Genomic DNA, 47,000 nt, shown 5'->3' with positions numbered 1-47,000 from the left:
TAATTAATAATCGCCCAAGAAAATGCTTGGGCTGGAAATCTGCACACGAAGCGTTCATGGAGCAAGTGTTGCACTTAATTTGACAAAGTAACATAAGAAAAAGGCTCCAGTTTTTACTGAAGCCTGTGAATAGTTCAATGTTTATTTCTTTTTATTGTTTCCCACATTTCTCTTAATAGCCGTAAATCTTCTTCCTTAGATTTTGGAAGCTCTTTGTACCACTTTTGTAAGTCTGGACTATTTGCAAATGCTTGAAACTCTTCTTCATTCTTATCATAAGGCATTAAAGTCTGAATATTAGACTTACCAAGAAGGTAATCGGAACTACATTCTAGAACATTTGACAATTTTAGTAGTTCCTCGTCTTTTATAGGGCGATTTTCTGATTCAATACGATTCATTACACTTACATTTATTCCTATCCTGTTAGCCAAATCTCGTTGATTCCACCCTTTTTTTTCACGCAATACGATAATTCTTTTTCCTATACTCATAAAATCACCCCTTCACAATAAATTCTTTTACATTCTTTATATCTGGATTCTATCATGTGTCTACTTTAACAATATAATAATACTAAAAATAAAATTAATCCTTGTATTTCTAAAATAGCAATGATATAGTCTTGTTAATTGCTAAAACAGCAACTTTTGAAGTGGGTAAAAACGAAATAGATTTGAATTTTACCTTTTCTAATAATAAATTGAAATACACTAATAATTTTATCTACTTTATTGCTAAAATAGCAATGTTTTTTAAATGGTAAAAGGAGGAAGTTTATTTAAAATTGATTGATCTATAGTCTAAGGAGCGTATCTGTAGCATTTAAGGATAATAGCTTAGTTATGAGAGCAATATCTAATTAAATGTATCTAAGGATTTTTTGTCATAATCATAAATCTTATTAATGAAAGGAATTAAAAAATGATATCTACTTTAGTGAGAGATGAAGATTTTAGGAAGGCATGTAAGGAACAAAAAAATATAGACGAAATACTTTTGGAATTAATTAATCATACTAAGCATGGTAATTATGCAGCTGCTGAGCTTTGCGCAGAAGAAATAATTGAATCTATAAGAGTGATTCGTAAAATGCAGAGTATAAAACGGGAACATGACAAGTTGGTTAAGTTAGTTGAGAACTTGACCCAACAGGGTATTGAGATAGAATTAATCAAAAAATATGGATGAAATATCATACCGAGTACTTAACAGGACGTGCAAGATGGGCGTGTATTAGTTTAAAGTTATATTTAATGATATTTAAAGAAAAATATAAGATTAATAGTCTTAGAGAGAAAATAGGAATTTCTAAGCAAAATAATAATTGCATTAGTTAATATCTTTAGAAATGGAGAGGTTAAAATATGATCAAAACACAATCAATTTACTCAACTATTGATACTAAATTAAGTGAAAAAATTAATGAATGGCTAACTATAAATTTAAGTATTGAAGTTATTGATATTAAATATTCTGCAGTAATGGATGAAAAATATGATTTATATGAATCAGCACTGATTATTTACAATATGCTTGAGTAATGAATATATGGGTATAACTATTTTATGTAACATGTTAAGTACCTACATAATTATCGTAATATTGATACTGGATAATAAACTCTTAGGGGATAGAATGTTGGATATAGAAACGAAAAAAATAGAAGTAGATACAAAGACTTTAACTGCTAAAATAGATGCAAGTGAAAATAAACTGATATATATTGTAGAGGATGGTAAAGTTGAAGCGATACCTTTACCAGCATATGGTGTTTTAGAAATTCCATGCCAAAATTATAAAATTGGAAACCCAGCATATAAAATTACATTAAAAAGAAAATAATTGCTTAGTCGAAAAAATCGAGAGCATCAGATAAACGTGTAAAAGCGTTTGTTTGGTGCTCTTTTACATTTTAAAAAAGGTGGTTATTAAATGAATTGGGCGCATGATTTATTGATTGAATATTCAAAAGGTAAAAAAGAATTACAACGTATGAAAGGTCAACTAAAGAAAGATGACCGTGAAGTTGAAAAACAAATAAATAGCATGATTGATAGCATGACTTTTGCAATAAATTGGATGGAAACAGGTAGGAACCCTGATTCACATCGTGGTATTGATAAAAAATCCATTTATCATAAGCAATTTTTTGAGAGCATCGATGTCATTCCAGATATCACAGATCAGCTATATGATATAGATTCAAAACAGTTGTATATGACTAGTGAAGAAAAAAGCATACTTGCGGACATATTTACTTCTTGGTCATTAAAAGAACGTCATTGTTATATTGAGCATGTTGTTAATAATAAAAGTTTACAAACTATCGCTAATGATTTGAATATAGGGAAAAGTACAGTTCAAAAGTATATTGAACGGGCAAAGAATAAAGTGAATAATAGGGTTTTCTAAACAGCTATTGTCGTACATTGTCGTACGTAGTTCATATATGTGAGGAGGTATTTTTAGTAAGCTAAGTTTTCATATTAAGGATCTCTTTATTCAGCTAAAACATTTTCAAGTAGCAATAAGTAATGTTGAAAACTGTAAGGTGAAAAAAATGAGATTTTTGAATTTAGTATTGATCATGAAAAAAGCTTATTCAAATGTTAATTATTGAGGGAGGAAGTAAGTTTGTATTGCAAATTTACGCAAGTAAAAAAGTAGCAGAGTTTGAATTAAAGAAATAGGGAGGAAAACAATTTATGGCATATGAAATGTTGAATGGAGCACGTCCAGGCTCTTCACGAAATTTAGTAATTGGACCAGGACTTATTACGAGAGGATTTAATCCAATTACATTTGACCCAAAAGACCGTTCTACTTGGGGCGAATACATCGGAGCAACAAAAGGTGGAAATGAGATCAGTGTTGAAACAGAGTGGCATTCTGTTGAAGTAGATGGCGCACTTGGTACTATTGAAAATATGGAGTGGTTAGTAAAAGCAAATGCAAAACTATCTACTAATATTCTAGAAATGACAAAGGAGAATCTTCAATTAAAGCTACCTGTATTCAATGTAAAGTCTCATGATAATAACTACGATATGATTCGTCATGATGGTTCAATTGCACCGAGTAGCTCTGATACATTAGCAATTTTTGGTTCGATTACAGGTAAATCCATACCTGTTGTATTTGTATTAGAACGTGCCCGTTGTATTGATTCATTCAATTTGCCTCTAGGTACAGGTAAGGATGATATTGTATTAAAGGCAGAGTTTGTAGCTCGTTATGCTGAAGATAACTTTACGCGCATTCCGTTCTATATACTTTATCCAAAAGGTGGCTCTAATGTTGTTGCACCTGTTGCAACACCAGCTCCTGGAACATATTCGGAAGAACAATTAGTTAGTTTAAATGCAGATGTAAATCACGAAATCTACTATACGTTAGATGGCTCATATCCTACTCCGAATAATGGGATTAAGTATAAAGGTCCAATTACAATTTCAACGACTACAACAATTACTGCAGTTGCTACAAAAGGTCATGATACATCTACACCTGTATCATTTGCATATTCAATTAATCAATAAAAAAACCCCCTTTAAGGGGGTTTTTATTATTAGGGGGAATCACAGTGGAGACACTAATCGGTATCGAAAAAATGGTCATTATTAACGGTGAGGAGATAAAAATTAAGCAACTTGGTTTAAAACACCTATTTAAATTTGTATCAATTCTCAAAAAAGCAAAGATTGTTGGTTATTTCATGCAACTGATGACGGACTTAAATTCCGTTGAAGAAGAAACAGAAGAAGAAAAGAGAGTGAAATATTTACAAGTCGTATTTAATTTAATCTTCGAGTTGGTTGAAGCCGAAGGTGAAATTTATGAATTTATAGGCTCAATTGTAGGTAAGAAAAAAGAAGATGTTGAGAACTTGCCATTAGATGCATTTGTTGAAGTAATTGAAGCCGTCTTTACATCCAAGGATTTAACGGATTTTTTCTCGGCGGTCCAGAGAATTCTAAGCAAACAAACGGACCAGAAAACAGTTTAAAAAAAAGCACCAATATAAACGAAATAAATCCCCTGGACGATTCTGATACACTATATCGAGCAATTGATCGTGTACAAAAGCGTTATAAGTGGACTGATGAATACATTGTTGAAATGCCTTATTCTCGTCTATTCCAACTTATGGTGGATACTGCTTTATGGGAAACTGAAAAAAGCCGTGAAGAATATCGTAAACAAGCGTTTTTAACATGGCGAATTGAGGGAATGTTTGCAACGGAGAATATTCCAACATTTGAAGAGTACTGTAATGAATTTGGGTTTGGTGATGTACAAGGAGAAAACAATACTGAAATTACATCATCACAAGAAGCATTAGATTATATTGATGAGCTATTCAATTGTGCACCACTAAAAGATAGAGAGGAGGATATAGTTGTCAAATAATACTGGTTTTATAGGCTTAGTTGAAATGGTTGGAACGACTATTATTGAAACGGCCAAACATTTAAAGAAAATGGATAATCTAGAGAATAGATCGTTACTATTGGCAAATAAGCTAGAAGAAAAGTTGAAAGAGATTTCAGATATTATTACACAGATAGAGTCTAAACCTCATATTACTGTAAATATGAAAGATGCAAAAGAAAATATAAATGCATTTAAAAAAACTCTAGATGTGTTGTTTGATCAAGTGCAAACTAATAGACATTTACAAATCGATACAACCAACGCAATTACTAAAATAAACGCATTAAATACTAAAATAGCAACACTTGAAATTGCTATTAAAGTTAATACTTCACAATTTAAGACGCAGATAGATCAAATCAAGGATCAAGCTAATGCGTTAAACGTTATTTTAGAAGATAAAACAATTAATATAAAAATATTAAGCGATAAAGGTTTTAGTAATTTAATTAAAAGTTTTGATTCGTTTAGTGCCAAATTAGATGGATTGTATTCGAAATTAAATATTCTTAGTAAAAAAATAGCAGCAATTGATCTTCAAGCGGCTAATAAATCTTATCCAAGTAATGGATCAATAGATCAGCAAACTACGCCGAATGGTACTCCACCAGCGAATAGTCCTCCAAGGAGTACCAGTTCAAGTTCATCCTTAGCATCAAATATTAATTTGGATGAACTATCGAAGTTAGAGCAATTAAAAATACTCGGACAACAATTAAACGAAATTGTAACACCTGTACTTATAGATATTTCAAGTAAATTTGGAGTAGTTGTTAAGGATGCTGAAAAAGGTTGGGGCAAATTTGCTTCACAGACACTCATGAATACTAAATTGATGGGTGAATATAAGAACCAAATATCGGATGTTTCAGCTGAAACTAGACAATCACAAGAAAAAGTCGGTGGATTATTCGCAGTTTTACATAACAAAATGGGTAAAACGAAGAGTAATATTGCCAACTCTGCAAAAATTGGCTTAAACTTTGCAAAAGTTTGGGGCGTTGATGCTGTAAGTGCTATCTCATCTGTAGATAGAATTTCAAAGAAACTAGGAGTTTCACAAGGTCAAGCTGCGGATATCATGGCTGCTGCAATGAAAAAGTATCAAGGGGACATTAATAAGGCTACCGAAAGCGTAATGGAGAATCAAAACGCATGGAAAAAGACCGGTAAGGTATTAATTGATGGTCAAACCGCATATCAAAAAATGGTTAATAGTATAGATGGTGGTGGTCTTGCTCATTTAGAAATAACAGTTGGTAAACTTGGCAACCTGTTATTAGAGTTATGGAAGGCTCTAGAACCAACTATTATAAAAGTTGCTGACGGACTGTCTATACTTTCTGATAATCTAACAGCCTTCTTACGAGCTCATCCAGGTATAGCTAAAATAGTTGCTCATTTCGGAGCGTTAGCTATAAGCGTAGCTTTAACTGCTTCTAAATTATTACGATTAATAGACATATTAGGTTCTGGATTATTTGGAAGCACTGGGACGAATTCTGATAAATTAAAGACTGTATTCTCTAGTTTAAGAAAAATTCTAGGAGGGGTCCTGCCATTAATAAAGAAATCTTTTGGAGGTATTAAAGGCGCCATTGCCCGCTTCTTGCCAATGCTGTTACCTTTACTAACAAATCCCGTTGTTTTGTTAGGTGTAGCCATTATAGCTGCTTTTGCTATTGTTGCTCGTTATATATACAAAAACCGGAAAGTACTAGGTCAACAAGCAGTGAAGGTTGGTAAGGCCGTTGTTGATGGTCTTATTAAAGGCATAAATTTTCTGAAAAAATGGAACCCTATCTCGCTGTTTAAAAAATATATAATTAAACCGATAAAAAAACTTTTCGGAATCAACTCACCATCGAAACTATTCTATAAATTTGGGCGTTGGATTATTGAAGGTTTAGTAAATGGGATAAAAGGTGCTGTAAAGTTATTAGCAAATATTTTTGCACCATTAGGCATGGCAATAAAAAATTTCTTTAACAGTATCCGGCGTGTTTTAAGCCGATTTGTCCGCTCTATAACTAGTTCTTTAGGGCGTATTAGAAAAGCATTTTCTCGGATGGCAACGTCTATTTTCAACTCGATAAAATGGGCCTTTAATGGGATATATAATTTTATTATTAAAGTTATGTCAAATGTTTGGGGTTTTTTATCTAGAATATTAAGACGTATTCGAAATTTTTTCTCAACAATTCTGGGCAATATATTAAATAGTGTAGTGACTGTATTCAACACCATTTATAGCAAAATACGTACAACTCTATCTAACGTCTATAAGTATATCCAAAAAATATTTGGTCAAATAGGTTCATTCTTTATTGGGCTGGCCAAAAAGGCATGGGACTGGGGTGCCAACATCGTTGAAGGTATCATAGGCGGTATAAAAGATAAGGTTTCTGGTGCAGTAAGTGCTATTAGGGACTTGGGTGGAAAAATAGCAGGTGGCTTTATAGGGAAAATGATCATCCGCTCACCTTCTCGTGTAATGTACGAGCTTGCTTCATTTATTCCTGATGGCGTACGCAATGCTATTCTTGATGGACGAAACCGTGTTGGTAAAGCTACGAGAGACCTTGGCAATTCGATTAAAGATAATTTTATTCCGGATGTTGAAGGTGTTCGTTTCGACACTGGTAATATATCAACGGCAGCAATCATACAATCATCGATTTCCCCGAGAATACGAAATGCTAGTAAAAAAGTAGATTTCAAAAATAGATTGAACGGCAAGAAACCTACGTCAATTAAAAATTCAGGAAAACAAATAAATGTCGGGGATGTACATGTACATGTCAAGAAAGCTTCGACTAATGCAGATATCGACTTCCTAAATACAGCGTTAACCGATAGGATTAATAAGGAGGTTCGACGTAAAGAACGATGAAAACAATATTATATACGAGAGACCAAGAAGTAATAATGTATGATCCACAACAGACTGTTTGTGAGGGGCCCTCTGCAACTTGGTTTTCAAGGACTATCTCAGTGTCTAGTGATAAACTAGTCATGATTGCGCTCGACTTCGCTTGTTCGGTTGCGTTAACAGTGACTGGTGAAGTAAGAAAATCACAAATGATAATTGTTGTTAAAAATGTAGATACAGGAAAAATTGTAGAACGTATGAAGGTACGAGGTTCAAGAACATGGACACGTGCCTTTTTTCCATTAGATCATGGCAATTATCAAATCGGTTTTATAACAGATGAAAATTACCGTAATGCCGACAAAGTGTACATGAAAGACTTCTATTACCATGACTATATAGCGTCACCGAACATTGATGCAATTGGTTCTTTAAAGCCGCCAAAGCAACTTGCGGGTATTCAAACTTTCGATACTTTAGAAGGTACAATGAGGTTGCAACGTATTGGGAATAAGGGTTGTGAAATCGAAATGACTCTATACTTTAAAACCGAGACACAATATAGAAATTTTGTACGCTCAAGACACGACAGTTACATGGTTCTTGAATGTAACTATGGCGTTTATGGAGGGTATTTGGCTGGAACAGAGAGTGACCCGAGCACCGATGGACCGTTACGATTAATACGAGTCAAATTACTATCTCCACAACGAGCTGGTGTGGGGGTCGATGGCATGTGAGAAAAACCAATCAAGCACTAATAAGGGCACTCACAACACAATTCCAGAGCGGTAATAACAATTTTCGAAGTCCTGCTGAATATGTAAATATTAAACGGCCGATAACAGCTGAAAACTTTTTTGTCAGTCAAGGAAGACTGCCAAATATCATAAGTATTGAAATCGATGAAGATATAGAAACCACAGCGAAAGGCTTTACAATTGTTTGTTCGAATGAAGATGGGCAGCTATCGCCGGATTACAAAGAGGGGAAGTTTGGTGAACGGAGATTAAATTATCAAATCCCACTTAATTCACCTTGGCGTAATGTACTAGTACCAGATACTGAACTTGAAATTAGTCTTGGTTATGGCGACAACCTTCTGAAAATGTTGATCGGTTCTATCGATGAAGTTAGCATTAGCGCCGATGGTCGAACAATTACAATCAATGGCCGTTCAAATTATAAAAAAGCACAAGTAAATACATGTATGCCAAAATCAAAAAAATATCTCATCGATGATGTAGATATGAATGTTGGTGTAGCTATAAAGAAATTCTTAGATCATGTTAATATTCCGAATGATATTGAACCAAATATAAAAGAGCCATTCACCGGCATGGGCTATAAAGTTGGTGAGAAAATGGGAATTAGGGGAGAATATCCGCATGATCACGTCGGTAATATGGCTTTTACAACATATTACGCACTAATCGAAAGTTCAAACGGTAAAGTAAAAACAAAAAAATTACCGGATTTTAAAAAGTTAGGTAAAGCAGTAGTTACTTTTGATGATTATATTGATTTAACAGAAGCAGATTACTCAATGGACAACAATGAGGTTTTTGATACGATTACTGTCGTTTCAAAATCCAAAGAATTTGAAATTGTGAATGGTAAACGTAAAAAAGTTACCCGTACCATAAAAAATCGATTTACTTCAGCTAAAATTCGTTCAGATATATTGCAAGGCAAACGACGTGAATTGATCGTTGAAAGCAGCTGGGCAAATACGCCAAAGAAACAATTTAATACAGCAAAAGCGCTATTTACAAAAATGGTCATGGCTTGGAAGCGTCTCAGTATTGGCGTACCAGCCTATTTGCCGTTGGAATTATTAGATGTCGTGTCTGTCCGTGAGCGCATTACACAAGTGACTAAGCGTATGTATGTACGCGGTATTCGTACCTCATATTCAGGTACAGGCTTAACACAAGTAATTGAACTAGCTGATAACACACGATTCGATTTAGACATTGTAATGCCACCAACACCACCTAGTGACATGCCGGAATTTAGCACTACTGAAAGCCGTTTAATAATCAATATATTCGACTTCAAAATTGAAGATGGTGATCGAATGAATATTTATCTAAACGGGCGTAAGATTGTAAACAACTTATTTGTCCGAAACAAGGGAACTGATATTAAGATTGACCTTGAAAAAGGCGCAAATGTAATTAAATTTGTCGGCATATCTGCTGGCAAGCTTCAGAAATTAACAGCAAGTTTCAAAGTGGCAGGTGGATCAGGAAATATTATTTATCCGGCTGGCAAGTTACCAAGTTTAAATATGCCACGCGAAAATATAGCCTCTGAAAGTACCGGACGTTATATCACAAATAAAAGACCTGTTCGAAACTGGGTCATTCATAGAGTGTAAGAGGTGAGGGTATGACATCAAGACGTGATAATACGTACACGCCAGTAAAACGGATGATTGAAAATAGTATCCGAAAACGGTTATTAACAGGCGGTTTGGATACAGATACAATCAGTAAAATAAAAGATGATGACACGATTGAAGGTGTAACTCTTCACTACGATGAAAACGGCCGGTTAGCGATGGTGGAGGGTGATGAGCGACAGCTTGCTACGCTTACATTTGATAATGAGGGATTATTAGTATCAGTCCAAGATGAGGATATGATAACCGGAGAAGTCATCGATTGGAATCTATATTACACAGAAAATCGATTAGTCCAAGTTGTTCCTGATATTATTTCGGAAGGCGATGAGGAAGATGATGATTTCGAAGAAGAAGTATTTAACGATACAAGCGGCGGTGAAGATATAGATGAGCCAGACATCGATTTAAATCCAATATCAGATAATGAGAGCGAACATGATTTCTCAGATGATGAAAGTGAGGATATTTGATGGCAAAACAAGGTTTTATAACCACTTATACAGCAGGTGGTCGATTTGATGCACCTTTCTTTCCGACATTGACCGAGCCGTTTATTAAAGGTGTTCGGGTCGTCATTGGTGGGAGTGATTCATTTGTTACAAACACATATACGATTGCGAGAAAATCCGAGTTAATAAGTATCGCTATTGCTTGTACAGAGTACTACGATGAGGATAACTGGGATTTAGTGGTTAATAACAAAACTATGATTGAATCGGTGTACACGAAAGAGCTCCCGGAAGGGCTTTTTTTTATGGTTGCTCATCCGTTAAACGTTGGGGACACCATTGAAATTCGATTTAAAAACGAATCAGGTAAAAAGAAAAACATTTGGATTAATTATCAATTCTTAACTAAATAGGAGTGAAGATATGCCTTACATTAAAAAATTACTTACGGAAGAAAATTTTTCAAAAGGTATTGTTGATTTGGCTGTTAAAAATGGTTGGACCTTGCTTAAAACATTCAAGAAATTATCATACAACTTTCAGGGCATATTTTACGGAAATGCAATCCCTACAGAGCCAGACGACGTAAAATTACCATTCAAAATTGCTACTCACAGTTTGATAAAAAACAGTCGTGGTGATATTTACGGGATTGCTCGTATCTGTGATTTGGAAATTAAATATAAAGATATTCCAACAAAGTTTAAATCGGGTAGCCTCCCGAATCAAACATTACTATGCACAAATAGCGAGTTACGAGAAGAATTGCATACATTCCTTTTCGGTAAAGAAGAAATAATCAAAATAGATACATCAAAAGTTTATTTCTACATGATTCACGAAGAGCCAAAGTTCTTAGATATAGAAAATTTCAGAATCGTTTACCCATCGCAAGCAGTTAAAGCTGCCGACGTTTTAGATATCGAATTACAGGGCTACGAGCCGATCAAAGAAAAAACAAATGTTTATAAGTTTGAACCAACAATTAACCACACGCTAATGCGTCAATCGCCTATGGTGAATGCATCCATGCGACAAACTGGGCAAATTGATAATGGATGGTTAACGAACTGGTGGCCAGACTCGACAATCAAAATTGAAGGGTTTGTAAATGAGGAGGTTTTAGCATTAATGGTTCGTGCTGACAGCACACCAGCTTTCCATGATAATCAAGTACCTATGCTGCCAGTATACTTTGGACATGTAGTATCACTATTACCTTCTGATAGTGGTAATGCAGCATTATTTGCTGGAACAGCAGTAAATAGTCCAGCATATGCGTACAATACCACGACACCACACGTGCCAGCGTCTCAAATTTTAATGCCATTGAATAAAAAATATCCACAATTTCCAGGCAACGGTATAGATAATATCATTGTAAAACGCGGGATTCAAGGGGCTTTTTATCAAGGATATAACTTTAAAACGTTTGCGCAGCCAGAAAAAGCACAGCCTGATCGTAAAGATGACCAAGGGCGCCAGTTCGTTAGTGCCTGGAAAAATGAAAATAATAATGAATATACGTATCCGCCAACTAGCTTATATAACAATAAAGCTGCAGTTACAAAAGCTTATATCACACACGCTGAAGAGCGGGATCGTGGTTATTTAAAATATTTAATTTTTGCACCGTCGATAGGCCCTAGAAATGGTGCAAAATTAAAAAATAAAAAAGCTTCATGTCCAGATGTTTTCGAATACTATAAATATTTTGTTTCAGATGCAGTATCTCCTATTACTAAACGGCCGTCCATTGTTTACAGACCAATCGGTATCGGTATTTTCGAAAAGGAAGGGGTATAATCAATGACGTTAAGATGGATTGATGAAAAAATTATGTTACAACGTTTTCCAAATACCTTATCAACTCTTTTACAGTCGGTAGGTTGGGAGGAATTTGCTAAATACCGTTCGAAAAATGGCGAAAAATACGCAGAAGTTCGTCTATTCCAAACGAAAGGATCGGATAAAGTTATCCGTAAATTTGGTATAGTGAACACATATGACCTAGAAAAACCCACGTTCGCAGATGAACGATTCGTCACAATCGCCTCAAAATTATCAAATATCGGTATCGGTGACGGAAAAAAAACTGTATTTGAATTCCCTACCGAATACATTCTTCCAGGAACGGAGATTGTTCAAGTTGGAGATTCTGAAGTAGTTGATACAGAATACACAATCGATAGAAGAGGCCGTACAATTACATTCAAAACAGCGCCTACAGGTATTATTAAAGCATCTTACTCACTTTCTGCAAAAGCTTTTGAACCAATGAATGCTTTCGGTATCTTCCTCTTTGACTCAGTAACATTCGATATCGAAAATCCAATCACTAAAATAGGTGATGCTGATGGCGAACTGAAAACTTTTTCTTTAGATAAAACAGATATTAAACCTGGTAGCGTGAAGGTGTTTATTGATAAGGTTGAGGTAGATGAATTTGATTATACGGTTCAAATTTCGACAGGAATCATCACTTTCTACGACGCCCCGAAAAAAGGAGTGATTAGTGCTAGTAGTATGTCTGTACGTGGGTTTGATGAGAATAATGATTATGGTGATTTATTAGCTGTGGCTAGTGGTGCTTTAAACACATCCGACGGTATGGGTGCTATAGCATTCAGCGCAGCTACTTTCAAACGCCCTTCACAGGTAACGGTGATGACACTTACAAATGAAGTTAACTTAAATGCTTCATTCGGTCGTGATTCGCTATTGCATATTTGGGGTTCGATTAATAAAGACCGACTAGCATTGCATTTACGTGTAGACGCTGCGTCAGATCCAAATAACATTTGGCACGTTCCACTGTATCTTGGGCGTATCAACAATTGTGGTAAAAAACCGAAGCAAAATACAGTACTAATTGGTGGCTGTCGTACTGGTGCAAATGCTGTTTGGTCTAAAGATAAAAAAGTTGGCGGGCATTTAGTGGATTCTGGGCCAGAGACATCAAACGGAAATAATTATCCTTTGTTGCAACAAACAATCGGTGGTTCATATCACCAACAACATTACTTATCATTTATTACTCACGATAAAGATATTGAGCGCATCGAATCTGGGCAAGGTCCATCGGTATACGACGAAAAATATCATGATTCATTTATGTATATTTCGCATCACTATGATAAAGAGGTTGGTGTTCTGGATGATATTTACGCAGTGCACCCAAGTGGTCTTGAACAAGATGCAGAATTAGAAATCGAAGATACAATTGTGCATGAAAATATCGGTGTAGGAGATGGATATACAACGACATTCCATTTGTATCGTCATACTACAGACGAGAAACCACTTGTATACATTGATTGCGTAGAACAAAAAATAAATTATGATGATGATTACAAAGTTGTAGAATTTATTACAGCGCCAACGAATGGGGCTGTAATCACAGCATCATACAACGTATCTAATACACATCAATATAATTTATCTGAAACGCCAATTACGCCAATGGCGCTAGATACGACTACACCTTACGTTGGTATTGGTTGGGGTGTTTTCAAGAAAAAGCATTAATATCAACGGGGTGAACAGTGATGAAAAGTAAGTATTCGTTCAGAGTGAATAACAAACACAAAAAATATTCGTTCGTCGCTCATCAAGAACCTTCATACACATTCGCCAATGTTAATACAGTAAATAAAGTTGAAAAATATCGCCATTATCCCCTCGTTGCGGATAATGGCGTTTTTAGAACATATTCATTTTCAGTGGGTAATCAAAAAAGTAAAAAATATTCTTTTGCTGTTGATACGATTGATATTATAGATTGCTATGAAATATCGTTTAATAAAAGCAAAACATCAGTAGTTATTGATGTTGATACGATTGATATTATAGATTGCTATGAAATATTGTTTAGTAAAAGCAAAACATCAGTAGTTATCGATGTTGATACGATTGATAGTATAGATTGCTATGAAATATTGTTTAGTAAAAGCAAAACATCAGTAGTTATCAATGTTGAAATGATTGACATAATCAATTTTGTAAACGTTGACGAAAAGTTTGAAACCAACTTGCAAAACTCGTATTTAACCATTCTTAAAAGTGTGATAAGCGTAGATGAACGTACACTCAGCTCATATGTCAATGAAATTGTTAATGAAGTAATATTTGTATACTCAAAGGGATTAGTCTATGTAACACCTATAATTACATTCACTCGGATTTCTGATGAAGTTGAAACGTTTGTCGTGCCAATACATGCAACAGCAGAACAAATAAATGAAAGCATAACACACTTGTCAGTTTATGTAGTACAAGAAATAACAAAGGAATCAAAAGAATTAATAATTCCGATTATCACTACATTCAAATTGAATAAAGAAATTCATGATTACGAACAAGAAATTGCATCAGAAGTAAAAATGATTGCCAGGTTTAACAAGATATTTATTATTGAAAATACAGAAATTATTTATAAAAATGCAGCAAGTGATTTTGTAATGGACGCTATCCAACTAGATACTGAAAAGAATTCGCGAATAGAAGAATTTACAGTTACCAACATTAACAGAGAAATTTTAGAACTTAATTATTTGAATACTGATGAAATCAGATTAGAAAGTACAAATAAGAATCTTTCTCAAATTGTGAATGAAGTGTCGAAGGAATCGACTCAAAATAAACTTGAAGTGGGCATCAATCTTCAACAAGTAGAGATTTTTGATAGTAAAATTCTTGCTATTGATGTAATTAAGTACAACAGAGGTTTATTTGATAAAAAACCAATTTGGTTAAATACAAACGACTTAGATGAAGTACAATCTGTTTATCTTCAGTCAATTCATGATACTACTCAAGCAAATGTTGAAACTGTTCGCGAAATCAATGAATTAGTTGAATCCCTTAAAACGTCTATATCGCATATCACATTTAATCACCCATTAATTTGTGTTGCGGATGAAAATGATACAACTATTACCCATGTACAGCTTTCATTTGATGCAAGTACACAGCAACTAAAATCTGTTAATAAAGTAGTTCAAACGGTTAATTTATGTCGAATACAAATCGAAACCATCGAATCTAGTCAAGATATTAATACGGATCAAATTCGAAATATGCTTATTGGGTCTTTGCAGTTTATTAATACAACGGAGCAAATAGCCAAAGATATTACACTCACTACAAGACATGGAGTTTTTGAAGTTGAAAGTAATGGTTACACAGCTACGAATGGGCACGATCTTAAAATGATTGGGAACGAAAATCTATCAACAGATAATAACTCATACCAAGTTTGCGAAATTGAAAAGACTGACATGACTGTTGGTAATCGTGATTATGATACTAAGAATATTGATAATGAGCAGTTAGGGATTGAGTATTTAAATGTTGATGAAATAAAATTAGAAGCCGGAAATCGAAATGTCATATTAATCATGGATAAAAAATTAGAACATACAGCTCATAATATTTTCGAAGTTTATACGGACTTAATATCAATTGAAGATCAATTAAGCGTAGCCGTGAAAAGCAATGTGGAAGAATACAAGGATAAATCATTTAATAAAGTTGTAGAGATTTTAAGTGTAAATGAATTATCAGAAATGGAGCATGTACATGTTCAACTAATTTATGACGCAATTGATTTTAACATTGAAAGTATTAGAAAAACTCTAGTTTTGATCAGAACAGCCGGAACTTTTACGGAAAAGATAACTAATAATGTTAGCTTAAATACCATTGAAATAAACAGTGATATTAGTGAAGTACAGTGTTTATCGGACTCAGATGAATTACAACTCGAATCCATCGATAAAGTCATTGAAACACTGGGTACAGAAGAGATTAACGGTGTGGTAATTGAATCAGCAAAAGTTATATTAACTAATGAGCAAATAACCGAAAACGATGCGCTGAACAAGACACGTGAAGTAGATGAGGTTGCGGTTGATAGTTATGCAGTTACAAAAGAGCATGAGATTAATTTGATAACAATCGATAGATTATCGTTAAAAACTCGTTTATATGCTGCTCACAAAGTTGGCGAAGTTACTTTAAAAACAGGGAATAATTTTTACGATGTTGTCGAACCTGCAAATGATTTAATTGAAACCATCAACCCTATAGAGATAACAGAAGTGCCTGATGAGAGCCCCGAAATAGCTACCATCTCTACTGATGAAATCAAATTAGAAGGCATGGTCAATGAAATAAAGAAAATTGACGCAGATGAAATTAAATCTGTCCAAATGGATTTAACTTACGATACACATAATGCAGGTGAGGTCACTTCTATTCACATGAACGTTGGCAACAATATTTATAATAGTGATGAAATTTCCTCAATTAAAATAAAAAATCAAAATGAAGTATTTCAAACGAAAGAAAATCCTGTTACATCAATAAAAGAACGTATGATAGCATTTGATACTGAAGTAAAAGAGCTGAAAAGCACTGGTTATACTAAATTATATAAAGCTAAACATATCACTAACGATGTATTTATCAGTAAAACTGACGTTGAAGTTGATAATAATTCACAGAGTGCTATTAACCGGATATCAATGTTTGATACAACTTCACAAAATCAATATGCATATATTTCCGAAATGACGCTTGAAGCAAACGTCATAGATAAACAAGGAATAATAAAAGAAGCTATATTCGATATAGATGAATTCGTTCAAGATGAAATAACAGAGCAAATCGTCGTATTATCGGAACATATTAACTTAGAACATATTAAACTTAACACCATTATCCATGTCGAAAATATTACCTTCGAGTCTTTGATTAAGAATCGCATAATTAACACCGATGTGATTGGATTTGAAGTGATTATTAATAATGATGTGGTAGATGTAGCAGCAGTTCAATTGAATGCTTCTATAGCAGGAACCAAAATTATCACTGATTTAATTGAACTTGAAGCGTTTGAATTACCGAACAAAAAGAAAAAGAAAAAAGTTATTTGGTTGATCCCGGCGCGAGCGAATTTTTACTCAACATGGTTCACTAAAAAGACTAGATAGGAGGCTTATTTTGATTTTAATTAAAGAATCGAGTGGGGTAATATTTGATGAACAGTTTAAAACTAATAGTGACTGGCAATTAACTAATCCAAATGCGACTACGATTGGTAGTGGTTCATTAACTATTGATCATTTGTTATCTAGTGACGTTATGGTGCTCAAAAATATTCCTTCTGATGCTAATGCATTTGAAGTAAGCATTGATTATACACCCTTGTTAGAAAATGATTCAGGCGGGCTTATACTCTATAATAATGAAGATGAATTTTCAGAATTACTAGAATCAGAAGATGCCACACAAGCCCATTTAGAAAATATCAAAGTAATTCGTGAGGGAAATAATTTTGATTTCTATATGCAACGAAACAATATTTTTGAGTATATCAATTCTGTAGATTACCCATTTAGAAAAATCGGATTTATCGCAAAACAAGGTCAATCAACCTTCAAACCACTCATTATAAATAGATTTGTTGCAACAAAAAACAACCGTCTACAAGTGAAAAACTTGCCAGGCGGTTTTTCTGTTGCGTTTGAATATGGCGATGAGGTTATTTCAGCAGTAGTAGATATTTTCGGTTCAGCAACAATTGAATTACCACATTTAGTTGTTGCTGGCACACTAAAGTTATTAGATGGGAAGTTAATAGTTGTTGAACAAACCGCAGAGTTCTTTGGTGGGGATATTTACTACTACGGATCATCACTTTTGATTCAAAGAAATGGCGTTTCATTAGATGAAATCAATCCAAATGAGATCGGGAGCGTGAATTCAACAGCCTTAGAATTGCAACTAGAATTATATAATCAATCAACCTCTATTATTGATAACATTCAGCTTACGATACAAAAATACAGTATGCTTTTCGGCTATGAATGGGCTGACATAGCTGAAGATATCAGCGGTTCTCATGGTACTTATTCAGACGTATTAAATATCGACAGAATCAACGCTCAACAAATTATCCCATTTTGGATAAGAGTTGAAAAGACAGGTATAGCAACTTCTGCTGAAAAAGTATTTTTCGAAATAAAAATAAATCACGATTGAGGTGATTAAATGACAAAGGTGTATTTGAATACCGTATTAGCGGGTACAAATACAGGTAAAGTGGATGAGGAAGTATTAGATTTTGAAAATCGCTCTGATCTACCAGCAGTTGGTAAGCTAGATGTTCTATACCTTGTCAAAGCCGATGAGACAAACAATGGACTACCAACTATTTATATTTGGAAGGGTTTAGAGTATTCAGCAATTGCATGTGGTACGGGTAGTGATGGTGTACAAAATTATAAACAAGTGACCCGCCTTGGTGTGACAGCCTCAATGGCAGCACCAAAGAAAATTGGCTTAATCATCGAAAAAACAGGGGGATTTTTACGTGCGCCGTTGGAAATCCTAAAATTTAAAGCCAGCGATCAAAATGTCGTGACAACACAAAATACATTTGATAACTCAGAAAAAATTGATTTTGAATTAAATGATTATGTTCAATTTGATGGGAAAATGAAATTAAAAACTGAATATGAAATACCTATGCACCTTGATGAAGCGTGGACTAAAGAAGGTTCACTTTATAGAGTAAATATTGATATTGGTGAATTTGCAAAAATTAAAACTTTAAATATTGACTAAATAATCAATATAAAGGAGTGCTTAAATATGCCATTGCCAGCAACAACAGGTCAACTTAGAGTCAATATAGCTAATATGGAAATAGGAGATTATATTAAAGTTTCAATAATTGCTGCTAATTCATGGTCCACTTGTTTGACAGCAAAAGAATTAGGTTATCCAGAATGCGCTCTTACGGGAGCAACAAGTGGAAATAGGTTTTTCTATTTTATAAAAGTTGCAAAAGGGATATTAGTAGGGGATAGAATAATTATTCATAGTTATTCTTGGGATACCATGAATAGTCAAAAAATAGTTCAAGGATTACCATTAACTATAAGCGACCATAACACTAGTGGTATTCTTCGTTCTCTTACAGGTGGGGTGGCATTTGCAGATGTTAATGGTAATAAATCATTAACAGAACAAGGTTATGGTGGTTGGCCATCAAACAATGAATGGGATAAATATATTATGAATTTTCCGAAAGATAAAATTTCTAGCGGTAAAGAATTAGATGACGTGTTTCATTTTACACGTAATGCTCAGAAAAGTACCGGTGCCTATACTTGGTGTCAAGATACGCCAATAGTATCTATTGCTCCAAGTACAAATAGAGTGTTGCGATCTGGTAAATATATTCATGGGGATGGGATAGAAAAAATTCCAGCTCCAGGTCATGGCAATGCGACTTCAAATATAGGAGCCGCATATGCAGGGTTCAGACCGGTATTTGAATATGAAGAATAAAGGAGGTTAAAATAGATGGCTAAAGTAGGGGATAAATTAACAGTACCAGAAATTGGTTGGAAAAGATATGATGATAGTTATCCAGCTATTAAATATGATGGATTGTGGGAGTTTTGGAAAGAAGATAATAATCATTATGACAAAACATTACATCTACAGATTGCAGATAAAAATGGAAAGATAAAATTTAAAGCTAAAACAAGTAGAATAAGACTTGTTATGTATTGTAATTCTAATAAAGGGTTTGACTTCTCTAATAGTAATTCTATTTTTATAGATGGAATAAATGAGGGTAATTTTAGTCTTTATAACACATTCGGTTTTCAAGCATTAGTTTATGAGAAGTCAGGTCTAAGTGATGATTTTCATGACTTTGAGATTGTGTGTAATGATAAAACAAAAGCTAGAGGGATTAACTTGGATGCAATTGATATTGATGTTGAAGGTTGTCTATTGCATCCAGATGAAGTAACAAATATAAAAGATTTAACAGTAGGTAAACGTATTCGCTGCCATTATCAAGCTTCTGCTAACCTAGTAGGTCAGTTTAGTGGATTGGGAGAAGAAACTTTAGACTTTATTCCAATTGAATCTTCTGCTATGCCTAATGGTGATTTTTATTTTATTATGGTAGAAGATTGGAATGGAAAGAAGTGTTTGATAGCGGATCGTAATATTCAGCACAGTATTAGTTGGGATACTCTAAATGCTGATGGCATTGTAGTAGGAAGAAATGTTGATTTCGAACCTGTATTATTTGATTCATCACTAGGGACGTTATCATTAACAAACAATTCTACTACAGTAACAGGTGACAATGGTATCCGAATTTTAAATTCACTTAAACAATCAGGAAAATGGTATATAGAGTTTAAGATGGAATTAGGATACGCACGAATTGGAATAGCACAAGAAGGGGTTAATTATGGAGCCGGACATTCTACAAATAAGAATGTATTTTATCTTACTAAAGACGGCACTATAGAAGGAGGAGCAGTAGAAAGTTCTTCATACTGTAGAAAAATATTAGACACTGATATTGTAGGAATGCTTCTTGATATTGATAATGGTGTGGTTAGTTTTTCTATAAACGGTGAGTTCCAAGGAATAGCTGTTTCGAATTTAAAAAGTATTTTTACTAAACAGATTTACATTTATGGTGGTGGGACAAATTCAACTCCAAATACCAGTAGAGTTACAGTCTTTGTTGCAAAAAAAGACATGCATTTCCCTATACCTAATGGATTTGATACATTATCTAAAGATAACAGTGAATATTCTTTACAGGTACGCTTATTAACAGGAGGTATATCTAATACCGATAAAGATAATGAGTGGGACAAATATATTGTTAATTCTACTCTTAATGATCTTATTACAGCGGGAGATAATAATGTTTGGAACTGGAATGTTAGAAACACAAGAACGTGGACATCTTCTACGGGTGCAAATTCTTCTTATAGAGTTGCAAGAGGTAACAGTGCGTCAGGTATAATTCCTCTTGGAATAGATGCTTATCATGAAGGATCATCAAGTGATGCTGCTGTTGCTAGAGCATTCCGTCCAGTCTTAGAAATAGAAACGCTCAAAACTACTCAAAAGAAATCTCTTATTTACCATGATAGTAAGTATAAGAAGTGGATTGAATATAAGGAAGCAGATTCGATTAATACCATAACTCCTATTTTAACAGGTTATAGCGGTCAGGGTTTAACTGTCTCTGCTACTTCAGAATATAGTACAGCAAGAGCCATTTGGTATGCATTTAATGGTGTGGAGAATATAGGTGGAAATGACTGGTTAACTAAGTTAAACGTATTGACTGGAACTATTAACATGACATTTGCACAAAATCAACATGTTAGTCGTTATTCTTTATCTGCTACTCAAATGATAAGTCGGGCTCCAAAAAAATGGAGATTTGAGTATTCATTAGATGGTTCTAAGTGGATTATAGCTGATGATGTTTCATATGTTGATTCTCCTTTTAACTCTCTATTCTCTATGATTGAGAGAAACATAGAAACCGTTGTAGCAAGATATTTTAGGTTCGTCATTATTCAAAACTCTGGATCGACAGAATATCTAAGCTTAAGTAAAATTGCACTTTATTCACATGGTCAATCTACATGGGAAGTAGTTTCAACAACAACACCTACTGTAGGTCAATTCCAAGAACATGGCATGGATTCGATTCCAACTACTAAACTACCATTGTTAGGTGAGGTAAATAATATTGGTATCGTAACATGGGTAAGCGATGAAAATCATTCCCCGATTGTAAATTTATCAGCAATTCCGCATAACCAATTAGTATTACCAACAAAAGATATCAACATCCGATGGATTGAAAATATCGATTATATAAAGTTAACAGTAAACGAATTAAATCACGGCAGAATACGTGTTATTACTTCGTTTGATGGCGGTCTTAAATGGCACACTATCAACGGTATGAAATGGATTGAGGTAAGTCCGATAGTAGGTGAAGCAATTATGCATGGGATGTCGGCAGCGACATTAGCAGCCGTTACTTCAACACAATGGGCAGAGTTACGAGGAACTAGCAATACAATACGCTTTGCGTACGCCCTATCTATAGAAGATACAACAGACGTCGGAGAAATTGACTCGCTTATTACGCAAATGGACATGAAAGGTACTTGGAAAAAGGCAGTACATGGCAAAGATTACGACTATGAATATCCAAACAACGACGAATTGCAAGTAATAATCTACGCAGATGGTGATTATAAAATTAATTATTAATAAAATGAAAACAGCAGGCGCTTTGATGAGGCCTTTTTATTTTGTCTTAAGGGGGTGGGGGATTGGATGTAAGCTTTTATTCAAAATAAAAAGTTAGAAGTGCAGTTGTAGATATATAAACCAATATCGACTACCGATTTTATGTAAAGTTGGTGAAGCCAACACAATAGAACAAACGGTAATGTTCTATATTGATTTAACTCACGATTAGAGGTGTAAAAGTGACAAAAGTACAATTAATAAAAAATATCCCAATAAATGATGTATTAAAAGAAGTTACATTCGTAGATGATCGCGAAGCTTTACCTGGAGTGGGACAATTTAACATGTTGTATGTTATCAGAGTAGATATAATAAATGGAAATAGCCAAACCTTATGTATATGGAGTGGCACTGAATATATTCCGATCAATGGCGGTAGTGCTGGTAACCAGGATTACAACCAAGTTATGAAATTAGGTGTAATAGCTTCAGCATCCGTACCACGACAATATAGCATTTCGATTGACTATACTTCATCATTCTTACGTGCTCCATTGGAAATTCTTAAGTTTATATCTGGTCAACAAAATATAGTAGTGACGCAAATGGGATTTGATAACACTGACTCGACTGATTTTATAGAAAATGCTCATGTTGTTTTCGATGGAAAAATGAAATTGAAAACTAAATATGAATATACAATGATGAAGGGTGAAAATTTCACACATGGCACATTGTATAGGACAACAATTGATACTTCGATATTTAAGGAATTGATAGGCATTAATTTGAAATGATAAAAACGAAAGTAACTATAACGCGACAATATTGGAGGGTGAAAAATGGGAGAATTAAATAAAGTAGATTATATTAAGCATGATAAAGAATATTTTAATAACACTATTCATTCAAAAATGAGACGAGTTGCTTTATCTCAATCAGGTGAAGTTGTAGGTATTCACCATACAAATAACACTAACTTATGGCAAGATGGAAGTAAAGTAGATTGGAGTACATATGAATCTAAAGGGTGGAACTGCATGGTTCAAATCCCTAAATTTTATTATAAAGTTGAAATTGGAACATTAGTTAGTTTTAATGATGTGTATAGATGCGAGGTAATCGAAAAAGAAAAAGATGGATATAAAGTCCATCCAGCATTCAATCGCGAAGAAGGTATAGTTGAGGATTATCAATATATTTCTGCATTTGAAGGATGGGTTGATTCTTCAGGAAGATTAAGAAGTTTACCTAACAAAACTGTTACAGTGAATAAAACTAGGGCACAATTTAGAAGTGCGGCTGAATTAAACGGTTCTGATTATAGACAACAAGATTTTTACTTAATAAGTGCTGTTCAAATGTTATTCATTACTGAATACGGCAGTTTAAATAGTCAAGTAGCATTAGGTAAAGGTAGAACCTCAGGAGGTAGTGATCCATATATTAAAACAGGAGTAAGTTTAGTTTGTGGGAACAATTCTTATGGAAATAAAACTGCAAATACAGATGTAGTTAGTTACCGTGGGATTGAAAATTTATGGGGAAATTATTGGAAGTTTTTAGATGGATTAAATATTTCAAATTATATTCCATATGTAAGCAAGAAAAAATTTAAAGATGATGTTTTTACAGGTAATTATAGTAGAGTGGGTAATTTTACGTTACCTTCCATAACTAATTATATTACTAATTTCAAGAAAATAAATGGAGATTTTGACTTTACATTCTTACCTTCTAGTGTAGGCGGAACTGAATCAACTTATTTTGGAGATTCTCTATATGTAGGTAGTGGGGATAGAATTGCTTTATTTGGCGGCTATTCGGCTAATACTTCTGGTTGCGGTGCTTTTTGCATTAGTTTAAGTGCTGCTTCTATTACGGCATCTAGTATTACCGCTCGCCTTGCTTATTTAATTTCATAATTAGACAAATAATAAATTGATATTTAACACATAATAAATTCAAAAAACGTCACTGGATACTGGTTATATAAAAATCAACTATCTAAAATAGAAAGGATGATACAAACTGAACGAAAGTGTGAATTTCCAATGGATATTTGATGCAGATTACTCTACACAATATGTTGAATGGTCTAATCCAAAAAATGAAGTGACGACTATAGACGAAAAGATCGAAAGTGTGAATCTTCAATGGATATTTGATGCAGATCATTCTACACAATATGTTGAATGGTTTAATCCAAAAAATGAAGTGACAGCTACACACAATTCTATTACATGCTTAGAATATAGACGGGATGAAGATATTCTTAATTGGTACCTTAGCATTATGTATAAATCTTTTATTTTGTCTAAAGGTGAGTATAAGAAATGGTATAAAGGAAGTTCAGAAATTCAACCATCATGGCAATTAGTATCGACAACATTACCCACTGAAACTCAATTTCAAGAAGAAGGAATGAGTGATTTATCAGTTATCCCAAAAGAAGCATGGAAAGAATTATTAGTAGATACTACTATACAATTAGTGAAATATACCGAAGTTGAAGAATCTCAACCTATAATAGTAAATGCTATTCCAAATGATCAACTTGTTTATCCTACAAAAGACATTAACATCCGTTCAATCGAAAATATCGACTCTGTAAAGTTGACAGCGACTGCATTAGGAAATGGAATGGTCCGAATAATCGTTTCTTTTAACTCAGGCGCTACTTGGTACGCCCATAATGGTACAGAATGGATTGAAGTAAGTCCGATAGTAGATGAAGTGATTACAAAGGGCATGACACCAAAGTTATTAGCAGGAGTAACATCGGTGCAGTGGGCGAAGTTACGAGGAACTTGTGATACAATGCGTTTTGCTTATGCCCTATCAATCAAAGATACGTCAGACGTTGCAGAAATCGATGCACTCATTACACAAATGGACATGAAAGGCACGTGGAAAAAAGCTGTACACGGCAAAGACTACGACTACGAATATCCAAATAACGACGAATTGCTAGTAACGATCTTTTCAAATGGCGATTATAAAATAAATTATTAATAATAAACGGAACAGCAGGCGCTCAAATGAGGCCTTTTTATTTTGCCTAAAAGGGGTGGGAGATTGTATGTAAAACAAGTTATACGCAATTGTTTAGCGTAATTTCAAAATCATCCGATGGTTGGAGGTGCTAGATCTATTGTGGCAGGTAAATAGGAGATTCCTCTAACAATAAGGAAGAAAAGAGGACGCAACTAACAAAAATCTATATCATTCTAAAGATATTCACTTAGAATATCTTTTTTATTTTGTCTAAAATGGGAGAGTGTCGATGGAAAATCTATTTGATGACCGCTTAGGAAATCACGAAGAGCGGATTGTTGCGCTCGAAGAAAGTGATTTGAAACAAGAACTGCGATTAAAGCAAATTGAACAAAATTATGTGAAGTTAGAGAATATCATTTTACAAGAAAATAGTGAAACCCGTTCTTTTTTGCAATCTACTATGGATAAACAATGGGATCTTATAAAGTCTAGAGATACGGCATTAGAGAGTGAGAAGGTTCGTACTTATGATTTACGTAAAACTAAAATGGAACGTAATGCCGACTTACTATTAAAATACGGTGGGGCTGGAAGCGTGCTTTATTTATTTTTACAATCATTATTCAATATATTAGCGCAATAGGAGGTCATTTAATGACAACGGAAAAATTAACACAATATATCGCACTATTTGGGGGCCTGCTATCAGCGGTCCTTTTATTTTTGCAGACGTTAGGGGTCATAGTTACTTGGTTTACCAATGAAACAATAGACGCTTTTGTAAATGCATTGTTAGCAACAGTACCTTTCATATTGGTTGTTTATGGTATTTATAAAAATACTTATTTATTAACGAAAAAAGCACGTAAACAAGAAAAAACATTAAAATCTGAAGGATTGAAATAATATGGTGAGAAAATTTGTAATTTCAAGTGGACATGCATTAAAAGTTTGTGGAGCAAAAGGGATTCTTGATGAAGTGAATGAGGCACGTAAAGTGGCCAATCGCGTATATGAAATATTAACAACAGGATATGATGGTAGTGGGTATACTTTCCACGATGATACATCTATCACACAAAATCAAGATTTAAATACTATTGTCAAATACCATAATGGTAAAGTACGAGATTTAGATATTAGCATTCATTTTAACGCAGCATCTAAAACTAGCGAACCACGAGGTACCGAATGTTTGTATTACGATGCAATAGCATTATCTATAAAAGTTAGTGCCGAAATTGCGAGCGTAAGTGGTTTAAAAGATCGTGGATCAAAAGAGAGAAAAGAATTACATTTTTTAAATAGTACCAATAGGCCAGCTATTTTAATTGAAGTTTGTTTCGTAGATAGTGCAGCTGATGCGAAAATTTACAATGATAAGTTTGAATGTATTTGTCAAGGTATTGCGTCAGTTATTGCGGATTATCTTGACTATTCTAAACAAGTGTCAACCGTCGGCAAACCAGTAAGTTCTAATAGTTATTACAAAACTGGAACCGGTAAATATAAAGTCATAAAAGATTGTCATGCATATAATCGAGTGAAATTTAATAAAGCTGAACGAATGGAGAAATGTAATAAGAATACCATTTATACCATCGTGGACATTGTAAGGTATGGAAACGCTTATCGACTAAAAACAAAAAGCGGATTGTACATCACAGCTAAAAAAGAATACGTTGAAAAAGTGTAAGCTTATTTTCCAACTAAAAACTACAAGCTAAATAAGTGATGCTTGTAGTTTTTAGTCAGTTATCAGTGAAAATAATTATTAGTAATATTCAACGGCATCGTCTTATCCTTTAGTAATAGCTTTTAAACCATCCTCAGGTTGCCTAACACCAATTCCTACGGCGCTTCCACCAATTACTAAATTCTTTTAGAAAATAATAATTCGTCTGTATATAGTCATAGTTATAATTCCCTATATACTCAGAACTAATGAATTTCTTCCCATCATTAATGCAGAATTATAAAATTTTTCTAACTCATCTCTATTTTTTTCACTTAACTTTTTAAATTTAGGCTATGTTAAATAATAATGTTGTTTTTAAAGACCTTTAAACAAAGTCTATTCTTCATTATCATATTGATAAGCTTGTTCTTGTATCATTTTCATCGGTTATATATTCAACACATTCAAATCCACAATCATTCGCATTTTTATATAGTAATCCGACTGCTTCCTTATTTTTGCAATATATGGTGACATAACTGCAATCAACGACTAATAGAATCAGTTCACACTTGCTTTCAATAAATTCAGCATAGGTCTCAATTACAGAGAATCCGCCTTTTGGATATGCTTGTAAGTCAGCGAAAATAATATAATATTTATTGTTCTCTAATAGATCTTTGAGCTAGGCACCATCAAAAACAAAAACGTTTTTATCTTCCGAGAAAAGATCCTCTTCCAATTCATTTGCTACTTTATATGACTAACCACTGCCAATTTGCCAACTAAAAGCAGTAATGTCAATCGGCTTAAGCACTTCTCCAAGCAAACTTCCACATTCATTAGGAATTTCAAAACTGATTCCTCTTTTCATAAATTATCCCCCCTAAATTAGTGCATCTATTATACAGAAAAACAGATAGCCCATTCTTATAAAATCGAGAATGGGCTATCTTATTATATGGATTATTTCAGTGGTCTCGCTTGAAGTGCTAGGTGTTTCAATCTTAGATTATTCATACATTAAAATCACTTTATAAGAATAAATAGTTTAAAATGGTTGCTAAGATTGATAAACAACTAATAACTCCTATTACAATACCATGACGCCCACGATTCATAACAACAACTGCGATATATTCTCGCATCATAGCATTTGGCCGATAATAGAAAGCTGTTTTTAAACCGATTCCTTGGCTGGTTAATCCAGCTTGTCTAGCAAATAATCCAGCACGGAAAAGGTGGAAATTGTTTGTTGTAAAAATACTGTTGTAATTCTTTCCTTTTAATGATTCCATAATTTTTTTTGAAAAAAGCATATTCTGATACGTATTCACGGAACGATCTTCTTTCATCGTGTGTTCGACAGGAATACCTTTTTCTACAGCTTACATTTGCGCAGTATGTTTTGGTGTAGAAGGCGGAAAAGCTTATATCATCTATGAGGAGATACAGTAGTGGCAGATAAGATTTGGATTCAGATAGTGTTACACAGGACGCAATAAAGGCAGGTGTCGATGCTGTTAAAACTACAATGCGATTTAATGGATTCTCGACAAGCAACAGAGCAAACGTAGTCAATCGACTAGCGTTATTTTTATTATTAAAAATAGTAGGAAATTAACGTATATTTACTACTACTTCCCTCCAATAATAAATTAGTGGAGGTGGATAGAAATGAGCTATTTAGATGGATTAGAAAAAGCCTTGAATAACATGAAAGACAAAGATGTCTTAGCATTTATGTATTCCGTTATGAATTTACTCGAAGAAGAAAACTTTATTACCCTAAAGGAGTTTGCCGGGGAAATCCAAGAGTACAAAGAGGGTTTAAGAGCAGAAGAGTAGTAAAAAATCTAACACATCCAATTGGGTGTGTTTTTTATTATGCAGAAAATGAGGTGTAGATATGGAAAAGTGGATAGCAACAACTACAGGAACTATCGGATTTTTAGTCTCTTATTTAGTTGATGGGGTGGGACTAGCAGTGACTATTTTATTAGCTGTTTTGGCATTGGATTATGCAACTGGATTAATTTGCACGAAAGCTTTATGTGTTGTTATTGATTGCAGCTGTTTATTTAGTGGAAAGTATTTTGTTTGGCTCTGAACATGTAGGTGACGGAATAGCGATTGCATCGCCATCGAATTTATTTCAATTACAGAAAACGGTGTAAAAATGGGTGCACCAATGCCCCGTTTGTTTCTGATTTATTAGCAATGGTTAAGACGAAAACAGAAGGCGAGAAATAAACATATGGTAACTATCCGTAAAAATATAGTTTCGCAATCAATCATTAATAAAGTAACAAGTAGTATAGGTAATGGTCGTAAATGGATTACAATCCACGAGACAGATAACGGTAGAGCCACTGGAATGCGGATGCTCATGGTTGTTTACAAGCAGGTGGTAACAGTCGTTCAGCATCATGGCACTATACTGTGGATGATAAAGAAGCTGTACAATCATTCAACCATAATATTAAATGTTGGGCGGGTGGAGATGGTCTAGGTAATGGAAATTCGAATTCCATCCATATCGAAATTTGTGTTAACAGTGACGGGAATTATAAAAAGGCTGTTCAAAACGCTGCTGATCTCGTTAAAAAAGTCATGAATGATGAAAATATCCCATTATCTAATGTGGTCCAATACAATTACTGGAGTGGAAAACTGTCCATCTAAAATGCGTGGTGGTAAAGCAGGAGTTACTTGGGCAGAGATTGGATTCGACATTTAATTAGTGAAGTAAAGAACAAAAAATAAAATCAAAATTGTTTTATATCAGCCCTGTCCTTAATTGGATGGGGTTTTTTTATTTGGCTGAAAATGTCGAACGATTAATAGAGGTAATATATTTATTTATATGGAAATTAATAGGTAAAAGGAGGAGTGAAGATGAAGAAGTATTATGTGGAAGTGACTTTTAAAAATGGTGAGAAAATGAATTTTGAAACTGACACAGATATTCGAGAGGTTAAGCCATTACCCGTCCCAAATGCTGAATTTATCTATGTACCTGAAGGCTATGGTTATAATCGAGTTCATGTACAAGGTTTATTTGTATGCGAACGTTCAAATACGGTTCACTGATACACTCAATATAGGGAGTTGTCTGTGGAGGCTCTAAGCTTCAACGGTTTTTTATTTACCACGATTTATAGTCTCGTGTTCCATTGCAGCCTTGTAAGCATTATATAAAGTAAATTTAAGGAATGATATACCATGAATACTACAAAAATGGTGCTGGCATATACCATATTAAAAAAAGCTTGTTCCGCATAAAATGGAGTCGTATATGGAAAATACTAAAAGGTACAGGTTTTAAAAGTAAATGTAAAGTATATGATTGTAGAAATAGTTAAAGTTGGGAATGAATATCGATTAAAAACAAAGAGTGGTCTGTTCATCATTGCTAAGAAAAGAATTTATATAAAAAGTTTAGTAATGAAGAGTGTTCGGGCTGAACATCTGTAATTTCTACCAGCTTAAATCAAATAAGTATCAAAAATTAAACCCATCTGTTTGGAGGGGTTTTTATTTGTATAAAAATGAATTCGCTAATTTCACTATTTCTATGTACTTTCAGAAAAACTATCCGATATATAATGGTGTAAGTATATTGGCTCTTAAAAAGGGATATAAGAAATAGGGTAAAAATACTTAGTGTTTAGATTTGATAGTAACAATATTGGCATTTACTATAATAAAAATTTAAAGACAATTTATTTAGTAAACGATATAAATATAGTGGTATAAGTATATTAACTCTAAAAATGGAAGTGAGTAATAGGGTAAAAATACTTAGTATTTAGATTTCATAGTATTAATATTGACCAATATAGTTTTCATCTTTTTGCATCAAAATCCTCGAACATAGATATTTATTTGTCATGTAATAAATAGAAAAGTAAAGGGGACTAAAACAATGAAGAATATACTTTCATTTGGTTTAACAAAAATAAGTAAAAGAAAAACGGGAGTAAGTGCTTTTATATTAGCAACAGGTATTTTGGGAATTACTTTAATACCTGAGAACGTAAATGCTCATGGATTTGTAGAAAAACCTAGTAGTCGTGCTGCGTTATGTAGTTCAAATTATGGAGCGCTTAACTTGAGTTGTGGAAATGTAATGTATGAACCGCAGAGTTTAGAAGCACCAAAAGGGTTCCCACAAGATGGGCCGGCAGACGGAAAAATTGCTTCAGCTGGTGGTATGTTTGGTGGAATTCTTGACCAACAAACTACAGATCGTTGGTTTAAGAATACAATCACTGGTGGTGAAAATACTTTCACATGGAAATATACTGCACTACATGCAACGAGCAAATGGCACTATTATATTACAAAAAAAGGATGGAATCCTAATAAACCTTTAACCCGTGCTGTTCTTGATCCGATTGGAGTTATACAACATAATGGTTCTACAGCATCTAATAATCCATCGCATAAAATTAACGTACCAACAGATCGAAGTGGATACCATGTAATTTTGGCTGTTTGGGATATAGCTGATACTGCAAACGCTTTCTATAGTGTAATCGATGTTAATTTAATAAATAATGAAAACTCGGATACAAAAGCTCCAACACAACCACAAAAATTACAAGTAGCGAAAGTTACAGAAAACAGTGTGAAATTAAACTGGGAGCCTTCTACAGATAACGTAGGGGTAAAAGAATATCAAGTATTACGTGATGGGAAAGTAATTGGAACGGTACCAGGAACTACATTTACAGATGGAAAATTAACGGCTAATACAAAATATAAGTATACAGTGAAGGCCATAGATGCAGCAGGAAATGTTTCACAAGAAAGTGAAGCTGTTGTTGCAAAGACAGGAAATAAAGTTCCAGATAATGAAGCACCAACCCAACCAAAAGGACTACATAGTATGGGGCAAACATCAACTAGTGTAGACTTAATGTGGAGTCCATCAGAAGACAATATAGCAGTTGACCATTATGTTGTATACAGAGAAACATCAAGCGGACAAATGATAGCAGCTGGAACATCCAACACTACATCATTTATGGACAAGAACTTACAGTCAAATACAACATATAAGTATACAGTTACGGCAGTTGATACATCTGGAAATGAATCGATTAAAAGTAATATTCTTACTGCTAAGACAAAAGAGCAGAGTTCATCTTATGAACAATGGAATCCGTATAAAGCATATACAAAGGGTGATAGAGTAGAACATCAGGGGAAAAACTATGAAGCGGTTCAAAGTTATCAAGGAAACGGCGATCCAAACTGGATATTTTCCTTATCGTTATGGAAATCGATTTAATCTAAGGACAACTTAATAGAAATAGATAGCTTAGAGGGTTTTGATGTAAAAAGATGAAAATAAACATGACATTGGTTTGTGAACTGCACCTCAAATTTTAGACATAGTCTAAAATTTGAGGTGCTATTATTTTGGTTAAATTTACAATTGAAGAAAAATTAATGCAATAACAAAATAGTGGAATTTTTATAATTTTAATAAAAGAACAAAATAGGCTGATATAAATTAATGAAAACACTTAAAAAACATTAAAAAATTCGAATTTGTCGGTAGAAAATAAAAAAAGACCCCCAGCAATACGTGCTGTTAAGGGTCTTATTCGTGAAAACTGTTGTTACAATGGCTTCACACTAGGTTTTGCATGTATGATTCCTACTGGGCTCGAACCAGCGACCTCCACCCTGTCAAGGAATTACTGAGTACAAAGTGGTGATAATGTAGACGTAACATAGGTTTAGCCAATAAAACTAAATCCCTATTAGATTATTAATGTTAATACTAAAGTGGTCTTGACTTGTTGTCAATTTTTGATTTAATTCACCTGAAAATACACTTCTAAATAAAGAGAAGGATTGCCGATAACATGGCTTTCCTTCTCTTTTTATTTTGTATCCATTCAAGAAAGTATTATTACTCTTCATCGTCTTTATGTAGTATAAGTATATCGGTTAATTCAACTCCTAATCCTTTGCATAATTTCCCCAACGAATCGCGTTGATATTGCATTGTTGTGTCATTGTACATACGTCTAACTGTTTCAACTGGTAAGTCCGCCATTCGGGCACACTCTCGGATAGATAGGCCTCGACGGTCTAGCACATCTTTTAAGTTTGATTTAACGCGCATGATAATAGCCTCCTATATTTTTTCTATAGTATACAATATTTTGTTGAAAAAAACTACGGAACGTGGTTGACAACGAAATGTAGTCATAGTAAGATGATTATGTTGAATGCGGCAACTTTTTTATACATATGTGACTACGGAACGTATTCGTTTAGAGAGGAGGAGTTTTAAAATGCAAAAAGTATACGAAGCAATCCCATCAACTTGCAATACAATAAATTTAACTGAAATTATCCCAGGTGTTGAGTTAGTTATTCTCAGCAATAAAGAAGCTGTACTAACAATTAATGATAATCCGATTGAATTCGAGTGGAACAATGATGCAGCGGAGATTTTTGCAAACCTTGAAGATGCGTGTCCCGTCGAATTACTCGCAGTCCTCGCACGGTGTGAAATGCACGTTATACAAAAAAATAACTAATGATAATTGGAGGCAAGAAGGTTATGAAATACAAATTCGAATCAATCGAGAAAGTCCCATACATTGATTATGACGGTACTATTGCATGGCATGGCACAATCGTTGAGTTAGCAAGTGGTAGCAGGATTCTTTACACTTTTTACGTAACAAATAAAAGCAATATGCCAGACCACATTTCGTTTTTAACACACGATTCGACCGAACCTATTGATCTATTACCGTGTGCAGCAGTTTTAGAGTTTTTGGAAAACATTGAGAACGCGTCTGCTTTGGACTTATTAGCGTTTTTCTACAAATACGACAAGGCACGAATCAAAGGGGGTGAGAAGCGTCAAAGAGAGAACGCTGTTCCTGCGTAGTGATAAAGGGAAGGATTGTCTATAACACGGTTTTTTTTCTCTTTTTTTAGAGTACTTTCTCTGCTTTCTATTCCGTTTTTTTCTAAAAAGTGATGCATTATTCTGAAAAGTATTCCACTTTTTTTATAGTCCGAAAACAGCAAAGTAACCCAGTATATCAACGTTTCTAGGGGGGATGGGGTGTAAGAGTTTTAGAAGAAAAAAGTGGAATTAAGATACAAAAGTGGCGAGGACAATATTTTGTGTGTTACTTTGGAAGTAGAAGGAGAGGGACGGAATAGTTAAAAAGTAATCAATAGGATAGAGTGATCATTTACATACGAAAACAGGGAAAGATTATTAAGTGGTAGAGGAAATGAAAAGAGAAAGGGAGAATGAATAAAATGAGAAAGATGACAAAAGTGGGAATTAGAGAGATGTACGAAACATGTAAGATTGCAGGAGTAGAATATGTAATTTACTATGCTGACCGCGACCAAGACGAACATGACAATAATGTAACGCGAGCACTAGACATGAAAAGTTTTCAAGATTTGTATAATTACCTACTTGAGAATGATTATATAAAATATGGTGAGGACATGCATGAGGATACGTTTTTACAAGATAGAAACAACGTATTACTTAAATGGAGACTAGGTAAAGTAAGACCGATTGTAGCATAGAGTATTACACTGTTAAAGGTTTATTGGAATATATAACAAGACAAACATTACATGGTTACCGCACTAAAACGACTACAGTAACACCATACAAATACGACCAATACATATCTAAACTCGCACAACTTAAAAAGGCAGTAGGTACTTACAACGGTAACAATATTAATAGCGTTCGTATCTTTTTCGATACAGCAGACGGCAAGGTTTGGGCCCACGAGTACGCATCAGGAAATGAGTACTCTGTTTATCACCAGGATACTATCCACGAGGTATTAAGCAAGACCTCTTTGATGTCGAGTTTTAATAAAACATCAATGGTGGAGTTAAGAGAAATTTGTGAAGAGTGCTTACAAGACTAAGGGAGCTAGAAGGTTACTTATTTGTAGCTCTCTTTTTATACATACGGAGAAAGTAAGGCTTTCGGTTATCAAAGTAATCAACAATGGTTAAAATAGCATTGATGTTTATCAAGATTGTGAGGGAAGGTGTGGCTAAACTGATAGCGTACCTTCTCTTTTTTTTGTTCTTCTTCCTCTACTTCATTCTCTCTTTCTTTAAAAGTGATTCATGATTCTAAAAGTATTCCATTTTTTTATGTAATCCAAAACAGCAAAGTATTCCAGCCTATCAATGTATCTAAAGTGCAGTGAGAAGTGTAAGTTTCAGGAAAAGAAGCAAAGTTGGAAAGGTGAGGTAGTTAGCATGATAGCGTGTGTGCTACTTTAGATTTATAAGTTAAGAGGAGGGTAAAAAGTGAAAGAAGCATTGAGAAAAGAAAGAACGGAACTAACTAATAAAGTATTAGTGGAAATCGAGAAGGAGCTTGAAGAGACATCCATACAGTCACTTTTTAAAGAATTGGGTTTATCTCGCAAAAACTACTACTACTGGCGAGATGGTGTTACGACAATATCTAAGGATAATTACAATGCGATTATGCGGAAAATCAAAAACATCCGCTTGGCTCGTGGAGAGATAAAGTTAGAGGATGACAACTTTTTACCTTTGATAAATGCGATGTGGGAAGAAATTAGAGAACTACGTCAAGAGGTAGAGTTGCTGAAAGTAAATTAGTCTAATAAGAGTTTAGTGTCACCACCAAATCGCTTTACAGATTGTATTTAAGGGTTGTACCTATATATCCTCTCAATTTGTGTTGCCACTTCTCTTTTTCTTTTATAGAGAGGGGAACTTTGAAATAAATTGGTCGACCAATTTATCGGAGAAAGGAGATAGCTAATGTGAAGAAAAGTAAGAACAATGTGGCTACAAATCCTGATAGAGATAACAAATATTGGATAAACAAGAGGCTGACAAGAGAGTTATATGAGCATTTGAAAAAACTTGAATTGATCACACAATTAACTCCTAACGCACAAACGGAAATCTTGCTTACTTTAATGCAACAAGGTTTAGTCACAGATCCTGAATTTGCGAAGATAGCTGGTGTGCTATCCAATAATAATCTACACCCAGACAGTAAGATATTGGTTGGATATGAAGGCACAACCGCAGGTAAGTTAGTCAAAGAATTTCGGGATAATATAAAACGTGAAGGAGTAGATGAATATTTACGTTTGCAAAAAGTGAGGGATATCATAAAAGCAAATATTGATAGTCAAAAAGAAAAAGAAGAGTTAGAGGAATTACGGAAGGAGAAGGAGCGACTACAGAGTAAGTTGGAAAATGAACAGGAAGAACATGATGTGGACACCGAAATATATATAGATTTAGAGGAGAGATTCAAAGTTATAGTGGGTGAATATGAAAACCTATCTATATACATAAAATCAATGGAAGTTATTGTAGAGGAGCTAGAAATCGAGAAGGGAAACTTAGAAGTTACACAAGATGAAATGAGAGATACAATTGTAGCAGCGGCAGAAACAATAACTGAAATGGAGAATAATAATCGAGCTCTACATCAAAGGATTGATGAACTAACCAATCAGTTAAACAAGAAAGTGTCAACAGATGGACTAGAGAAGCTACCTAAAGAAGACAGGAAACATGTGATAAAGACACGTAATGCTCTCTACAAGACTCACACCAAAGAGGATGTAGACAATATCGTTAGGTTGATCGCTAATAGTAATGTCGATACACAAGCGATTAATCTATATATTCGCACTTACCGTAAGAGCAAACGTAAAGTTGATTTACTGCCTGTCGTATCCATAAAACTTAAAGAAATGACCAAAAATCAAAAATACATAGCTACAAATATATACAGAGAGAACAAGGTAATATGCCAGGTGTACGACACTGTGCGTAACAAGGTACTAGATAAGGACTACCTGTTACGTTACTTTATTAGCAACGTATGTGATGTCTATGGAATCCCGTATAGTAGTAAGACACTAGATAGCTACATTACTGCTTATAGCGGTAACTACATAGGCTTTGATGTTAATAGTTCTCTATCTTTTGTCTGTGATAATCACTATTATGTCACTGCTACTTCTCCTCACAATTATTTCACGTCCTCAATTCTGAGAGGTATTGGAGCAGCAAGTGTAAGAAATCAATTAGAGGATAGTGGTATTTCTTCTGATTTTGTTAATTTAAAAGAAATTGAACTTACATTAGATAAAGAAAAGAAAGACAAATTGAATAGGAAGTATAGAGCATGTAAATGGTATCGATATACGGATTTATTAGAAGGGGTTATCACTAACTACAAACTACATAATGGTTGTTACAACAAGGTAGCACTGAGAACAATTAATAAAGATAATGTTCTGCAATTTGAACATTTTAAAAAACATGGGAAGATAAATGGTAAGTGAGTTTTGAGGTTTCAGTGAGTAATGAGGTCGATTGATACTTGTAAAAAAGGAAAAAGAGCCGTTACATTTATAGTTTGGCGACCGTCAATGTAATGGCTCTTAAGGAGAGGAATCTTATTATAGATAATTATCACATTAATAGTGACACTAAACAAGTGAACTATGTTAGGGGAATATTTAGTGAGTTTCCTTTCTTTTCAAGAAAGGAATGGAGAAATGACAATAATGAAAAGAGTGGAAGAACAATTAATTGAGGTGACCACTACAGTAAATCATTACGATAATCTTAAGTCATTAATTACGACTAGAGGAGATAAAGTATATAAAGGTAAGTACAATAAAGTGATGGCAAAAGTGTGGAGAGAATTAGATACAGTAGGGATACATGGTAGGTATGGGGTAGATGATTTATTTAATATGATAGAGAACAGGATAATGTTTCCTTGCAAAATGGAATCATTTATAAAATCGAATCCTGTAAATGGTGTAGTAATAGAAGATATGACTGTAGATACGGGAGAAGATAAAGAAGAGAAAAAGGAAAAAGTGAAGTATGGACGTGTATTTATCCATAGTAAAATAATTTTGATCGACGTAGATAAATATATGGGTGATATGGATGCAGAATATACTAAGGGATTGCGAAATCTATCCATAGGATACATACACTCGCCATCTGGTGACAATTGCTACCGTTTAGTGTTTATACTTGATAGATACATAACAGATTATAACTTCTACAAAATTATGCATGGCCTTATTTGCAATATGCTAAAAGACTATGACTTTGTAAGTTGTATAGATACTAGCAACAGTTCTCCCCTTGCTTTAGTAAGACTAGGTAGAGGCTATAGATATCACAATAAACAAGCACGTGTACCCTACTCTCTATACATAGATGATATCCAAAAAGAATTAGAAAACAAATATGCAACACAATACATGAGTGAAGATTCAGAATATAAGAGTGGGATTATCACAACAGATATAGAAATTCATGAGCGTCTTAAGTTTATGGGTGATAAAGAGACAGATTATGATACGTGGTTTGCAATGGTACAAGCTATACGTAGTGAATTGGGAGAAGACCAACAAGCTTGGGAAGCGGTTAGAATAGCATCAAAAGACAGAAATGATGGAGATTTCGAGAACGAAGTACAATCCATATTTAATAATAATGAAGTAAAGTACACTTGGGGTATGTTCATTAAAATTTCTAATAGCTATGGGTATAGACCATCTTATGAGGTGACGGAGGCACGTAGATCAGCTGCAATAGAAGCCGGAATGCTAAAAGAAAATTATACACATATCATAAAAGACACCAAGAAAGCGAATATTGTTAAATACATAAAACCTAAAATGATAATAGACATGCTGAATGGTAGTGATACGACTTTGCTGGAGTCCCCTACAAATAGTGGTAAGAGTACAGGGATTATCAAGGCATTCAAAACGTTAACAAAAGAATCGTCTAAAAATATATTTATATTAACTGTACCGTATACGTCTATCATTGATAACTTACTAAGTGACGATAAAGATAATGAAATAGCAGGTTATTATGCTTCAAAAGAGGATGATGAATTTTACAATGCTATGAGTACAGCTCTGATGCAGGATAAAAAGCAAATATTTATCACTACATATAATGCTACACATAAACTAGTTAAACTTATTTTACATCATATCCCTGACGCGAATATGCGCATAGTAGCAGACGAAGTGCATGAATGGGTAATAGCATACAATTACCGAGATGAGGCTATTAATGACCTTGCAAGTGTATTACCTATGATACGTATAGGTTTATCTGGTACATCTTACCCTGTTGATACTTCTTCAATCTTTAACAAAAAGGTAATTCTTGAGCGCAAAAACAACAAGATAAATGCGGACGAATACAATGTATATACATTTAAAAAAGATGGTTATGACTCTTTACTCTCTACTATTAACGCTATGTACAAAAAACTAACGAATGGTGATAAAGTATTGTTGTTTTTAGATAATATAGAAGATGGTTTACTCTTATCTAACTTAGCCAAAGAAAGGTTACCTAATTTAAGGACGGCCCAAATAAATGCTGATACAAAATACACTAATGAAATTTATAAGGAGTTAGTAAGTAAGCATACATTCCCGGAAAACATTGATTTAATTATTGCTACTCGTTTTTTATCGACAGGGATATCAATCAATAACAATTATAATAGTCATATTTATATACTTTCAGGACATGTGGAGAGGCTGAACTTCATGTAGACGTAAATATGAAAAATATTGACCTACTCAAAAAAGGAAATGTTTTATTCAGGCAAGATGACAACGAAGCTATGTATATCTATTATCGTGGCTTTAGTGATGATAACGGTATAGATCAGTTAGTTGTAAAATGTTTCTCGGTATTAAGATGGACAGACCGTCGTATCTTGTGGGGGATAAATAACTTTTCGGAAACGGTTGAAGGTGCAATAAGACAAATGCTTACGGAGAATTTAATTAACCCATCAGTTGCAGCGCGGAAAATTCCACAGGTGCAATTAACAGCAATAAAAAATATAACGGGACCTATTATTAAACAAATCTCATATGACGAGGTTTATAGCTCAATCGATGATTTATGCAATACGTACGATTTAGGAATCAGGTGTATGTTCGATGGAAGAAAACTTGAATATGACCTATACGAAGGTACTGATAGAACGATTAACCAAATGGCAAATCCACGTATTATCTTATCGAAAAGTCGTGCGAATTTGTTGAAACGAAAATATGAGGATGCCGACAATGATTTAAAAAATACAGCTCTAATAGCAGGTGCTGGTGAAGGTTATGCAAGAAAAACAGCATCGATTGAAAACGGAACTGGATTATCTAGACGTGAGTTATTTGTAGATGCTCGTGAGATTTCTGATAAATATGACCAACAGGACGAAGAAGGTAATGCAATTGAAATTCCAGATGACCAGTATCGGCAATTGCTATTAACCAAAGGTACTGAAAAATTATCGGAATATGATGAGTTCATTTCCTTTGATTGCGAGTTGGATGTCACAAAGGATAATACAAAATACAATAGAGACTTTTTCCTTGGTGATCTAATCACAATACAGGATGAAGAACTAGGGATTTTAATGAACAGTAGAGTGCTTGAGGCAGATGAGGTTTTCCAAAATGACGGAAAGTCCATTTTCGTAAAGGTAGGGAAATCTGTTCCTACTCTTCCACAGGCTATAAAAAGGATGGTGAAATAGATGATTAAGTTTGGAATGTTTAACAGTGTGAATGGCGACAGAAAGTATAAGGCTGGCGACTTTGCTTCATACTTTGCCACATTTATCGGCAATGGTATTTTTGTAAATCCAAGTGACTGTTTGCAAATCATCGGCAACCTTGACGCCATGAGTGTCACATTACGACCAGGTAAGGCATGGATTAACGGCTATTACCTAACAAATGATGATAACTACTCATTAGCACTAGATAAAGGCGATACGTCATTAAATCGTATTGACCGTATTGTGGTAAGGCTTGATTTCATCGAGCGTAAAATGTTGGTGGCTATTAAAAAAGGAATGCTATCAGCGTCACCAGTTGCACCAGAACTTAAGCGTGATGCTGATGCATATGAATTGGGGTTAGCAGATATTTATATAGCAAAAGGATCATTAACAATATCGCAATCAGCAATCACAGATACACGGCTAAACAAAAATTTATGTGGATTAATGCACGTGTTGTAAATCAAGTAGATACTACAACAATTTTCAACCAATACCAAAGTTGGTTTAACGAATATTCTACGACTAAAGCAAATGAATTTTTAACATGGCAAACTAATGTTACCAAAGCATTAGAAACGTGGATTGATGCTCAAGAAAAAGATTTCAAGGCGTGGAGGCAAGCAGAGGAAGATTTATACTATGCCTGGTTAAATGCTCGAAAGAATGGATTTGATTCCTGGTTTGCGACAATCCGAGACATTTTAGATACAAACGCTGCAGGTCATTTACAGATACAAATAGATGACCATAAAGATGCAATAATGCCACATAAATCTTACGATAGCGTAGCGAAAAAAACATATACAGTAGGTTTTAGCATAGAAGGCGGAAAAGCTTATATCATCTACGAGGAGGTACAGTAATGATAGATAAGATTCAAATTGCAGATGAGATTACGCAACAAAAAATAAAGGGGACAGTCGATGCCATAAAGGTTGATGTTTCAGCAGTTAAAACAGATGTTGGTAACGTGAATACAAATGTTAATACGGTTAAAAATGATGTTAGTGCAGTAAAGTCTCAAGCAACAGCTATTCAGACTGCTGTAACTAATTTAAGTTCTTCCAATTTACCTAATGGTACTTTTAGAGCTACAGGCACACGTACAGGTGTAGGTTACGACGGACCTGTTTCCATTAGTTCTATTAATGGAAAAGGAGTTCTTACATCTGTAGAAACCGCAATGTATGTTGATAATTATGTCAGTATGAATGTAGATGGAACCATATACACTATAAACGAGTACCTTAATGGGAAAAGTGTTTATATACCGTTTAAATCGTATATTAAGTTTACTGGTAATAATTATCCACTTACGTTTCAAGCACTTTATGTCTTACTATAAAAAGGAGATAAAATTATGTCAGTAGTATTTTTAAAAGAATACGAAGAAAATGGTTTTAAAGTAACAGAATACACACGTGACGGTGAAACGGTATCGCATACAATCAGAGAGGCAATTATAACAGAACCAATCGAACCACCAGTACCAGTTGAACCGAAACCAACATTAGAAGAATTACAAACACAATTGTTACTTAACACAGAGTATTTAGTTACTACGTCTGAGTTATCAAAACTAACAAATAAAAATGGAGAGTGATAATAAATGATCTACACATTATGCAAAAATGTTATCAAAAGCGGAAATTATGAACATCAATCAATGCAGAATAAATTAGATGTTTTCCTATTGGGTAATCGTATCACATCAAAACAGTATACAGAGTTATGCGATTTAATGAAAGCTCAACAAGCTACAACAGAGCAAACGCAGTCAATCGACTAGCGTTATTTTTATTGTCAAAAATAGGGGTGGTAGTGTGGATGAAAAGGAATCTATCGAGAATTTATTGTCGCATGAACTCGGTGATATGGCATGGCATTTTGAAGGAATATTAAATCGTTATCCATTATTAAAAGAAAATGAACAGTACAAACGTATTGTTGAAGCCGTCCACACGATTGAGGACGCTACTCATAAATTAAGTGAACAGATTAAGTAGGTAAAAGTTATTAAAGGAAAAAGCTTCCTCTTTGTCGAAATTTAGTAGATGAGAGGAGGGATACGGTTGGAAATTACAATATCTAGATTAATAATTTTATTTGATAATGCCGTTAATTCAAGAACGGTTACAAAAACCTTTGAATCAGATGTTATTCCACACGAAGGAGACTTTATCTATTCGACAGCGTTTGAAAGAGATGAGGAAGTAGAAGTAAGTAGTGTATTTATTGATTACGAACGTAATGAATGTTATGTATATTTAGATCCTCTTTCTATTGAATCTGATGATATTAAATATCTGAAACAAACAGTAGATATGTATATGCTTCATGAATGGAAATGTGAGTTTTATGCTTTTGATTAAAAATTAACGGTAAATATTTAAGCACTCTCAATCGAGGGTGCTTTTTACATGCCTTCCACAAAACACTGTGGAGGGTTTTTATTATGCAGAAAAAGAGGTGACTTTATGGGTGAAGAATTAGTACGCAATATTTATGAACGGCTGGGTGGAATTGAAGCGAAAATCGATGATGTGAGAGACATCCGAATTACCGCAGACAAAGCAGATGATAAAGCAGATGAAGCACTTCAAAGTACTAGGAGCGCTCATAAAAGACTTGATAAAATCGACAAGACTATCTGGTGGGTTACTACCACAATCATAGGTACAGTCTTACTGGCACTACTAGCAATGGTGCTTAAAACAAACTAATTAAATTGGAGGTCATTTGTATGACAACAGACAAATTAAAACAATATATCGCGTTATTCGGAGGACTGCTATTAGCGGTCCTTTTATTTTTGGGCTCTTTAGGAGTGGATTTATGGTGGTTTAATGACAGCACAATCGACACTTTTATTAATGTTTTAATAGCAGCAGTGCCATTTGTTTTGGTCGTATATGGTGTTTACAAAAATAGTTACATCATAACAAAACAAGCGAAAGAACAAGAAAAATCACTAAAACAAAAGGGGTTAAAATAATTATGGTAAACATTCGTAAAAACTTAGTATCGCAATCTATTATTAATACAGTAACTTCAGGCACAGGTAACGGACGTAAATGGATAACAATTCACGAAACAGATAATGAAAACACAACTGCAAATGCGGATGCACACGGTCGTTTACAAGCAGGTGGTAACAGTCGTTCAGCATCGTGGCATTACACTGTAGACGAAAAAGAAGCCGTACAATCATTTAACCACAATATTAAATGTTGGGCGGCAGGTGATGGTTCAGGTAATGGAAATGCAAATTCTATTCATATTGAAATTTGTGTAAATAAAGATGGTAACTATAAAAAAGCGGTAGAAAATGCGGCAGCATTAGCAAAGAAAATCATGGAGGCTGAAAATATCCCTCTTGATCGTGTAGTCCAGCATAATCATTGGAGCGGAAAAAACTGTCCTTCTAAAATACGCAGTGGTAAAGCAGGAGTTACTTGGGCTGGATTCAAAGATATATTGAAGGAAGTAACGACAGTATCTAAACCAGAAAATCCTTCAACATCAAATAATTACTATACTTCTAACCCAGGTAAGATAAAAGTAATCAAAACTTGTTGGCAATACAAAGGCACCAATTTTGTAGAAGGGAACAGAGTACAAAAAGTTGCAGCTGGTCCAATAGAATATACTGTGAAAAAAATTGAGCATACAAAAGCGGGCACTCCACGACTTCTAATGAAAAATGGAACATACATGACTACAAATAAAAAATATGTGAAAAAAGCATAGTCTGGGAGCGATTCGAGTAAGGTAGTTTTAACCCAAACGCATTTCTCAAATGGTATCAAATAACATTTATTTACTAATTAAATATCAAATATGTATCAAAATTTACCCTGTTACCATAATTGGTGATAGGGCTTTTTTATTAGGATACCATTATTCCATTGCTTTACTGATATAATCTAGGGCGTGCTTTTACCGCCTATGCGGGATAAAACCTTTTAGGACCAGCAAATTTACTACCACAGTATAATTAAATTAGATTCACGGTGAAATAAAACCTATTAGTAATATGATTAATTAGTTGAAACCAATATAAAATTTTATTTATTAGATGTATAGTACTCATTATATACCTTTTTTTTCCTTAAAATATATCTATATACATATTAGTATTTTTGAGGTATTATAAACATTGAGCGCTAGTGTTAAAGGTTTCTTAATCCGGGATGTTTAGAAATACAATTTATTATGGGAGAGATTATGTGAAAAAAATCCGTTTAATTTTAACTTTAGTTTTTCTACTTACGGGAATTTGTTTTGGAAAAGTACTTGATGTGAGTGCTGCAGAAAATGTTAGTCTAGAAGAGGCTAGAAATGTAGCTTTAAATCATTTAAAAGAGACGGAATATTCAGGTGATATTCAAAGGGATGATGAATTAATTTTAAAAACCCACCTATATGATGTAGATGATAGCCTTCTTGGATACTACTTTACTTTTGAGAATAATGAGAAAGATTCAAGATATATTCTTGTAACAGCTTCTAAGGATTTGCCACCTATCTTACAGTATGGAGATGGGAAACTAGACAATGTTAATGAAGATTTTTTAGAGCAAGGGAAAAAGTTATATTATTTAGGACCTCTTCAATATCTTTATGGAAACAATAAAGATGAAATTGAGCAGCAATTTAACACTAGGAAAGAAAAATGGCTAAATAAAGTAAGTAGTCGAGATAGTGTAATGGACTATTCAAAAATAATGAATAAAGAAATTCCTAGGGTGAAACGTAATAGTTCTAATGAAAGTTACTGGGAGATTGAGTTATCATCAGCTTCATCTAGCAACCCTACTCTTTTTGCAATAACAGATCAAAAAACACTTAGTGTCACCCGTTTATACCAGCGGAGTTCGGGAGTAACAAATCCAAACTCAGCATGTGGACCTACTACAGCTGCCATGGTATCAAATTTTTTAAAGGGGGAAGGTTATCCTATAAAAGGGGTTTCAGACTATAGTAGTGTAGGTACATTTATTAACCATATGTATAGCGAAATGGGAACTACCTTGGTTGGAAGTTCCATTAAACAATATGTAACAGGAATAAATAAACATCTTGATCATAATTATTCAGGTAGTAGCGGCTGGACTGCTTGGTCATATCCAGCTTATGGTTATTATCCACACTACAAAGATAATATTAACGCTTCTAAACCTGTAGGACTAAGATTCGATCTCTTTGTAAGCAGTGGCACATACACTGACTATCATTTTGTGGCTGGTATTGGATATAGATACAATAATGGCTCTGCCGAATTTGGGATAAAAGATCCGGATAATGGCTCAAGTAATACTGGAACTATATGGTTGAATTGGAATGCAAATAATGATGACATGTCAATGGGTCTTGTAAATCGAACATACTAATAACTGATTTTGACGATGTTTTATTGGGTTTTCAGATTGAATTAAATTTAATTTGAATCTTGATAATAAAAAAGGTTTCTATTTTTTATTAGAAACCTTTTTGTTATTAAGTTGATATTCTTGAGGGCTAAGTGGGAGAAAAAATTCGATGTGTTAACTAAATAATGAATTAATTCATGTTGCTTACGACCCTTGTTTTTTTGCTATTGTTTTTTCTTCTCCAATTAAAACCCCTGTAGCTTTTAACTTTTAGACCTTAATAATCTATTCATTTCATATAAAATCAAAGCAGCTAATAACGAAATTGATATATACATAAAGTAAGTGTTAGCATTAAAAAATTGGTTGTTAACATGTATCGACATGAATGATGTAATATGATCTATATATTCCCAATCAACAAATTTGAATTTTTTCTCGTAAACGTCTGCCAAAAATTTACGGTATTTAATAAATGAGCGTTTTTGGTAGAGATAAGCAATGACTAAATGTGTGATTGTAATAAAGATACTAACTACTAAGACTTTGAGTTTCAAGCGATATTGATTAAAAAGTCGGAGCCACAAATAAATAAGACAAAATAAAAAAATGAGAAGAATAACAACAACAATAATTGCAGGGTTACCATTGCCAGATGGAGAACCAGGATTTGGAGTCATCAAATAATTGATCCAAAATAAAGGAATAGCTAATAAAATAACTCCTATTAGTAATATCTTCTGTAATTTAATCACAAACAACCTCCCTTGATTTAGCCTACCTTCTTATTAAATGTAAAACATTCTATAATTCCACTATATAAAAAAATCTTTTTTGTAATTTTTTCTTAAGTGAATCAATTTCATAAATCGTATTTTTTTAGAGCACAGAGAACTCCCATAGTACAAAATCTGTTTTTAAAAATTAAGCTACGTTTGGTTGTTCACGTAAAACTTGGTTGATACGATCGACTGCTAGTTTGCTCGCGTTGTAAATCAGTGTAATCAA

General features: G+C 34.0%; 52 protein-coding genes and 3 pseudogenes. 50 read left to right on the top strand and 5 right to left on the bottom strand.

Annotation, left to right across the window (positions count from 1 at the left end; translation table 11 throughout):
* Nucleotides 1-134 precede the first annotated feature (134 nt).
* On the bottom strand, nucleotides 135-494 hold the full coding sequence (locus ACQKMD_RS16825) for a helix-turn-helix domain-containing protein (protein WP_427753393.1): 360 nt from the start codon (nucleotides 492-494) through the stop codon (nucleotides 135-137).
* Between the two features lie 430 nt (nucleotides 495-924).
* Between ACQKMD_RS16825 and ACQKMD_RS16820 the strand changes: the two genes are divergently transcribed.
* The 25 genes from ACQKMD_RS16820 to ACQKMD_RS16700 all read left to right on the top strand — a co-directional run bounded on the left by ACQKMD_RS16820 (nucleotide 925) and on the right by ACQKMD_RS16700 (nucleotide 26,975).
* Nucleotides 925-1,191 (top strand): hypothetical protein, encoded by a 267-nt coding sequence (locus ACQKMD_RS16820; RefSeq protein WP_427753391.1) that lies wholly within the window; start codon nucleotides 925-927, stop codon nucleotides 1,189-1,191.
* A gap of 176 nt (nucleotides 1,192-1,367) precedes the next feature.
* Complete coding sequence (locus ACQKMD_RS16815) at nucleotides 1,368-1,544, top strand: hypothetical protein (RefSeq protein ID WP_427753390.1); 177 nt, start codon at nucleotides 1,368-1,370, stop codon at nucleotides 1,542-1,544.
* A gap of 97 nt (nucleotides 1,545-1,641) precedes the next feature.
* On the top strand, nucleotides 1,642-1,845 hold the full coding sequence (locus ACQKMD_RS16810; RefSeq protein ID WP_427753388.1) for a hypothetical protein: 204 nt from the start codon (nucleotides 1,642-1,644) through the stop codon (nucleotides 1,843-1,845).
* Nucleotides 1,846-1,935: 90 nt separating this feature from the next.
* Nucleotides 1,936-2,415 (top strand): RNA polymerase subunit sigma-70, encoded by a 480-nt coding sequence (locus ACQKMD_RS16805; RefSeq protein ID WP_427753386.1) that lies wholly within the window; start codon nucleotides 1,936-1,938, stop codon nucleotides 2,413-2,415.
* 293 nt (nucleotides 2,416-2,708) lie between these two features.
* Nucleotides 2,709-3,542: a chitobiase/beta-hexosaminidase C-terminal domain-containing protein gene (locus tag ACQKMD_RS16800; RefSeq protein ID WP_427753384.1), complete on the top strand. Its 834-nt coding sequence runs from the start codon at nucleotides 2,709-2,711 to the stop codon at nucleotides 3,540-3,542.
* 44 nt (nucleotides 3,543-3,586) lie between these two features.
* The gene (locus ACQKMD_RS16795; RefSeq protein ID WP_427753382.1) at nucleotides 3,587-4,009 is read left to right on the top strand and encodes a hypothetical protein; all 423 of its coding nucleotides are present in this window, start codon (nucleotides 3,587-3,589) and stop codon (nucleotides 4,007-4,009) included.
* A gap of 113 nt (nucleotides 4,010-4,122) precedes the next feature.
* Nucleotides 4,123-4,413, top strand: coding sequence for a hypothetical protein (locus ACQKMD_RS16790; protein WP_053417665.1), 291 nt, complete (start codon nucleotides 4,123-4,125; stop codon nucleotides 4,411-4,413).
* Complete coding sequence (locus ACQKMD_RS16785) at nucleotides 4,403-7,330, top strand: hypothetical protein (protein WP_427753381.1); 2,928 nt, start codon at nucleotides 4,403-4,405, stop codon at nucleotides 7,328-7,330. Before ACQKMD_RS16790 ends, ACQKMD_RS16785 begins: the two co-directional genes overlap by 11 nt.
* On the top strand, nucleotides 7,327-8,049 hold the full coding sequence (locus tag ACQKMD_RS16780; RefSeq protein WP_427753380.1) for a hypothetical protein: 723 nt from the start codon (nucleotides 7,327-7,329) through the stop codon (nucleotides 8,047-8,049). Before ACQKMD_RS16785 ends, ACQKMD_RS16780 begins: the two co-directional genes overlap by 4 nt.
* Nucleotides 8,046-9,692: a hypothetical protein gene (locus ACQKMD_RS16775; protein ID WP_427753378.1), complete on the top strand. Its 1,647-nt coding sequence runs from the start codon at nucleotides 8,046-8,048 to the stop codon at nucleotides 9,690-9,692. Before ACQKMD_RS16780 ends, ACQKMD_RS16775 begins: the two co-directional genes overlap by 4 nt.
* Nucleotides 9,693-9,703: 11 nt before the next feature.
* The gene (locus ACQKMD_RS16770; RefSeq protein WP_427753376.1) at nucleotides 9,704-10,189 is read left to right on the top strand and encodes a hypothetical protein; all 486 of its coding nucleotides are present in this window, start codon (nucleotides 9,704-9,706) and stop codon (nucleotides 10,187-10,189) included.
* Complete coding sequence (locus ACQKMD_RS16765) at nucleotides 10,189-10,581, top strand: Low copy number virion structural protein (RefSeq protein WP_427753375.1); 393 nt, start codon at nucleotides 10,189-10,191, stop codon at nucleotides 10,579-10,581. The genes ACQKMD_RS16770 and ACQKMD_RS16765 overlap by 1 nt, the downstream gene beginning before the upstream one ends.
* A gap of 10 nt (nucleotides 10,582-10,591) precedes the next feature.
* Entirely contained in the window at nucleotides 10,592-11,974 is a 1,383-nt protein-coding gene (locus tag ACQKMD_RS16760) for a hypothetical protein (protein ID WP_427753373.1), read from the top strand.
* A 3-nt stretch (nucleotides 11,975-11,977) separates the two neighbouring features.
* A complete protein-coding gene (locus ACQKMD_RS16755; protein ID WP_427753372.1) occupies nucleotides 11,978-13,696 on the top strand; it encodes a hypothetical protein in 1,719 nt (572 codons plus the stop codon).
* Between the two features lie 20 nt (nucleotides 13,697-13,716).
* Nucleotides 13,717-17,163 (top strand): hypothetical protein, encoded by a 3,447-nt coding sequence (locus ACQKMD_RS16750; RefSeq protein ID WP_427753371.1) that lies wholly within the window; start codon nucleotides 13,717-13,719, stop codon nucleotides 17,161-17,163.
* A 10-nt stretch (nucleotides 17,164-17,173) separates the two neighbouring features.
* Entirely contained in the window at nucleotides 17,174-18,214 is a 1,041-nt protein-coding gene (locus ACQKMD_RS16745) for a hypothetical protein (RefSeq protein ID WP_427753370.1), read from the top strand.
* A 9-nt stretch (nucleotides 18,215-18,223) separates the two neighbouring features.
* Nucleotides 18,224-18,799, top strand: coding sequence for a hypothetical protein (locus tag ACQKMD_RS16740; protein ID WP_427753368.1), 576 nt, complete (start codon nucleotides 18,224-18,226; stop codon nucleotides 18,797-18,799).
* 27 nt (nucleotides 18,800-18,826) lie between these two features.
* The gene (locus ACQKMD_RS16735; RefSeq protein ID WP_427753367.1) at nucleotides 18,827-19,528 is read left to right on the top strand and encodes a hypothetical protein; all 702 of its coding nucleotides are present in this window, start codon (nucleotides 18,827-18,829) and stop codon (nucleotides 19,526-19,528) included.
* 15 nt (nucleotides 19,529-19,543) lie between these two features.
* Entirely contained in the window at nucleotides 19,544-22,297 is a 2,754-nt protein-coding gene (locus ACQKMD_RS16730) for an SPRY domain-containing protein (protein ID WP_427753365.1), read from the top strand.
* 221 nt (nucleotides 22,298-22,518) lie between these two features.
* Nucleotides 22,519-23,076: a hypothetical protein gene (locus tag ACQKMD_RS16725; protein ID WP_427753363.1), complete on the top strand. Its 558-nt coding sequence runs from the start codon at nucleotides 22,519-22,521 to the stop codon at nucleotides 23,074-23,076.
* A 45-nt stretch (nucleotides 23,077-23,121) separates the two neighbouring features.
* On the top strand, nucleotides 23,122-24,204 hold the full coding sequence (locus ACQKMD_RS16720) for a hypothetical protein (RefSeq protein ID WP_427753362.1): 1,083 nt from the start codon (nucleotides 23,122-23,124) through the stop codon (nucleotides 24,202-24,204).
* 118 nt (nucleotides 24,205-24,322) lie between these two features.
* Complete coding sequence (locus ACQKMD_RS16715; RefSeq protein WP_427753360.1) at nucleotides 24,323-25,294, top strand: hypothetical protein; 972 nt, start codon at nucleotides 24,323-24,325, stop codon at nucleotides 25,292-25,294.
* A gap of 271 nt (nucleotides 25,295-25,565) precedes the next feature.
* Nucleotides 25,566-25,922 (top strand): hypothetical protein, encoded by a 357-nt coding sequence (locus ACQKMD_RS16710; protein WP_427753358.1) that lies wholly within the window; start codon nucleotides 25,566-25,568, stop codon nucleotides 25,920-25,922.
* Nucleotides 25,923-25,933: 11 nt separating this feature from the next.
* Nucleotides 25,934-26,185: a phage holin gene (locus tag ACQKMD_RS16705; RefSeq protein ID WP_427753357.1), complete on the top strand. Its 252-nt coding sequence runs from the start codon at nucleotides 25,934-25,936 to the stop codon at nucleotides 26,183-26,185.
* A 1-nt stretch (nucleotide 26,186) separates the two neighbouring features.
* The gene (locus tag ACQKMD_RS16700) at nucleotides 26,187-26,975 is read left to right on the top strand and encodes an N-acetylmuramoyl-L-alanine amidase (protein ID WP_427753356.1); all 789 of its coding nucleotides are present in this window, start codon (nucleotides 26,187-26,189) and stop codon (nucleotides 26,973-26,975) included.
* A 391-nt stretch (nucleotides 26,976-27,366) separates the two neighbouring features.
* Here ACQKMD_RS16700 and ACQKMD_RS16695 read toward each other — a convergent pair.
* Nucleotides 27,367-27,831 (bottom strand): annotated as a pseudogene (locus ACQKMD_RS16695) (DUF2691 family protein).
* A 160-nt stretch (nucleotides 27,832-27,991) separates the two neighbouring features.
* A pseudogene (locus ACQKMD_RS16690) lies at nucleotides 27,992-28,345 on the bottom strand (YdcF family protein); the annotation flags it as partial.
* 83 nt (nucleotides 28,346-28,428) lie between these two features.
* Between ACQKMD_RS16690 and ACQKMD_RS16685 the strand changes: the two are divergent.
* The 7 genes and pseudogenes from ACQKMD_RS16685 (at nucleotide 28,429) to ACQKMD_RS16655 (ending at nucleotide 32,256) form a co-directional block, all read left to right on the top strand.
* Nucleotides 28,429-28,581, top strand: coding sequence for a hypothetical protein (locus ACQKMD_RS16685; RefSeq protein WP_427753355.1), 153 nt, complete (start codon nucleotides 28,429-28,431; stop codon nucleotides 28,579-28,581).
* A gap of 53 nt (nucleotides 28,582-28,634) precedes the next feature.
* Nucleotides 28,635-28,805 (top strand): hypothetical protein, encoded by a 171-nt coding sequence (locus tag ACQKMD_RS16680; RefSeq protein WP_427753353.1) that lies wholly within the window; start codon nucleotides 28,635-28,637, stop codon nucleotides 28,803-28,805.
* Between the two features lie 61 nt (nucleotides 28,806-28,866).
* A complete protein-coding gene (locus tag ACQKMD_RS16675) occupies nucleotides 28,867-29,067 on the top strand; it encodes a hypothetical protein (RefSeq protein ID WP_427753352.1) in 201 nt (66 codons plus the stop codon).
* A gap of 332 nt (nucleotides 29,068-29,399) precedes the next feature.
* Nucleotides 29,400-29,546 (top strand): annotated as a pseudogene (locus ACQKMD_RS16670) (N-acetylmuramoyl-L-alanine amidase); the annotation flags it as partial.
* Nucleotides 29,547-29,574: 28 nt separating this feature from the next.
* Entirely contained in the window at nucleotides 29,575-29,697 is a 123-nt protein-coding gene (locus tag ACQKMD_RS16665) for a hypothetical protein (protein WP_427753395.1), read from the top strand.
* A gap of 158 nt (nucleotides 29,698-29,855) precedes the next feature.
* The gene (locus ACQKMD_RS16660; protein ID WP_427753350.1) at nucleotides 29,856-30,050 is read left to right on the top strand and encodes a hypothetical protein; all 195 of its coding nucleotides are present in this window, start codon (nucleotides 29,856-29,858) and stop codon (nucleotides 30,048-30,050) included.
* A gap of 835 nt (nucleotides 30,051-30,885) precedes the next feature.
* Entirely contained in the window at nucleotides 30,886-32,256 is a 1,371-nt protein-coding gene (locus tag ACQKMD_RS16655; protein ID WP_427753349.1) for a lytic polysaccharide monooxygenase, read from the top strand.
* Between the two features lie 630 nt (nucleotides 32,257-32,886).
* Here the strand turns inward: ACQKMD_RS16655 and ACQKMD_RS16650 are convergent.
* Nucleotides 32,887-33,102 carry a helix-turn-helix domain-containing protein gene (locus ACQKMD_RS16650; protein WP_427753348.1) on the bottom strand — a complete coding sequence of 72 codons (216 nt, stop codon included), beginning with the start codon at nucleotides 33,100-33,102 and terminating at the stop codon, nucleotides 32,887-32,889.
* A 172-nt stretch (nucleotides 33,103-33,274) separates the two neighbouring features.
* Here ACQKMD_RS16650 and ACQKMD_RS16645 point away from each other — a divergent pair, with 172 nt between their 5' ends.
* The 18 genes from ACQKMD_RS16645 (at nucleotide 33,275) to ACQKMD_RS16560 (ending at nucleotide 46,013) form a co-directional block, all read left to right on the top strand.
* Nucleotides 33,275-33,523: a hypothetical protein gene (locus tag ACQKMD_RS16645; RefSeq protein ID WP_427753347.1), complete on the top strand. Its 249-nt coding sequence runs from the start codon at nucleotides 33,275-33,277 to the stop codon at nucleotides 33,521-33,523.
* Nucleotides 33,524-33,546: 23 nt separating this feature from the next.
* Nucleotides 33,547-33,882, top strand: coding sequence for a hypothetical protein (locus ACQKMD_RS16640; protein WP_427753346.1), 336 nt, complete (start codon nucleotides 33,547-33,549; stop codon nucleotides 33,880-33,882).
* A 374-nt stretch (nucleotides 33,883-34,256) separates the two neighbouring features.
* The gene (locus tag ACQKMD_RS16635) at nucleotides 34,257-34,547 is read left to right on the top strand and encodes a hypothetical protein (protein WP_427753344.1); all 291 of its coding nucleotides are present in this window, start codon (nucleotides 34,257-34,259) and stop codon (nucleotides 34,545-34,547) included.
* Nucleotides 34,548-35,297: 750 nt separating this feature from the next.
* Nucleotides 35,298-35,618, top strand: coding sequence for a hypothetical protein (locus tag ACQKMD_RS16630; RefSeq protein WP_427753342.1), 321 nt, complete (start codon nucleotides 35,298-35,300; stop codon nucleotides 35,616-35,618).
* A 167-nt stretch (nucleotides 35,619-35,785) separates the two neighbouring features.
* Nucleotides 35,786-37,333 carry a hypothetical protein gene (locus ACQKMD_RS16625; protein WP_427753341.1) on the top strand — a complete coding sequence of 516 codons (1,548 nt, stop codon included), beginning with the start codon at nucleotides 35,786-35,788 and terminating at the stop codon, nucleotides 37,331-37,333.
* A gap of 225 nt (nucleotides 37,334-37,558) precedes the next feature.
* Complete coding sequence (locus tag ACQKMD_RS16620) at nucleotides 37,559-39,598, top strand: DEAD/DEAH box helicase family protein (RefSeq protein ID WP_427753339.1); 2,040 nt, start codon at nucleotides 37,559-37,561, stop codon at nucleotides 39,596-39,598.
* A gap of 8 nt (nucleotides 39,599-39,606) precedes the next feature.
* The gene (locus tag ACQKMD_RS16615) at nucleotides 39,607-40,590 is read left to right on the top strand and encodes a siphovirus ReqiPepy6 Gp37-like family protein (RefSeq protein ID WP_427753338.1); all 984 of its coding nucleotides are present in this window, start codon (nucleotides 39,607-39,609) and stop codon (nucleotides 40,588-40,590) included.
* The gene (locus tag ACQKMD_RS16610; RefSeq protein ID WP_427753337.1) at nucleotides 40,591-41,079 is read left to right on the top strand and encodes a hypothetical protein; all 489 of its coding nucleotides are present in this window, start codon (nucleotides 40,591-40,593) and stop codon (nucleotides 41,077-41,079) included. It begins immediately after the preceding gene.
* Nucleotides 41,055-41,483, top strand: a complete 429-nt coding sequence (locus tag ACQKMD_RS16605; protein WP_427753336.1) for a hypothetical protein — start codon at nucleotides 41,055-41,057, stop codon at nucleotides 41,481-41,483. Before ACQKMD_RS16610 ends, ACQKMD_RS16605 begins: the two co-directional genes overlap by 25 nt.
* Nucleotides 41,483-41,965 carry a hypothetical protein gene (locus tag ACQKMD_RS16600; protein ID WP_427753334.1) on the top strand — a complete coding sequence of 161 codons (483 nt, stop codon included), beginning with the start codon at nucleotides 41,483-41,485 and terminating at the stop codon, nucleotides 41,963-41,965. Before ACQKMD_RS16605 ends, ACQKMD_RS16600 begins: the two co-directional genes overlap by 1 nt.
* A 15-nt stretch (nucleotides 41,966-41,980) precedes the next feature.
* Entirely contained in the window at nucleotides 41,981-42,223 is a 243-nt protein-coding gene (locus ACQKMD_RS16595) for a hypothetical protein (RefSeq protein ID WP_427753332.1), read from the top strand.
* 6 nt (nucleotides 42,224-42,229) lie between these two features.
* Nucleotides 42,230-42,409 (top strand): hypothetical protein, encoded by a 180-nt coding sequence (locus ACQKMD_RS16590; protein ID WP_427753331.1) that lies wholly within the window; start codon nucleotides 42,230-42,232, stop codon nucleotides 42,407-42,409.
* A gap of 34 nt (nucleotides 42,410-42,443) precedes the next feature.
* Nucleotides 42,444-42,626 carry a hypothetical protein gene (locus tag ACQKMD_RS16585; RefSeq protein WP_427753330.1) on the top strand — a complete coding sequence of 61 codons (183 nt, stop codon included), beginning with the start codon at nucleotides 42,444-42,446 and terminating at the stop codon, nucleotides 42,624-42,626.
* A gap of 66 nt (nucleotides 42,627-42,692) precedes the next feature.
* Complete coding sequence (locus ACQKMD_RS16580) at nucleotides 42,693-42,992, top strand: hypothetical protein (protein ID WP_427753329.1); 300 nt, start codon at nucleotides 42,693-42,695, stop codon at nucleotides 42,990-42,992.
* A 48-nt stretch (nucleotides 42,993-43,040) separates the two neighbouring features.
* Nucleotides 43,041-43,343, top strand: coding sequence for a hemolysin XhlA family protein (locus ACQKMD_RS16575; protein ID WP_427753327.1), 303 nt, complete (start codon nucleotides 43,041-43,043; stop codon nucleotides 43,341-43,343).
* A 20-nt stretch (nucleotides 43,344-43,363) separates the two neighbouring features.
* Nucleotides 43,364-43,615: a phage holin gene (locus tag ACQKMD_RS16570; RefSeq protein WP_427753326.1), complete on the top strand. Its 252-nt coding sequence runs from the start codon at nucleotides 43,364-43,366 to the stop codon at nucleotides 43,613-43,615.
* Nucleotides 43,616-43,617: 2 nt separating this feature from the next.
* Nucleotides 43,618-44,370 carry an N-acetylmuramoyl-L-alanine amidase gene (locus tag ACQKMD_RS16565; RefSeq protein ID WP_427753324.1) on the top strand — a complete coding sequence of 251 codons (753 nt, stop codon included), beginning with the start codon at nucleotides 43,618-43,620 and terminating at the stop codon, nucleotides 44,368-44,370.
* Nucleotides 44,371-44,849: 479 nt separating this feature from the next.
* The gene (locus ACQKMD_RS16560) at nucleotides 44,850-46,013 is read left to right on the top strand and encodes a C39 family peptidase (protein WP_427753322.1); all 1,164 of its coding nucleotides are present in this window, start codon (nucleotides 44,850-44,852) and stop codon (nucleotides 46,011-46,013) included.
* Nucleotides 46,014-46,255: 242 nt separating this feature from the next.
* On the opposite strand, the gene ACQKMD_RS16555 is transcribed toward ACQKMD_RS16560, so the two are convergent.
* On the bottom strand, nucleotides 46,256-46,747 hold the full coding sequence (locus ACQKMD_RS16555) for a hypothetical protein (RefSeq protein WP_427753320.1): 492 nt from the start codon (nucleotides 46,745-46,747) through the stop codon (nucleotides 46,256-46,258).
* Nucleotides 46,748-47,000 lie beyond the last annotated feature (253 nt).

The organism is Viridibacillus sp. NPDC096237 (assembly GCF_050278625.1).
In the GTDB taxonomy this organism is placed as follows: Bacteria; Bacillota; Bacilli; order Bacillales_A; family Planococcaceae; genus Viridibacillus.
This window is presented reverse-complemented; position numbering and strand designations above follow the sequence as displayed.

Coding starts and splice junctions, on each gene's coding strand:
- ACQKMD_RS16825 (WP_427753393.1), bottom strand. CDS start 494: ATGAGTATAGGAAAAAGAATTATCGTATTGCGTGAAAAAAAAGGGTGG.
- ACQKMD_RS16820 (WP_427753391.1), top strand. CDS start 925: ATGATATCTACTTTAGTGAGAGATGAAGATTTTAGGAAGGCATGTAAG.
- ACQKMD_RS16815 (WP_427753390.1), top strand. CDS start 1,368: ATGATCAAAACACAATCAATTTACTCAACTATTGATACTAAATTAAGT.
- ACQKMD_RS16805 (WP_427753386.1), top strand. CDS start 1,936: ATGAATTGGGCGCATGATTTATTGATTGAATATTCAAAAGGTAAAAAA.
- ACQKMD_RS16800 (WP_427753384.1), top strand. CDS start 2,709: ATGGCATATGAAATGTTGAATGGAGCACGTCCAGGCTCTTCACGAAAT.
- ACQKMD_RS16790 (WP_053417665.1), top strand. CDS start 4,123: ATGCCTTATTCTCGTCTATTCCAACTTATGGTGGATACTGCTTTATGG.
- ACQKMD_RS16780 (WP_427753380.1), top strand. CDS start 7,327: ATGAAAACAATATTATATACGAGAGACCAAGAAGTAATAATGTATGAT.
- ACQKMD_RS16770 (WP_427753376.1), top strand. CDS start 9,704: ATGACATCAAGACGTGATAATACGTACACGCCAGTAAAACGGATGATT.
- ACQKMD_RS16765 (WP_427753375.1), top strand. CDS start 10,189: ATGGCAAAACAAGGTTTTATAACCACTTATACAGCAGGTGGTCGATTT.
- ACQKMD_RS16760 (WP_427753373.1), top strand. CDS start 10,592: ATGCCTTACATTAAAAAATTACTTACGGAAGAAAATTTTTCAAAAGGT.
- ACQKMD_RS16755 (WP_427753372.1), top strand. CDS start 11,978: ATGACGTTAAGATGGATTGATGAAAAAATTATGTTACAACGTTTTCCA.
- ACQKMD_RS16750 (WP_427753371.1), top strand. CDS start 13,717: ATGAAAAGTAAGTATTCGTTCAGAGTGAATAACAAACACAAAAAATAT.
- ACQKMD_RS16740 (WP_427753368.1), top strand. CDS start 18,224: ATGACAAAGGTGTATTTGAATACCGTATTAGCGGGTACAAATACAGGT.
- ACQKMD_RS16735 (WP_427753367.1), top strand. CDS start 18,827: ATGCCATTGCCAGCAACAACAGGTCAACTTAGAGTCAATATAGCTAAT.
- ACQKMD_RS16730 (WP_427753365.1), top strand. CDS start 19,544: ATGGCTAAAGTAGGGGATAAATTAACAGTACCAGAAATTGGTTGGAAA.
- ACQKMD_RS16720 (WP_427753362.1), top strand. CDS start 23,122: ATGGGAGAATTAAATAAAGTAGATTATATTAAGCATGATAAAGAATAT.
- ACQKMD_RS16710 (WP_427753358.1), top strand. CDS start 25,566: ATGGAAAATCTATTTGATGACCGCTTAGGAAATCACGAAGAGCGGATT.
- ACQKMD_RS16705 (WP_427753357.1), top strand. CDS start 25,934: ATGACAACGGAAAAATTAACACAATATATCGCACTATTTGGGGGCCTG.
- ACQKMD_RS16700 (WP_427753356.1), top strand. CDS start 26,187: ATGGTGAGAAAATTTGTAATTTCAAGTGGACATGCATTAAAAGTTTGT.
- ACQKMD_RS16680 (WP_427753353.1), top strand. CDS start 28,635: ATGAGCTATTTAGATGGATTAGAAAAAGCCTTGAATAACATGAAAGAC.
- ACQKMD_RS16675 (WP_427753352.1), top strand. CDS start 28,867: ATGGAAAAGTGGATAGCAACAACTACAGGAACTATCGGATTTTTAGTC.
- ACQKMD_RS16665 (WP_427753395.1), top strand. CDS start 29,575: ATGATGAAAATATCCCATTATCTAATGTGGTCCAATACAATTACTGGA.
- ACQKMD_RS16660 (WP_427753350.1), top strand. CDS start 29,856: ATGAAGAAGTATTATGTGGAAGTGACTTTTAAAAATGGTGAGAAAATG.
- ACQKMD_RS16655 (WP_427753349.1), top strand. CDS start 30,886: ATGAAGAATATACTTTCATTTGGTTTAACAAAAATAAGTAAAAGAAAA.
- ACQKMD_RS16650 (WP_427753348.1), bottom strand. CDS start 33,102: ATGCGCGTTAAATCAAACTTAAAAGATGTGCTAGACCGTCGAGGCCTA.
- ACQKMD_RS16645 (WP_427753347.1), top strand. CDS start 33,275: ATGCAAAAAGTATACGAAGCAATCCCATCAACTTGCAATACAATAAAT.
- ACQKMD_RS16640 (WP_427753346.1), top strand. CDS start 33,547: ATGAAATACAAATTCGAATCAATCGAGAAAGTCCCATACATTGATTAT.
- ACQKMD_RS16635 (WP_427753344.1), top strand. CDS start 34,257: ATGAATAAAATGAGAAAGATGACAAAAGTGGGAATTAGAGAGATGTAC.
- ACQKMD_RS16620 (WP_427753339.1), top strand. CDS start 37,559: ATGAAAAGAGTGGAAGAACAATTAATTGAGGTGACCACTACAGTAAAT.
- ACQKMD_RS16615 (WP_427753338.1), top strand. CDS start 39,607: ATGAAAAATATTGACCTACTCAAAAAAGGAAATGTTTTATTCAGGCAA.
- ACQKMD_RS16610 (WP_427753337.1), top strand. CDS start 40,591: ATGATTAAGTTTGGAATGTTTAACAGTGTGAATGGCGACAGAAAGTAT.
- ACQKMD_RS16605 (WP_427753336.1), top strand. CDS start 41,055: ATGTGGATTAATGCACGTGTTGTAAATCAAGTAGATACTACAACAATT.
- ACQKMD_RS16600 (WP_427753334.1), top strand. CDS start 41,483: ATGATAGATAAGATTCAAATTGCAGATGAGATTACGCAACAAAAAATA.
- ACQKMD_RS16595 (WP_427753332.1), top strand. CDS start 41,981: ATGTCAGTAGTATTTTTAAAAGAATACGAAGAAAATGGTTTTAAAGTA.
- ACQKMD_RS16590 (WP_427753331.1), top strand. CDS start 42,230: ATGATCTACACATTATGCAAAAATGTTATCAAAAGCGGAAATTATGAA.
- ACQKMD_RS16575 (WP_427753327.1), top strand. CDS start 43,041: ATGCCTTCCACAAAACACTGTGGAGGGTTTTTATTATGCAGAAAAAGA.
- ACQKMD_RS16570 (WP_427753326.1), top strand. CDS start 43,364: ATGACAACAGACAAATTAAAACAATATATCGCGTTATTCGGAGGACTG.
- ACQKMD_RS16565 (WP_427753324.1), top strand. CDS start 43,618: ATGGTAAACATTCGTAAAAACTTAGTATCGCAATCTATTATTAATACA.